Consider the following 57,671-nt stretch of genomic DNA (forward strand, 5'->3'; position numbering starts at 1 on the left):
ATCCGGACTTTCAGTCCGTAATACTAACCCACCTACTTTAGTAGGTGGTTGTTAAGTACGCTTGGTATTGTTTAAGGAACATCTCGACGCTGGAATTAATGATTATTTGTTTGTGCTGCTTATCCGGAGAGGGCGCGTGACCAATGATCTGTGGCCAAAATGCGAAAGATTTCAGCAGGGCGATAAACTGAGTGGATGCAAACAATGGGTCGAGTTCAACCAAACGACCATCAGCCAATGCCGCTTTTATCCATGTTGTCAGGCCGCTTTCTGCTTGAGAATATTTTTCCATCGCTTGATGCGCAAGTTCTGCGTTATGGAAATATTCAGAGAACAGTACGCGAGATAAGTCGATGAAACCTTCAGACTCGAGAAGCTCAAGTTCTTGGTTGGCTATAGAGGTAAGTTGTTCATCTAGCGGTTGTTCGGCTTGATAGGGGAACTGAGTCGCTGCGAGTGTTTTGCTCCAAATGCTGTCTAATATCTCATCCAGTAGCAGTTCTTTACTCGCAAAGTGATTGTAAACCGTGCGTTTAGACACTTCTGCTCGGCTAGATATTTTATCCATGCTGGTGGCTTTATAGCCATGCTCGGTAAACTCTGCGATAGCAGCAGTCACGATAGATTCGCGTTTTCTTTGGCTCAGTGTTTTTTTTACAGTCATTTGGGTGCTACTCAACATTTTAGTTCGCATTGCATACGTCAATTTTACACCACTAGGTTTACTTTTAGAACCGCAATTCATTCGCTTACAAGGCACTGATTTGTTTGCTTGAAGTTTGGTGGCTTGTCATTGGGAATGGTTGATAGTGACTGAATCACTTTGCAATGCGCTATGGGTGTCATAGAATCGAAGGCGTATTAAATTTTATTGATATCTACGGAAGAGAATTAATAGTCAATGAGTAGTATTTTAGAGTGTATTCGTACTGTTGGACGAGGGGAAAGAGGGCGTAAGCCTTTATCGTTCGAACAAGCCTATCGCATCATGGATGAGTATTTAAGCGGTGAGGTCGGAGGCGACCAAATGGCTATGCTACTTATGTTAATTCGGGTGCAGAATGAAACCAATGAAGAGATTGCAGGTTTTGTAAAAGCATTCCAATCTCGCGTTCCTGACCTAGGTGCAGATATTGATTGGCCGTGCTACGCAGGTAAGCGTAACGATACTGCTAGCGGCAAACCTTGGAACTTGCTGGCGGCAAAAATACTGGCAGACGATGGCTACAAGGTTCTGATGCACGGTTATATGGATAAGCCAAGTGGTCGTACTCACGTAGAGACTCACTTGCATCTTGTTAGTGTTCGCAGTGCTGCCGACCCACAAGACGCAAAGCAGATCCTAGAAGCGGATGGCATTGCTTACTTACCTTTAGCGAACTTTGCTCCTGAAGCTCAAACCATGATTGGTTGGAAACATCGCTATGGTCTGCGTACTCCAATTAACACAGTGGTTCGTGCATTAAACCCTGGCGGTGGTCGCCTAGGTTTACGTGGCAGTTTCCACCCGGGATTCCCACAACTTCATGCAGAAGTAGAGCATGTGATTGGCAATAAATCGCACTCGGTAATTTCATTCAAAGGCATGAATGGCGAGTCGGAATATAATCCCAAGGTAAGCCAAACGGTCTGGATGAGTTCTCCTGAGAAGGTGGAGTCTTTCTATTGGGAAGGAACCATGAACACAGAACTGTCGATTCCTCGAGAGTGTGTATTGGGTACTCCGGAAGATGAGATGGAATTGATGGCAAACAGTGTCGTGGATAGCATGACCGCTATTTTATTTGCAGAAACGCATGATAAAGCCGAAGCCTATGCAAAAGCATTGCGCCTTTGGGAAGCGTATTGTGCTCGCTAATCGATAGTCTTGCTATTGAGAGAAGGTCAGCGATTGCTGGCCTTTTTTATGCTTGGTTTCTAGCTAAGGGCTTCTCGTGAATGCCCAAAAATAAGAGCTATTTCACTCGCATCAAGCGATGCATTTTGTTTTCGAACTGAATCTCAATCACTTGTGAGATTTTCATCTTCTCAACGCGTTCAAGCATTGCGGTTTGATACGCTCGCTTCTTCATCCACTCTAATGGTTCTTTGAAGCCGTCTTCGTTGATCACAAACGATTGATCGGTGATTAAGTCTTCGAAAATATGTACGACCCATATACGAGACTGAAAATCTAATAGCTCGCTAAAGGAGGCTTTTATCTTACATAAGCAGTGAGATAGATAGGTTTGAGGTGAACGAAGCGAGGTCATAGTGGGCCGTTTGGATAAGAGTAAAGTGGGTAACTCAAGTCGGTAACCTTGGCTACTCGACGTTACTTGAGTTACCACTCAATAACAGCTCTTAAAATACGGTATTCATGTGTCGTTGACAATACTCCACAACCTTGTCGAAGGTGGCATGAGTGATGAGTCTGCTATTTAACGAATAATCCGAAGTCGATCTCTTGTTTTCTTTGGTATTTTACCAGCTTCACTTTCAAATTGTATTTTGACGCCAGATCAATGGCTAAGCTAGACATTCGCTTTATTTCGTCAGCGCAACAAGAGATCAGTGGTTTTTCTTCATTATCGATTGTTGCAACCAAAGTGTTTTCGGTTCCGTCTGTTCCTGAATAGATGTACGCGTACATGCTCTCGTTGTGTTGCATAAAAAGGCCTAATTGTAACTTTTGAATTATTTATTCGGTGAAGGTTACAGGATTGGTTCATTCAAGCTAGTACCCTTAAGTAAGGCTTTGTAAGGGCTCTTTTTTTCTTTTTTTTGACTCATGAAAACACGCTCGAGCCTTTCCCTGTCTCGTTTTTGGGCTATGTAAGGTTTTACCTATCAATAAAATTGTTGAAATCCATTTAGTAAAATCAAGATTTTAGACAACAATTAAGTTAACGAGATAGAAAAGAACTATCGAAAGTATTTAGGGAGAACGCAATGCATTCAATAAAAGTGAAAGACTACATGACGCAGCAGGTTGTGACATTCACGACTGATATGCCGTTAAGCCTAGCGTTAGATCGAGTGATGAAGAGTCATCATATGGGTGGCCCAGTTATCGATGAAACAGAACAAGTGATTGGGTTTTTATCTGAGCAGGATCTATTAGAGAAACTGGTTAAGGTGAGCTATTTCTGTCAGGACACACACATTGTGGGTGACTGTATGTACCAAGAGGTATTGTCCGTGTCCCCTGAGCTATCCATTATTGAGTTGGCTGACATGATGCAAGTAGGAAAACCAAAAGCTTACCCGGTTATCGATAATAGAAAGCTGGTTGGGATCATCACTCGAACCGATGTTTTAAGAGCAATCGGCAAGAACTTAGATGAATGTTTCAAACATCCTGTATAGTAGTAATCAGAACGATTATTTTTCTCAACACCAACAATTGACAAAAGGCGCACTAGCGCCTTTTTTCTGTATAGAGCTTTCTGGGTAGGTCGGCTTCTGTAGACCGGCTTTTGTCGTTCTCAAGCTTATAGATCTTTAGCGTGTGGTGTTTCAGCTTTTGGAGGTTTCATGTCAAATCAAACTGCAAAGTTTGTAGAAGGTTCAACGATGCGCCACATATTGGTGATGTCGGGAGCTGGCTCTGTCGGTTTGATGGCGTTGTTCGTCGTCGATTTACTCGACATGCTGTTTATCAGTATGCTCGGTCAAGTCGAGTTGGCAGCCGCGGTGGGCTTTGCTGGTACGTTAACCTTCTTCTCAACCTCAGTTTCGATAGGCACCTCCATTGCAATGGGTGCGTTAGTTTCCAAAGCGATTGGATCCAAAAATAGAGATCACGCCAGAAATTTAAGCACCAGTATAATGCTGACTGCATTTGTGATTAGCTCAACGGTTACTGCGATCATGTTTGCACACATCCCTGAGTTATTGGCCGCGATCGGAGCAAAAGGTGTGGCAGCAGAACGCGCTCAAGCCTATCTACAAATCTTGCTACCGAGTGGTCCATTTTTGGCGTTAGCCATGGCTGCGGGCGCAGGTTTGAGAGCGGCAGGGGATGCTAAGCGTTCGATGTGGGCAACCTTGTCTGGCGGTATTGTTAATGCAATCTTAGACCCCCTGTTTATTTTTGGTTTTGGTTGGAACATCGAAGGTGCAGCCATCGCATCTGTTATCGCTCGTTTCTCAGTTCTTTTGTTCTCTCTTTATCCTTTGATACGCAGCCATCAGCTGGTGGCACCGCCCTCGATGGTACAGTGGCGTCTTAATATTCGTCCTATTCTTGCCATTGCCATCCCTGCGATCATTACTAATACCGCCACGCCTATTGGCAATGCGATTGTGACTACGGGTATTGCGCAATATGGCGAAGATTTCGTTGCTGGTTTCGCGGTTATTGGCCGCCTGACTCCGGTGTGTTTCGCGGTGATCTTCGCGCTTTCTGGCGCTGTTGGGCCAATTATCGGGCAGAACTTTGGGGCAGATCGAGTCGACAGAGTGAAAGAGACGCTCAATAACTCATTGTTGGTAACTACGGTTTATACCATTGCTGTCTGTATTCTTTTGTACTTTGTTCAAGACTACATTATTCAAGGTTTCAGCCTGCAAGGTGATGCGGCTATCATCGTTGCAGCTTTCTGTACCTATGTTGCTTTGACCTTCACATTCAATGGCGCACTGTTTGTTGCGAATACGTCGTTTAATAACTTAGGTAAACCGCTTTACTCTACTGCTTTAAATTTAGGAAAGGCAACTCTAGGGACATTGCCTTTCGTTTATTTAGGGTCTCAGTGGTACGGCGCTCTAGGCGTATTGTATGGGCAAGCGTTGGGTAATGTCGTATTTGGTCTGCTTGGTATTTTGGTACTTCGTTATCATGTTGCTGAACTTATGACGGGATCTCAAACCGACCCAGTCGAAGACGATGTATCAATTGTTAGCCTAAACACCCAACCTTTCTGTTCGCATGATGCAGTCCTGATTGATGATGTATCAGCGAATAGAGAAGAGGCTGCTGAGTGTAAGCCGCAATAACAAACACAACTTTAGAACATCAATGGCTTTCGATAAAAAAGCGAACAGATTGAAAACTTCTTCTTGACCTTGGAGCTACCTCCAAGGTTTATACTTATGTGGAACTTAAGGTTTGTTTGCTCATTCTACTGGCAACAACCTTAAGGCTTTTTGAGTATTAAGGAGATACATTATGTGCGCAAAACATGCAGCGTGCCGCTCAACAAAAGTGGACGTTCAACCACAAGCGGCTGGGGCAACCTGTTCTAGTCCTAAAATCACCAGTATTACAGCTGCAGGCTCTTCATCAGCATGCTGCAGTTCTACGACGGCTTCTGCATCAGCAGATGATTGTTGTGTTTCAGACAGTGGAGAAGAAGACCGGCTGCCCTTAACTGAGTCTCTTAACGCCCAATTTTCCAAAAGTTGGCTGGTCTCGGGAATGGACTGCCCAGCTTGTGCTCGAAAAATAGAAAAAGCGGTCAGTAACATCGACGGTGTTATTGAAGCTAAAGTTTTATTCTCTACCGAAAAACTGGTTGTTAAATTCGATAGTGAAAACCTTGCTGAAACGATCGAACAAGTCTCTATCAAAACAGGCTTCCCATTGACGGAAGTGGGCTCCAAGAAACAAAAACAAGAACCAGAGACCTTTTGGCAAGCTCATATTCAACCTAATTGGCAAATTATAGCGATTGCAGTCTCTATGCTGATCGCCGCATTACTGAAAAGTTCACAGCCTCAACTGAGCGAAGGGCTATTCGTCGCTACCTGTTTGTTGGGTCTGTATCCTGTTGCCAAAAAAGCGGTTCTACTTGCCCGTTCTGGGACGCCTTTTGCGATAGAAACACTAATGAGTGTTGCTGCTCTTGGCGCTTTATATCTTGGTGAAACCGCAGAAGCAGCGATGGTTTTATTGTTGTTCTTGATTGGTGAACGCTTAGAAGCTTTTGCCTCATCAAGAGCAAGAAGTGGTGTTCAAGCCTTAATGGCCCTCGTCCCTGAGAATGCGACCAAAATTATTAACGGCGAACGTGTCGAAGTCGAAGTTAGCGATCTTGTTCCTGGCGATGTCATCGAAGTTGCAGCAGGTTCTCGTTTGCCTGCTGATGGCCAGTTGATCACCGATTCCGCAAGTTTTGATGAGAGTGCTTTAACGGGAGAATCTATCCCAGTTGAGCATGTCGAAGGGAACAACATCATGGCAGGCGCCGTGGTGGTTGATAAAGTCGTACGTATTACGATTACTTCAAAGCAGGGTGAGAATGCGATTGACCGTATTTTACACCTGATAGAAGAAGCAGAATCCCGCAAGGCACCACTGGAGCGCTTCCTAGATAAATTCAGCCGCTGGTACACACCATTAATGATGGTTGTTGCGCTGTTGGTGATCATCACGCCGCCACTGTTGTTTGCTCAACCTTGGGAAACGTGGGTTTATCGTGGTCTAGCCTTGTTATTGATTGCTTGTCCTTGTGCATTGGTTATCTCTACGCCCGCAGCAATTACTTCTGGTTTGGCAGCCGCTGCAAAACGCGGTGCGCTGATCAAAGGCGGAGCGGCACTAGAACAGCTTGGTAAAATTCAAACTATTGCTTTTGATAAAACGGGCACATTGACTGAGGGTAAGCCTCAGGTTACCGATATCCAACCACTATCGGGTTGGCAGCAAGACGCAATGTTACGTGTAGTGGGGGCGATTGAAGTTGGTTCTACTCATCCATTGGCGCAGTCCTTAGTTGCCAAGGTCAAAGAGCTGAATATTGAGATCCCAGAATCTCAAAATAAAAAGGCGTTGATCGGCAGTGGTGTTGAAGGCGATGTGGATGGCGTTAAATACCAAGTTCTCGCACCGTCTAAAGTCACGTTTGACCTTGCTTCTGAAGTGGTGGCAAAAGTTGAAGCCCTCGAAGGCGAAGGCAAGACGGTTGTTCTTGCTCTAGAGGTTAAACATCAAGAAGAGCTTCAAGAGCAAGCGACTAAAGTGATTGGTCTGATTGCTTGGCAAGATACCTTGCGTAGTGATGCGAAGGTCGCGATTGAGCGACTGAACGAGCTGGGTATTCAATCTATCATGCTTACTGGTGATAACCCGCGCAGTGCGGCAGCGATCAGCAGCAAGATTGGTATGAAATACAAAGCGAGCCTGCTTCCAAGTGACAAGGTGTCTTATGTTGAAGAGTTATCTCAACAGTCACACGTTGCTATGGTTGGCGATGGAATCAATGACGCGCCAGCGATGAAAACCGCTAACGTGGGTATTGCGATGGGCGGTGGTACGGATGTGGCGTTGGAAACGGCTGACTCAGCACTGACCCATAACCGCTTAACGGAACTCCCTGCGATGATTGAGCTGTCGCAAGCGACCATGAATAACATCCGTCAAAACGTAGCGCTTGCTCTCGGTTTGAAAGGCGTGTTCTTGGTGACAAGCTTACTGGGTATTACCGGTTTGTGGGTTGCGGTGTTAGCCGATAGTGGTGCGACGGCATTGGTCACATTGAACGCACTGCGTTTGCTTCGATTTAAATCTAAAGCGGATTAAGCACTTCTAGCGAATATCCTCTATTTTGATGCCAATAAACGCCTTTAGCCTTAATAAGCTAAAGGCGTTTTTTGTCTCATTAGTATGCAACGTAGGCGTATGGATTGCGTATTTTTGTGATGCCAATCGGTTTTTCGTGAAACTTGAAATCTTGTTGCGATCATTGGTGTGACGTGCGTCACTTCATTTTGTAATGAGCTTGGTTAGAGTGTGTTCGTACCCCACGAATTTACTATGAGCTTAAATAAGGGTAAAAAGCCCAATAAGCCAAAAGGAGCGAACTATGTCTCAAGCTGTTTTCCATTTAGGTGTTACTGAAGCAGATCTTAACGGTGCTACTCTTGCGATCATCCCTGGTGATCCTGCTCGTGTACAAAAAATTGCAGAAGAGATGGAGAATCCAGTATTTCTTGCTAGCCATCGTGAATACACGCTTTACCGCGCAGAACTAGACGGCAAGCCAGTTGTTGTATGTTCAACAGGTATCGGTGGTCCATCAACGTCTATCGCTGTAGAAGAGCTAGCTCAACTGGGTGTTCGCACTTTCCTTCGTGTTGGTACTACTGGTGCTATCCAGCCACACGTAAACGTGGGTGACATGATCGTTTCTACTGGTTCTGTTCGTCTAGATGGTGCAAGTCTACACTTTGCTCCTATGGAGTTCCCAGCAGTGGCTGACTTTGAAGTTGCAACAGCAATGAAAGCGGCAGTTGACGAATCAGGCGCAACAGTTCACATGGGCGTAACGGCATCAAGCGATACGTTCTACCCAGGTCAAGAGCGTTACGATACGTTCTCTGGTCGCGTTGTTAAGCGTTTCCAAGGTTCTATGCAAGAATGGCAAGACATGGGTGTTCTAAACTTCGAAATGGAATCTGCAACACTGCTAACTATGTGTGCAAGTTCTGGTCTGAAAGCGGGTTGTGTTGCTGGTGTTATCATCAACCGTACTCAAAAAGAGACGCCTGATCACGAAACACTAAAAGTAACAGAAGCGCGTTCAATTAAAGTGGTTGTAGAAGCTGCTCGTAAAATGCTTTAAGTTGTAAAAATGCTTTTAGTCTTAAAGTGCATTAAGTCTGTTTCCAAGATTTAAAAATGGCCGCATCGAATGATGCGGCCATTTTTTATGGGGTAAAGAAACTAAAAGCATAGATAGTTGAAAGATGACAATAGAGCGAAACAGACAAATGTCTGGAGAACAAAAAAGGCGAGTGACTTAATCGTCATTCGCCTTTTTAGATGTACTTAAGAGCGTTGAGCTCTCAGGGCCTATTGGTTTTTAGCACTCTAAATCTTCATCACCACCGGCTGCGGTAAACCATGCCGTTAGGTGTGTTTTCAGATCCTTCAATTCATCAGGGCCAATCAGCGCAAGGCCAAGGTCTTCTGCTCGTGTGATGTCATTATGACGAAGAGGACGGAAGCTAACCAGCATGGCACGTGCTTGTAGGCCACCCAGAAGGTCTCTAAGCGATTCCAGCTTGTACAAGGTATCATCGCCATCATCACGCATGCCTTTGGTCTTACACTCGATGATGTGCAGCTTATTGTTCACTACCGATGCCACATCAAGCTCATTACGAACCTCACGCTCACCCAGTTGGCGGTAAACTTGAACATTCAAAGAACGGTCTTGAATGGTTGGCATATCATCTTGGATTTGCTTCACCGTGCTGTGAACTAAGGTCTCAAGCCATTCGCCGTTTGAGAAGCGTCGTGCGTCTTCATTGGCAAAGGTCAGAATACCGTTGTCGTAAGTCGCAATCTTAGCTTCAACCAAATCGCTCAGCAGCATGTTTAGCTCACGATAGCCTTGTTGCTTCTCAGACAGCCCAACATCCAGTCTCTGTTCTTTACGGCAGGTTGTTGCAAGGTAGTTCAGCGTTGCGAGGCCTGGGCCTAACTCTAACGCGTTACTTGCCCAACGTTCGCCCAGTTCATACAGTTTTTGGTCGAGTTGAGGAGACAGTTGAACATCGCTGAATTCACCACGAGCACCAAACACAGTTAGGTAGTCATCGATGGTAATACGGTCTTGTACTTGCGCGTCTTCTTTGCCACTTGGATATAACCAGCACAGTTTGTCACTGTTCGGTTCCACCACAAAGATTGGCCAATGGTAAGTGCGGAACACTTCGTACACAGATAGTAGGCGGTGACGTAAACCACAACTTGCGTTGAGCTTCACTTCTTGGCCTCGTGCTTTGAGGTCTTCGGCAAGGGTTTGGATAGATTCTTTAATCACGGACGTGTTTACGATGGTTGGAATTTCGAAAAACTCACTCGTAATGTCGCGCTTTTGTAAAACGCTGTCCAAGCGTTGGTAAATACTGACTTGATTCTTGTCGCCGATAAACACGATATGAGTGCTGATCGTTCGGTTATCTAGTAGAGGTGTGAGCAAGCGAATGGGGTCTTGATCGATAATGCCAACATGAACAGCCATATAAATTCCTTAATAGCGGCTCGCTCATAAAGGTGAAAGAAAAAAACGGGAAGCAGCAAGCCTTAATAATCATATAATGACAAAGATCATAAAAAACAAGGGCAACCCTTGATAAAAGTTGCCCTTGTTCAATTAGTTACCACTATTGGGTAAGAAGTCCCAATATTCTCACTAAATATCTATCAATTTCTCAAATATCTATAGCTTGAACTGATGAACCAAATCACCTTGCTGATTTGCCAGAATCGTGAGGTTTTGGCTTGCTTCAGCAATCGACGACATAGCTTGGTAACTCTTATCGGCGATGTGGTTGATGTCTTCAATGTTGCGCGCGATATCTCCCGATGTTTCACTTTGTTCGGCCGCTGCCTGAGAAATGTGCGTACTCATATGGCTGATCTCAAGAATCAGCGCTTGAATTTCTTCCATCGCACTATTTGCACTTGATGCCTGTTCAACCGACATATCCATATCGCTCATGCAGCTTTCAATGACGTTGCTTGCTGTTTTCGAGCTTGATTGCAGGTTGCTGATCATGGTCTCAATTTCAGACGTAGATTGAGTGGTCTTTTGTGCCAGTACGCGTACTTCATCGGCAACCACCGCAAAACCACGACCTTGCTCACCCGCACGCGCCGCTTCGATTGCCGCATTGAGTGCAAGTAGGTTGGTTTGTTCAGCAATACCACGGATAACATCGAGGATTGAGCCAATCTGGCTACTCATCTGTTGCAGTTCACCTACCGCGCTGACTGACTCAGTAAGTCGAGCCTCAAGCTTGTTGATGGTGCTGATGTTGGTGTTCATGATTTGACGACCAGATTCAGAAGCCGATTCTACTTGTTGAACCATGGTTAATGAGCTTTGCGCGCTGTTCGCCACTTCTTGAACTGAATGAGACATCTCTGTCATAGCCGTCGCGACTGTCGCTGTTTGCTCACGTTGGCTGTTCAGTTGAACCTGCGTTTCTGAAGACGTTTTTTGGTTTACGCTTGCCGTTTTGGTCAAGTCATCGGAAGCGTCATTCAGTTTCACCAGAATATTACGTAGGTTGTCGGCCAAGGTGTTGATGTGGCGGCTCACACGACTGAATTCGTTATCATAACGAATGTCGATTCGTTGCGTCATATCGCCTTCAGTTAGGCCTTCCAATGTACCTAGGATACGAGTTAATGGCTCTCTTACACTATGTGCAATGTGGTAGCCGATCGCTGCGGCGAATACCGTTACAACAATACCAATCGCAATCGCATTGAACAGACCTTTATCGTAGATGCTGCTTGCGTCTGCTAATGATGAGTTCAACTGTTCTTCTGCAGTCACGTTGAATGAATCCAATACCGCCATCGCTTGGTCTATTTCAACAGCAAGATTGGCGATGTTGATGTACAGCGCTTCTTTCGCTTTAAGGTAGTTGTTGTGTTTGTCTAGTACGCCACCTTTCTGGCCAACGTCTTTCGTGAATTTTTGTACGGATTCATCGAAGACATTTTTAAGCGCAGGCAGTTGTGTTGATAAACCACGGTAAGCGTAGTTTAAGTGAGTCACGGCTTTCTTATTCTGGTTTACCGCTTTTTGCACGAAGGCCACATCAGAACTCGCTAGGGCGTCTGAGGTGATAACTTCAGCGTCTTGCAGTTTGATGAAGTAGCTTTTCGCCATCACTTTTACAGAGATGCTTTTTTGGTCGGCAACGTACTCTTTCATGCCTACCGTCAATTCAGAATGAAGACGTTGGAAATCTCGAGAGGCTTTTTGTACTTGCTCCTGTGCTTCAAACATCGCCACGTAGTTATTCATCGCTTCATCAGCTTCAGCAAAGTAACGCTCTTCCATTGCTCGTAACTGCACGATACGCTCAGTTAGCGAGGCATTGTTTTGACTTGCCGCTTCTAAACTGCCTAGAACTTGAGAAAAAGAGTTTTGTGATGCAGCAAACTCTGTACGCATTGCAGACATGCGCTCAGCATTTTGTGTGGTTAAGAAGTCTTTGAATGACTTATCAGCAGAAAGCAATTGAACACTTGTTTGATTTGAAAGCGCGACAAGTGGTAGTGAGGTTTCGGAAACACTCTCAAAATTGCTGTGTATCTGATTCATGCTGTTCATCATGATGGTTATCGTGACTGCGAACATGATGATGATCAGTGCGAAACCAGCGTACATACGCTTGATCACAGATCCCTTCATGGCTTTCTCCCTAAATAAAAATGCAGACCTAATGTCAGGTCAAAGTAAAACTAACAAAATTATCAGCATTCTATTGAGCTCCGCTTACGCATTTTATGACGCACACGTCAAAAATAGCGCTCCGTTATAACCAACATGCCATTCTTGAGAGCTGAGGCTCGTTTTCTTTGATTTGAACGGTGTTTTTTATTATGCTTTAAAGCAGATTTATTGTGGTTTGATGCGGCATAGCGCATACTCAAAGCATTAAAAAATAAATGTTTTATCGGAGAGAAACATGGCTGAAGAAACCATTTTTAGTAAGATCATCAATAAAGAAATCCCAGCAGATCTACTATACCAAGACGATTTAGTAACCGCATTTCGAGATATTAACCCGCGTGCGCCAAGCCATATCCTAATTATCCCAAATAAGCTGATTCCAACAACCAACGATGTTGAAGTAGAAGATGAAGCGATGATGGGGCGCATGTTTACCGTTGCTCGCAAGTTAGCAAAAGAAGAAGGCATCGCAGAAGATGGTTATCGTCTTATTGTGAACTGTAACTCTCACGGTGGCCAAGAGGTTTACCATATTCACATGCACTTGGTTGGTGGCCGCCCACTTGGTCCTCTACTTATGAGCTAATCAAATAAGTTAACGAATTAACAAAATAGTCAATGAACGAACTAGAAAGTTAATGAGTTAATTAACACAAACAGCAAGTTGGAAAATTTGTTGTTTGTATGCCAACTTTAATTGTTATCTGTTGTCTGAATATCGGCTTTACTTAGCCAGAGCCCGATGAAGCAAGCATTTACTTGCTTGAGATCCTTTTTACAGCACGTTTCGTTTTGATAATGAGACTAGGGTCTGTTGATCTTTCGAGCTGATTTTTGCAGCACTTTGTGGGAAATTTCTACAAGGCAGAGGCTTTGAAGTGTAGCTAGCCTACATGAGAAGCTGATAACGCAGTAGAAATGAACCACAAAGACTGCCCGAAGGGTTCGGCTAGAATCGTTTTATGCTTTGTTAAGAAGTATTAACTTAGAATGACTAGGCTACATACTCCTTGCCGCGCCTAAAACGATTCTATCTCGAACAAAATTTAACCACGAAAGGTCAGCAGACCCTAACAAAGTTGGCATTTTAAACATGCACGGAGACGATAAGTGAAGCAACAGTTTAGATTCGCTTCCATTGCCCTGTTATCGGCGTTGACCGTAGGTTGTGCGAGTATGTCTGCAGGAAGCCTGTTCAGCCATTACAGCGCGCAAAACAAAGCGATCTACCAAGCCGTTAAATCTGGAGATTATTCAGAGGCTCAACAAGAGCTACCAGATTATGCGGCAGGCGACATCCTTGATAACTTTGAAAGAGGCAGGATTAATCTGCTGGATCAAAAATACCCTGAGAGTAAGGCTTCGTTTGAAGTGGCTGATCAGGCGGTTACTGAGCAGCAACGAAAAGCCGTGATCTCAATCTCAGACAGTGCAACCAGTGTCGGTGCGTTGGCGGTGAATGACAATATTACCGAGTATGTGCCAGCCGATTATGAATTGGGCTTTCTTCATCTGTATCTTGGTTTAAATTACCTCAAGAAAAACGATTTAGAAGGTGCGGTGATCGAAATGCGTCGCGCCAACCAAGTTCAAGAACAAGCAAAGAAGCAACGTGAAGCTGAGTTAGACAGAGCCGCCAACGACGCGAAGAAGCAGGGTTTGTCTGCTAATGTGGGTAGTATCCTTGCTAACTACCCTGATGCGGGTAAAAAGCTGCAGTCAGTACAAAATGCGTATCTGATGTTCTTGTCTGGTCTGCTTTATGAAGCTTCAAATGATTTAAACAGCGCTTACGTAGACTATCGTCGTGCTTTGGCTGTAATGCCAGACAACCAAGAAATCATCGATAGAACGATGGCAACCGCTGCTCGTTTAGGGATGCGACAAGATTTAGCGACACTAGAAAAACGCTACAAGCAGTCTTCTAAATTGAATACAGGTGAAGGGCGAGTGATTGTTCTTCAAGAACAGAGCGCAGTGCAAGCAATGGACAGTTGGAGACTAGATTTACCTGTTTATGACAGTCGCGATCAGGGGGCAATATACTCTCTTGCGCTGCCATATTACCCAAACCAAAACGTAGAGCGCTTTTCTCCATTGCGAATCAGTGGGCAACCGCTACAAGAGCACTTGATCACTGATGTAAATGCAATGGCTCAGAACGATTTATCTGAGCGTATGACGAGTATTGTTATTCGCCAAGCGTTACGTGTAGTCGCGAAAGACCGCATTCGTAAAGAAGCAACTAAAGGCGATGATGTCGGTAATATCTTGTTCAACGTATGGAACACACTGACAGAGCAACCAGACACTCGCAGCTGGCAATCATTACCAGCAGAGATTAAGAGCAGCACGTTTGTAGCAAACAGCGGTCAATATACGTTGGAAGCGGGCGCTAAAACGTACGACTTTGATATTCGAGAAGGACAGACCACTTTGGTGTGGATTTCTCGACAAGGAAACAACGCAACAATGTGGCATAAACAGCTAGGGAGGCTGTAATGAAAAAGTGGTTAGTGAGCGTAGCAGCGGTCATCGCTCTGGCTGGTTGTGCTGATAACACAGCAGGTGTGAGGGTTGATAGCCTAACTCAAAACGTATTCTTTGGTGACAACGTGCTAGGCAGTCGACTTGCTGTTGATGATATCCGTACTGATCAAATTGATGGTCACACAAGAGGTATTGTTCGTTTAAACAGTAACTATAAAGGCGATCAACATATCCTTTATCGTTTCTACTGGTACGACGATGCTGGGCTTGAAGTCAACCTAAAGCAAGGCCCTTGGAAACAAGCGATTGTTCGTGGCTTTGAAAGTATTTCGTTGTCGGAAGTGTCGGTAAACCCGAAAGCAACTCAGTTCCGAGTTCAGTTCCGAGAGCAGTAAGCTCCGCGAGAATAGACATAGTTAGAGTGAACTCGAGTTATATCAGTTCGATTCGGGCTACAGAAAGCGGATTTATTGATTCGCTAACATAAGAATTTAAGAGTGAGGGTAACCCCGCTCAGTGATAAGTTGAGGAAACAAAATGAAAAAGAGTGTCATTGCGCTACTAGGTTTAGCGGTTATTTTAGGCGGTTGTTCAAACAAGGTAAGCTACGGTGATGCACAAGCAGTAGAAACCACAACAATCGATTTCGGTTCAACAGATCTTCAAACGATTGCTGGCGAAATGGTCGATAGCATGATGGCTTCTGGTTCTGTTTCTTACATCACACGTGAGCAGCGTCCAATCGTCTTCGTAGAACGCATAAAGAACAAAACCAGTGAGCACATCGATACTGAGTCAATCACTGACACTATCAGTACTAAAATGCTGAACTCTGGTAAGTTCCGTTTCGTTGATATGGACCGTGTAGAGTCTGTTCGTGATCAACTGAACTTCCAAAACAACGATGAGCTAGTAAACCAAAGCTCAGCGATTCAGTTTGGTAAAATGGTCGGTGCTCAGTACATGCTGTACGGCAACCTATCAAGCATCGTTAAGAAAGACGGTAGCGATGAAGACGTATACTACAAAATGACAATGCGTCTAATGGATCTTGAGTCTGGCTTAATTGAATGGGCTGACGAGACTGAAATCCGTAAGCAACAATCTAAGAGCCTACTGGGTCTTTAATTTCGCTTACTTGCCAATCAAACGCAGCCGGTAAAGACAGCGTTTGATTTGGTCACACGCCAATGCAGTACATGATGTGCTGTGAATAAAAGACACTGGCTTTTGGTCAGTGTCTTTTTTGTAGGGAAATGGAAACGTTTATAGGGAATGAGCAATGGCAATTTTTTCTTGGTCTGAGGCTAAGCTTCTTGATACCAGTTTGAGTTCGCTGGATGGTTACTTTTTTGAGCCACCGGTTCGAGCACAGACGCTGACAGGCGGTTTGACCAATCGATGTTGGAAGTTGGTGTTAGCCGATGGCACTGCGTATGTTTGGCGCCCAATCACACCGATTACCAAGGCGTTCTTCATCTCTCGTCATGAAGAGTATCAAGTGCTCTCTGCTATTGAGCGCCTAGATATCGGGCCAAGTCCGATAGTGGTCAATGAGCAAGGCTTATTGGTTGAATGGATTGCGGGTGAGACTCTTTACGAAGGCTTAGAGCTTGATGATTTGTTGAAAACGCTGATCTCGGTGCATTTGGTTAATACGGCACGATTACCGCTCCAACCGTTCAGCTTTACAGCGCGAGTCGATCATTACTGGCTTCAGCTTGATGCGGTTCATAAGACTGAAACCTGCACCAAGATTTATCAAGAGTGGCGCGTGGCTCCAAGTATCCCAAGTGTAGACCTGTCTTTGTGTCATTTTGATCTCGGTGGCTATAACCTTGTGAAGAACCAAGATGGGATCAAGATTATTGACTGGGAATATGCAGCCTTAGCTGACCCAAGGCTTGATCTTACGTTAACCATTGCTGTTGCGGATGTCCCGGTGATTGAAGCCGTTAACAACTACTGTCAGCGAAGAGGCATTCATGATGTTCAGCCTTGGCTTGATGGCGTAGAGGCTTGGTTGCCACGAAGTCGAATGATGGCCATGTTGTGGTATTTACTGGCACATCAGCTCTGGGGCGATGAAAGTTACCTGCGTGAAGCTGAGTTATTGAGTCACACTTTCTGTAGCTAGGATCACGTTTAGGAAGTGAAAAATATAATTTCGTTGGTGTTCCCTTTAAAACCTTATTTTTCATGTTAGATTAATTAAAACGTACCAATATTCAACAGGGAGGTACTAATGATTATTTATCTACACGGCTTCGACTCAACTAGCCCGGGCAATCACGAAAAAATACTGCAGTTGCAATTCATTGATGATGACGTTCGTTTCATCAACTACAGTACTTTGCATCCAAAGCACGATATGCAGCATCTTCTTAAAGAAGTGCATAAAGTGATAGAACAATCTGATGATCCGCATCCTATTATCTGTGGGGTAGGCTTAGGGGGTTTTTGGTCAGAGCGTATTGGTTTCTTATGCGGGATTAAGCAAGTGGTTTTCAACCCTAACCTGCAACCTGAGAACAATATGGTGGGTCGAATTGACCGTCCTGAAGAGTATGAAGATATAGCGACTAAGTGTGTCGCTCAGTATCGTATGAAAAACAAGGGACGCTGTTTGGTTGTGTTGTCTCGTGAAGATGAAATTCACGACAATACGCGAACAGAAGCTGAACTTGGCGATTACTATGAGGTAATCTGGGATGAAAAAGAGAGTCATAAATTTAAAAAGATCTCTCAACACCTTCAAGCAATGAAAGCGTTTAAAAACGCCTAATTCACCCCTCTATTTTATAAAAGCAGCACTCATTTGAGTGCTGCTTTTTTACATCTGAATCCTAGAAACTGGCATTGATAAAACGGTTGTATATGTTTTATCGATGAGTTTGCGCATTTGTAGATAAGCTTGCGCAAACGTTAACTAATTCGCCCCGAATCCTCATTGAGGGTAAGGATTTTTGTTGCGGTCATCTTTTTGCTATATATAATGTTCCCAAGCAAAATATTTTGATAAATATCAAGAAAAATTGAGAGCGAGTGATAAAACTTGCCCATTATTTGTGCTCTACCTCTCAGGTAGTCACCTTTTTTATCCACGTGAGCAAAGCGACAGGCCAATGTTTGTTGTTTGTAATCCCTCTAACTACTCGGTGAGCTGTCGTTATTCTTTTTCGCGGTTATCCAATTTGTAACAGCCTTCGCATTCAAGGCCGAGTAGATACATAGAATTTATCGGTTGGAGTAATCGAGCCGAACCCCATTTATTCATTTTGTAGAGGATTGTCATTGTGACAAAAATTATCGTAGTAGGCGGTGGTGCTGGTGGTTTAGAGCTAGCAACTAAGCTAGGCCGCACTTTAGGTCGTAAAAAACGTGCCCAGATTACTCTGGTTGACCGTAAAGCAAGCCACCTATGGAAACCATTACTTCATGAAGTAGCAACAGGTTCACTGGACGAAGGTGTTGATGCATTAAGCTACCGCGCACATGCAAAAAACCATTACTTCGATTTCCAAATGGGCAGCCTGAACGACATCGATCGTGAGCGTAAAGTGATTGCACTGAGCGAACTGAAAGATGATCACGGTGAATTGCTAATGCCAAGCCGTGAACTGGAATACGACATTCTAGTGATGGCAATTGGTTCAACGTCAAACGACTTCAACACGCCTGGCGTTCGTGACAACTGTATTTTCCTTGATAGCCCAGAACAAGCTCACCGTTTCCGTACGGAAATGAACAACCAGTTCTTAAAACTTCACGCTAAAAACGGTCAAGGCACTGTTGATATCGCGATTGTTGGTGCTGGTGCGACAGGTGTAGAGCTTTCTGCTGAGCTTCACAACGCTGTGAAAGAGCTTCGTACTTACGGTTTTGGTGATCTAGATTCAAGTAAGCTGAACGTTAACCTTGTTGAAGCGGGTGAGCGAATTCTTCCTGCTCTACCACCTCGTATTTCGAGTGCAGCGCACTCTGAGCTAACTAAGCTTGGTGTTAACGTGCGTACTAACACTATGGTGATTCAGGCTGAATCTGAAGGTCTAACAACCAAAGATGGCGATAAGATTCCAGCGCAAATCATGGTTTGGGCGGCGGGTATCAAAGCACCAGATTTCCTGAAAGATATTGGTGGTCTTGAGACTAACCGTATTAACCAATTGGTTGTGAAAAACACGCTACAAACCACGCTTGATGATAATATCTTTGCTATTGGCGACTTAGCACAATGTACACAAGCGGATGGTTCATTTGTTCCACCTCGTGCACAAGCGGCTCACCAAATGGCAAGCTGCGCATTCAGCAACATCATTGCTAAACTGAACGGCCGTGACCTGAAAGATTATGTTTATAAAGATAAAGGCTCGCTTGTTTCACTAAGCCGTTTCTCTACGGTAGGTAGCTTGATGGGTAACCTGACTAAAGGTTCAATGATGGTCGAAGGTCGTATTGCTCGCGTGGTATACATCTCTTTGTATCGCATGCACCAAGTCGCGCTTCACGGCATCATCAAAACGTCGTTAATGATGTTGGTAGGCCGAATCAACCGTGTGTTGCGTCCAAATCTGAAGCTGCACTAATTAATTGGTGATTTTCAGCGAATAAAAAAGAGCTCTTCGGAGCTCTTTTTTGATCGTGTCGATGATGTGCTGTTTTTGCTGGCTTAATAACTTAATAACTTAATAACTTAATAATTATAGAACCTAAGAACCTAAGAACCTAAGAACCTAAGAACCTAAGAACCTAAGAGGTTGGAGGCAATACAGAATAAACCACGCCGTCTTTTGGCTTGCCGTTAAAGATAAATCGGTTCTTGGCAATGGTTTCACGCTCTGCGCCACACTTCTCAATCAGCCTTTGGCTTGGTAGGTTTTCTGTATCGCAAACAATCTCTAAACGCGTTAGTTTCAGTTGAGCAAAGCAGAATTCAAATAAGGTCAGCATCGCTTCTTTGGCAATCCCTTTCCGTTGAAACTCGTCGCCAACCCAATAACCTAAACTTGCCATATTGAAGGTATGGTAAAGCTCATTAATTGCCACCATTCCAACCAGTTGATTGCTGTGGCGTTCAAAAATACCAAACCCAAATGCGTCTGCTTTTACCCAATTTAAGCGGGTAGCCAGAATGAATTTCTCGGCTTCTACAATAGAGAACGCATCGTGGCACCAGTCTACCCATGGAAATAGGCTAGGGGATGTTTGGATCAACCGAGAAAACTCTGGAGCGTCTGTAGCTTCAATAATCTTGAGGCTGAGGTGTTGAGTATTTATCTGAAAGTCAGGGCTCATAAGAAATACCGAATTACATGTAAGTACTGAACAAAGTGAGTCAATACAGAATAAAGATAGATAGCACTTAATAAAACGCCCTCACTAGGAGGGCGGATTGAATTATTTATATAATTATAGCCGAATCGGCAAGTAACTTACTGCGCTACACGTCGAACTTGAATCACCATGCCCAGAAGCGGGTGGTCAAGGTAGTGAGTTTCTGTACTACGCATACGACGCTTTTGATCCATGCGGTAGCTTTTAAGGAACTCTTCTACCTGCACTGTCGGTGATATCTCAGTTAAGTTGCCCACTTGAACATTGCTGTCTGCACCGCTTACTGGTGTGTCTAACTCAATAGGCTGTTCTTTCAGAGTCACTTCACGAACGCTTGGTGCTTTTAAATCGAGCGTGGTTTCAGCGTAAAGGTAATGCTGCACGTAGATCTGTAGCTTGCCGTCTAGTTCGTACAGTGGCTTATCAATGGTCTCTTCTTTGAATCCATCGGCACTGCCTGTGGTGATAGCACCTTTTTCAGAACCATCTGCATTGAAATCTTTAGAGAAGTCTTTACCTGCTTGAATATGGAAAACAGGTGCAGAGCTCTTACCTTGGTCACCTTGACGCCAAGCAGTATGCATCAGAACTTCAAAGCCTGCATGTTTGCGCAGTTTGTCTTTCTGAGGCGTTAGCTTGTACTCTGAGTAAGGCAACATTTGTACGCCTTTCTTAGAGCGGTATTGGGTATCTTGAAATGAACCAACGCGCTCAAGTGAAATTTTCGGCTGAGTGTTCGGCCAAGATTCGTTGACTTTTTCGGCATCAACTGCGCGCTTGAAAATGATCACTTCTATATCAAATTGTCTCTGAGCCAAACTTGGCAGTGAGACGAACAATAGTAGCAGTGGGATCAGTCTTTTCATTTTTACTCCGTCTTCCAGCCGCTGTTACGGCTGGATAATTTATATGTGCAGTGGATTGGGTTTTATGTCGAAGGCAGCAAGTTCTGTCTGAATTCGCCCAATAAATCACTAACAAATTGAATTCGTTTCCGTCTGTCTACCAATGGTATCGTAAACTTGAACTTTGTTGGTCCTTCCATTGAAAACTTTTGCGGTTGGGATTGCAATAGTTTAACAAGGTAGGCCGGGTTTATGTCAGCATCTGGGTAGAATTCTAAGAATCCGCCCTTGTCGTGAGCTTCAATTTTCTTCGCTTTAATTGACGCAGCCGCTAATTTTAGCTCAGAAACTGATAATAAGTTCTTGGTTGCATCAGGAAGACTGCCAAAGCGGTCGATCAGTTCAACTTTAAGCTCTGCCAGTTCATCCGTGTCACTGACGCTCGCAATACGCTTGTAGGTCGATAATCGAGTATTGATGTCTGGGATATAGTCATCTGGCAATAACGCAGGCAAACGCATTTCGATCTCAGTTTGTTCACGCAGTAGGTCATCAAGCGATGGCTCTCGACCTTCTTTCAATGCTTCAACAGCCTGCTCAAGCATTTCCATATACAGTGTAAAGCCAACCGATTGGATCTGACCACTCTGCTCGTCACCCAACAGTTCACCCGCGCCACGAATCTCTAAATCGTGAGTCGCTAGGGTAAAACCAGCGCCCAGGTCTTCCAAAGAGGCAATCGCGTCTAATCGCTTAATGGCATCTTTGCTCATAGCTTTCGGGTGCGGTGTTAGCATGTAGGCGTAAGCTTGGTGGTGCGAACGACCTACACGACCACGTAATTGGTGCAGTTGCGCTAAACCGAGATTGTCAGCTCTATCCATCAAGATAGTATTCGCCGTCGGAACATCGATACCTGTTTCGATGATGGTGGTACATACCAACAGATTAAAACGCTGATGGTAGAAGTCATTCATGATGCGTTCTAGTTCGCGCTCTCGCATTTGACCATGAGCGACCGTTACACGAGCTTCTGGAATTAACTTCTGCAGGGACTCGGCTGTTTTTTCAATGGTGTCGACTTGGTTGTGCAGGAAGTAAACCTGACCACCACGCATTATTTCACGCAGTACCGCTTCTCTTACTACCGCATCATCACTCTCACGGACAAAGGTTTTGATTGCTAAGCGTCGTGCGGGTGGTGTGGCTATGATCGAAAGGTCACGCATACCGCTCATTGCCATATTCAACGTTCGTGGAATCGGTGTCGCGGTTAGCGTGAGGATGTCGACATCCGCGCGCATCGCTTTCACTTTCTCTTTTTGACGCACACCAAAGCGGTGTTCTTCATCGACGACTAACAAGCCAAGGTCTTTAAACTTAAGGTCACTGGAAAGAAGCTTGTGAGTACCCACCAAGATATCGACCTTACCGTCGGCAACATCTTGCATGATCAATTTCTGTTCTTTAGCTGATTTAAATCGTGACAGCACTTCGACACGTATCGGTTGGTTCGCGAAACGGTCGCGGAAGTTTTCAAAGTGTTGCTGAGCAAGTAACGTCGTTGGTACTAACACAGCCACTTGTTTGCTGTTATCGGTACATACGAATGCCGCGCGCATCGCGACTTCGGTTTTACCAAAACCAACGTCACCACACACTAAGCGATCCATGGCTTTTGCTTGGCACATATCAGACATAACGGCATTGATGGCCATTGCTTGATCATCCGTTTCTTCAAACGGAAAGCCAGACTTGAAAGTCGCATATTGGCCACGATCTAATACAAATTTATAGCCAGGTTTTAGTTCACGCTTAGCGTAAACATCAAGTAGCTCTGCTGCAACGTCGCGGACTTTCTCTGCGGCGCGTTTGCGAGCTTTCTGCCATGCTTCGCCACCGAGTTTGTGCAGTGGAGCAGAATCTTCAGCACCACCTGAATAACGGCCAATCAAGTTCAGAGACGCAACGGGCACGTACAACTTGGCATCGTTTTGATACTCAAGTGTCACGTATTCGGTTTTCATGCCACCGGCTTCAAGTGTTTGTAAGCCGATATAGCGACCAATACCGTGGTCAATGTGAACAACCGGTTGACCCGGTTTAAGCTCCGCTAAGTGACGGATTACGGTATCGCTGTTAACACTTTTCTTGTCTTTCTTGCGACGTTGTACAACGCGATCGCCTAACAAATCACTTTCACAGATAAGAGCGATGTTTTGCTCTTCCTGGATAAAGCCGTGTTCAGCTGAACCTAATATGAGGCTGAACTTGTCTTTGGCTTTAATGGCCGCATCCAAGTTTTCAACCTCACTTGGTCGTACTTTAATGCCACTGAGTAATTCACTCAGGGCTTCACGGCGACCTTCAGACTCAACCGAAAAAACTACTTTGCCATCGAAGGATTCCGTGAATTTTCTGAGATTGGCTAGAGGCTCTTTATTTTGATGCTGAACACTCAAGTCTGGCAGTGCGGCAACCGGTAGGTTGGTACGGCCAGCTTTTTCTTCAATCGTATCTAAGCTCAAGTTAACTTGTGGTTTTTGCTTAAAGTGAGCGAACAACTCATCTTTCTTCAACCAAAGTTGTTCAGGTGTTAGCAATGGTCGAAGTGGATCAACGCCTCTCTGTTCGTATCGGTGAGCAACGTCGGTAAGGAAAGCATCAACAGCTGTTTCTACGTCACCAAGAACCAAGAGTTGCGCTTCATCGGCAACGTAATCGAATAAGGTTTCAGTATGGTCGAAGAACAGCGGCTGCCAGTATTCAATACCGGCAGGCCAAGTACCTTTTGAAACCTGCATATAAACCGATTCTGGTTCACGGCGCGCATCAAATTGTTGGCGCCAGCGAATGCGAAAATCTTCAATAGCACTTTCAGAGGTTGGAAACTCGTGTGCTGGTAGCAAACGGATCTCAGAGATGTCTTCGATAGAGCGCTGATTTTCAGGATCGAAAGTGCGGATCGTGTCGATTTCGTCATCGAAAAAGTCAATACGATATGGGTCTTTGCTACCCATTGGGAACAAGTCGAGAATTGAACCTCGGCTCGCATACTCACCAGGGCCAAACACTTGGTCTACGTAACGATAGCCAGACTTTTCAAGTTGAAGACGCAGCTTCTCAAGCGAGTACAGATCACCCGTTTTCACCATTAAGGTGTGCTGCAACAAGAAATCACGTGGTGACTGACGTTGTAGTAGCGTGCTGATCGGTACTATTGTGATGCCATCTTTTAACGTTGGCAGTGCATAAAGCCGCGCTATACGATCAGAAATGATCTCTTGATGTGGTGAGAAGCTGTCGTATGGCAGTGTCTCCCAATCAGGGAATAGTGCCACTTCATGTGGCGTAAATTGTTCAATTTCTGATTGAAGCTTGAGTGCGATCTGAGGATCGGGCACTGCAAGCACTGTATGGCTGTTATGCTGCTCGGCAAGTTTAGCGATAGCAAGCGCGAGAGATGAACCAACTAGGTTACCGATGTGTTTTTTATCACCGGCACCTTTGAGTTTAGGTAGTGTAAAAATGGATTGTTTTGTCATGTCTATTTACTTGTTATCTCGTTCTAGAGAGCGTTGACGTAAGAGCTTTTGTTGTTGATGAAGCGCAGCTTTGATCAGCAAGTCTTGGTCAGTATCACGAAGATGAGCGTATTTGAATTTGATTTCGAAGCCTGAATCTTTTGGTTCGCTAGCGAAGACTTCTGCGTAGCAATAAATAGCGGCGGCTGGGTGCTCGATAAAGAGTTTAGCTTTAACTAAGCGACCCGCTTCGATATCTGTTTTGGAAAAACAAGAGAACTGACTCGCGCCAAATGAATACGTGTGGGTACGAAATTGTTCATCATCTTGTTGGGATAACATAAAGCTCAACAAGAGGTTTAGTTTAGAGTTCTGTGCATCCAATAAACTGATGACATTCTTCAAGTCGCTGTTTTTCAGTTCGTTGCGAGCACTGTCGGCTAACAGGTCCAATTGGCTAAACTCACTTGCCACAACAAAAGGGGCAGGGATCTCCGATTCGAACTGAATTTGAGAAGGTAAAGCGGAGTTACTGTCCATTGGCTCAATATTAGCGGTAAGGCTGTGGTGAACGGTGAAAAACTCTTGTTCTGTCATGCGTTAGTTCCTTGAAGTGATCTATTGATTATCGCTATGTGGCCGCAGTAATCAAGGTCAGTTAATTGAAAGTCCCAAATAGTTGTTTGAAAGTTGGCTATTTGACAAGGTTCTGTTTTTCAAGCCTAACTAATTGAGTTAATTCACTCTATATTTTCAATTAACCCCTACACAGTAACGGCAATACCCGTTACATTAACCCGCATCTCCTTTAGATGGTTCAAAGTATGTTTCATCCTATTTCATTGTTTGTTGGCCTGCGTTATTTGAAAGGCCGTTCAGGTGATCGCTTTAGCCGTTTTGTTTCTTATATGTCGACAGCCGGAATCACCATTGGTGTGCTGTCTCTGGTTACTGTTTTATCGGTAATGAATGGATTCGAAGCGCAGTTAAAAGACCGAATTCTTGGTGTCCTTCCTCAAGCTGTTGTTTACGAGCAGGGAGGCACAACGTCACTTTCTGCTCAAGCGCCTAGCTTTGCAGAGCAAATGTCGCTCAATGGCCACGTAGAACCCATTGTTCGTAGTGAAGCGGTGATCCAAAGTCCTGCTCAGTTATCTGCGGGCTTGTTAATTGGTATTGAACCAAATTCAGATGACCCTCTTCAGAATCATTTAATTGCTGGCAGACTGTCTTCACTCCAAGCTGGCGAGTATCAGCTTTTCCTTGGTCATACCTTGGCAAGAAACTTGAAAGTATCTATGGGTGACAAAGTTCGCTTAATGGTGACCAGTGCTAGCCAATACACTCCGTTAGGACGTATTCCTAGCCAACGAAATTTTACCGTAGCTGGCATTTTTAACACGGGCTCGGATATCGATGCTCAATTGATGGTTACCGATATCAAAGACGCAGGGCGATTGATGCGTTATAAGTCTGATACGATTTCAGGCTGGCGACTGTTTTTTGATGACCCATTTGAAGTCGCAAATTTATCGAATACCCCGCTACCAGAAGGTTGGGTGTGGAGTGATTGGCGTGACCAACGTGGCGAGCTTTTCCAAGCTGTACGTATGGAAAAAAACATGATGGGCTTGATGCTTGGGCTGATTATTGGTGTTGCTGCGTTTAATATCATTTCTGCACTGATTATGGTGGTGATGGAGAAGCAATCCGAAGTCGCCATCTTAAAAACGCAAGGTATGCGTGATGGCCAAGTCATGGGGATCTTCATGGTTCAAGGTGCAAGTAGTGGTGTGATCGGTGCGTTATCTGGTGGCATTCTTGGCGTGATCTTAGCTTCGAACCTCAATACTATTTTAGAGGCGATGGGTGTCGCTCTGTTCTCCTTTGGTGGACAACTGCCAATATTGATTAACCCAACCCAAATTGCGGTTGTTGTGGTTTTGGCTATTGCACTTAGCCTTGTCGCGACTGTATTTCCTTCTTATCGTGCATCTTCTGTGAAACCTGCTGAGGCCCTTCGTTATGAGTAATTTCCTTCAATGTAATGATATCCGTAAAACGTACCGCGAGGGTTCGTTGGATACCGAAGTCCTCAAAGGTGTCAGCTTCGAAATTGAAAAAGGCGAGTTGGTTGCAATTATTGGTACCTCCGGTTCCGGTAAAAGTACGTTATTGCATATTTTAGGTGCATTGGATGATGCTTCTGACGGCAGCGTGAGTTTTCTTGGGCAGGACTTAGCGTCTTTGAGTTCGAATAAGCAGGCAAAGCTTCGTAATCAACATCTTGGTTTTGTATATCAATTTCATCATCTTCTTTCGGACTTCTCAGCGCTTGAAAACGTAGCGATGCCATTACTTATTGGTGGTGAAAAGCCAGCGAAAGCGAAAGAAGAAGCACAACGTTTGTTGGATAAAGTCCGATTGAGTCATCGTGTTGATCACCGACCTTCAGAGCTCTCTGGTGGTGAGAGACAACGTGTGGCGATTGCGCGAGCTTTAGTTAATAAGCCGGCTTTGGTGCTGGCGGATGAACCAACAGGTAACCTTGACCACAACACAGCACTGTCTATTTACGATTTAATGCGTGAATTGAATCGCGAATACGATACCGCTTTCTTGGTTGTAACTCATGATGGTGAACTTGCGGGAAAAATGGATCGCCAATTGCACATGCAAGACGGTTTGCTGGTTAACGTAGAAAAAGAGGAGAGCTAAGTGTTTTCTTCTTTATCTCTATTGATAGGCGGCCGATTTAGTCGGGCGAAGCAACGAGACAAAATGGTCTCGTTTATCTCTCTGTCTTCTACGATCGGTATTGCTGTCGGTGTCGCGGTGATCATCATTGGTTTGTCTGCGATGAATGGCTTTGAGCGTGAACTGCAGTCGCGAGTGCTTTCTGTTATCCCGCATGGGGAATTTGAGGGCGTCAATGAACCTGTAACACGTTGGGAGCATGTGATCGAACAAGCGACCCAACATGATGATGTTGTCGCAGCGGCACCTTATGTGAAAATTACCGCGCTTGCCGAAAAAGGCAAAGAGTTGAAAGCAATTGAAGTTCGCGGTGTTGACCCACAACTTGAGCAACAAGTATCGAGCCTATCGAGTTTTATCGATAAGCAAGCTTGGAGCGATTTTAAAGCAGGGCAACAACAGATTATCTTGGGCTCTGGTGTGGCTAATGTACTTGGCGCGAAAGTGGGTGATTACTTAACTCTGATGATTCCAACGGTGAATGGGTCGGTAAAAGTTCAAGCACCTAAACGTGTTCGAGTCAAAGTCGTTGGCTTGTTGACGCTTAACGGCCAAATAGACCACAGCTTGGCTCTAATCCCGATTGGCGATGCGCAAGTTTACGCTAACTTAGGCGAGGCAGTGACAGGGGTTTCTTTAAAAGTGACCGATGTTCTGAACGCAAACTCGATTGTGCGTGAAGTGGGTAACCAGCTTGATGTGTATGTGTACCTGCGCAGCTGGCAACAGAAGTTTGGTTTCCTGTATCGAGATATCCAGTTGGTTCGCACCATCATGTACCTAGTGATGGTATTGGTTATTGGTGTGGCTTGTTTCAATATTGTCTCGACGCTAATGATGGCAGTAAAAGACAGAGCATCAGAGATCGCAATATTAAGAACCATGGGCGCATCGGACGGCCTTGTGAAACGCATTTTCGTTTGGCAGGGCGTATTCTCAGGAGTCTTAGGTAGCTTGGTGGGCAGTGCAATAGGCGTGTTAGTCGCGCTTAATCTCACGACACTTATCAAAGGGCTTGAAAAGTTGGTCGATCATCAGTTCTTGTCCGGTGATATCTACTTTGTCGACTTCTTGCCATCACAACTTGATATGACGGATGTTGTTGTGGTTTCCGGTACCGCGATTGTATTGAGCTTACTGGCGACATGGTACCCAGCATCACGAGCAGCGAAGTTAAACCCAGCCTCAGTGCTTAGTTCTAAATAGCATTAACCTCAATAATAAATCAGTCCCGTTTCGATAAATACAAAAAAGGATCCCAATGGGATCCTTTTTTATTGAATTCAATTCGTGTTCTTTACGACTTTCGTTACATACCAATATTGTAGAGAGCCGATGTTGTTCTGATTTCTCATAGTGTGAGTTTCAATTCACCCACATCCAACGATAGTTTCAGTACCTTGCTTGTCGTTTTTTCCAGCTTCTTACGACTGAATAGCGCCATAACCCACGAATACCAAAGTAGCCAATCATCGCAGAGATAACGCCGCAAATCATGCAACCTAATAGGAACGGAGGTCCGATGGTGCTCATTTGCGCCAAGATGAAATCCCAAGACAATTCAAAGTGGAAAGCTTGAGGCGGCACATGCATAACAAACGCACCTACTTTATAAGCAAAGTAGAACAGTACCGGCATAGTCACGGGATTACTGATCCAAACCAATGCGACAGACAGCGGTAGGTTAACACCACATGCAACAGCAAGGCCTGCAGACATAATCATTTGACTTGGTAAAGGGACAAACGCCATGAATAACCCAACAGCGAACGCGCCCGCCGCAGAGCGACGGTTAAGGCACCATAAGTTGGGGTTGTACAAAACATTGCCAAAAATTTTCAATGCTTTCTGACGCTTGATGAGCTCATGGTCAGGCATAAATCGTTTGATAAACTTTCTTGGCATAGGAGGAAGCTACTCTCTTGTTTAACTCTTGGTTCTTAATTTCATTTGCTGCGACAGTTGTGTCTGCCAGCTTTTGGCCTGTGATGCCACATTGGGTTTGGGCACCATTAATGCTGTTGTTACTTTTCACATTAATAAAGTATAGCGTTTTCCGGTGTGCAAGAGGTCCAGTCACTGCATTGATACTAGTTATCTGCCTTGGGAATGCAATCAAAATACAAACAAGTCAGTTATTTCAATCTGGCCAGAATATTACCATAAATGCTTCGATTGTTAGCCTTTTTAGTGAAAATAGCCACGGTTTTGAAAGCGTAATAGTAGTTAGATCAATTGGCGGTGAAAAATTAATCTTTCCACAATTGATAAAATTGCGCTTGTTTACGCCTTTCAAGCTAACACTTGGAGATAAGGTTCATCTCTCTGTGTCAATGAAACCGGTTTTTGGAAAACTTAACGAGGCCGGATTTGATTTAGAAAAATACCTGTTCAGTGAAAGAATCGTTGCTAATGCTACCTATCGAGCCGGAACAAGCTTTAGCATTCATTCTAGTACAAACTTGCGTGCTCGATGGTTTGAAAGGACTTTGACAACGATCAGTCAGCTGGATAACTCTGATCTGATTGTGGCGTTGAGCTTTGGTTATAGGGAATTCATTCAATCACAGCGCTGGGATCTGCTTAAGAGCAGTGGGCTTGTTCACTTAATGGCGATCTCAGGGTTACACATTGGCATTGCTTTTGGCATCGGTTACCAATTGGGGAGAGTCGTTAGGTTAGGGGGATCGCATTTAATTTGGCTTCCGACTGTATTTGGTCTTGGGCTCGCGTATTTTTATAGTTGGTTTGCAGGGTTTACTTTACCAACGCTTAGGGCGCTAACTATGTGCATCATTGCGAGCTATTTCCTTTGGCGAGGTCAAAATATAAGTTTGATTCGATATGTGACCTTGAGTCTTTGTGTCGTTTTGTTAATTTGGCCATTTTCGGTACTTTCAAGTAGCTTCTGGCTCTCATTTGGAGCGTTAGCAGCCGTTCTTTATATTGCTTCCAATACTCATCTTTCTTCTTACAAAAGCCCTCTACTCACAAAACTCCTCAAGCTATTCAAAATCCAGTTAATGCTGACGTTGTTACTGGCTCCTTTTTCAATGCTGTTCTTTCAAGGGTTCAGTTTGGTCTCGGTGTTATACAACTTTTTCCTGTTGCCTTGGGTTTCGATAGTAACGATTCCTTTGTTGTTCTTAGCGATGTTTATCAGCTTAATATTTGAATCAATTTGGGCTGAGAACAATATCGTTGGTTATTTGTGGGCTCTGGTGGATTTATCGCTCACTCCCGTTGTTTTCGCTCTTCCTTTCTCTGAACGTTTTTGGCTTACGGTTGATGATGAACTCGCTGCTTTGTTCGTGTTTTTCATTTTTCTATTCGGTCTGTTACGTCATTACTTCCATCGTAAAATGATGTTTTTCGCCAGTGCCGTATTTGTTTTGTGGTGGGAATTTGGAAAGCTCAAACCAGAAGTGTTGAGAGTCGATGTTTTAGATGTTGGACATGGCTTGTCGGTTGTTCTTCAAAAAAATAACCGGATTGTTGTTTATGATCTAGGTAATGCTTGGCCGGGCGGTTCTGTGGTTGAGTCGCTATTGATACCTACGATAGAAAGAAGAGGAATTAAGGAGCTTGATGGAGTGATTATCAGTCATTTTGATGCTGACCATGCTGGTGGATATCAGGCATTATTTTCTCACTACAACCCTAAATGGATACGCGCTAGCCAAAAACTTAAACCTCCAGTCTCGCTCAGTAGTCAGTCTACGTTTGCTTATCAAGCTTGTGTGATTGGAGAGTCTTGGCGTTGGCAAGGTGTTGAGTTTGAGGTGTTGTGGCCGCCCAAAAGTGTTGAAAGAGCATATAACCCTCATTCATGTGTTGTGCGCATCTATGAGCCAAGCACTGAGTTTTCTATGCTTCTTACCGGAGATATTGAATTGGTCAGTGAGTGGTTACTTGCACGCGAAGCTACGCGGCTCAAAAGTGATGTGATGTTGGTTCCCCATCATGGTAGCTCAACCTCTTCCATTGCTCGATTTATCGGGGCTGTTTCTTCACAGTTGGCCATCGCTTCATTGTCTAAAGGAAACCAGTGGGGGATGCCTAGCCAATCTGTCGTCGACCGCTATCGAGAGGCTGATAATAGATGGCTAGATACGGGCGAAAGTGGACAAATAACCATCACAACCAGTAAGGAAGGTTGGAAATATCATACGATTAGGGAACATCAGGGGAGGCAGTGGTATAGGCAGATGCTCCGTAAGGGAGTAGAATAGATAGATTATTGTGAGAAAATTAAGCGATTCTATGTCAACAGAAACAGATGAAACCACTTGGGTCACATTTAAAAGACTTTGGACTTATATTCGACTGTATAAGGCTGGCCTTGGTGTTGCGGTTATTGCGCTTATTATAAATGCCGTCTCTGATACTTATATGATTTCATTACTAAAGCCATTACTTGATGAAGGCTTTGGTAACGCTGAATCAGACTTTTTACGCACGCTCCCTATTATTATCTTTGCCATGATGTTCATTCGTGGTGTGAGTGGCTTCGTATCAACCTATTGCTTGAGTTGGGTCTCTGGCAACGTGGTGATGGAGATTCGACGTAAAATTTTCAGTCATTTCATGCATATGCCTGTGTCTTTCTTTGATAAAGAGCAAACGGGCGCACTGCTATCTCGAATTACTTACGATTCAGAGCAAGTCTCTGCTGCAACCAGTAAGGCTTTGGTCAGTATTGTCCGTGAAGGTGCCAGTATCATTGGCCTGTTGACGCTGATGTTCTGGAATAGCTGGCAGTTGTCTTTGGTGTTGTTTGCGGTTGCACCCGTTGTAGCTTGGGCTATTACCGTCGTTTCTAAGCGATTTAGAAAGATCTCTAAAAACATGCAAACTAGCATGGGTCACGTGGCTTCTTCAGCAGAACAAATGCTTAAAGGTCATAAGGTGGTGCTAACTTACGGTGGTCAAGACTTAGAAAAAGGTCGTTTCGATACCGTTAGTAATCAGATGCGTCAGCAAAGTATGAAGTTGGTAACAGCTCAAGCGGCTGCAAATCCGATAATTCAAATGATAGCGTCTATTGCAGTTGTGACAGTGTTGGTCCTAGCTAGTTTTGACTCTATTCGTGCTGAGCTTACTCCCGGTACATTTACAGTTATCTTCTCTGCGATGTTCGGTTTAATGCGCCCATTAAAAGCATTAACTAGTGTGACATCCCAGTTCCAACGCGGTATGGCGGCGAGCACCACTCTATTTGGTTTGATGGATCTCGAGACAGAACAAAACAAGGGTACATTGAAACCTGCAACTGTAAACGGTGAAGTTGCTGTAAAAGATGTGACTTTTACCTATGAGGGAGCAGAGAAACCAGCACTCGATAAGGTGAGTTTCAATATACCGAAGGGTAAAACGGTGGCGCTTGTTGGGCGTTCTGGTTCTGGTAAGAGTACCATTGCCAACCTGTTTACTCGTTTTTATGATGTGGATTCAGGAACCATTGAACTCGATGGACACGATATCCGAGATTATGAGCTGAAAAATCTTCGTGAACATTTTGCTCTTGTTTCTCAAAATGTCCATCTGTTCAACGATACGGTCGCCAATAACATTGCGTATGCAGCCGGTGAGGTTTACTCACGCGAACAAATTGAACACGCAGCAAAACTTGCTCACGCCACTGAATTTATCAAAGATATGGAAAATGGCATCGATACGATTGTTGGTGAGAACGGTGGTAATTTATCTGGCGGTCAAAGACAGCGCATTGCGATTGCACGAGCGTTGTTAAGAGAAGCTCCAGTTCTGATCCTAGATGAAGCAACATCGGCTTTGGATACAGAATCAGAAAGAGCCATTCAATCTGCTTTAGATGAGCTACAAAAAGATAAAACGGTACTGGTTATTGCACACCGACTATCAACGATTGAGCAAGCTGACGAAATTTTAGTTGTAGACGATGGTCATATTGTTGAACGAGGTCCGCATGCTGAGTTAATCGCACATGACGGTGCTTATGCTCAATTACACCGAATCCAGTTTGGCGAATAAGATTAGGCTTCGTTTTGATCGAAAAAATTTGGTTTAACAATCACCCGTTAAAATACCTTCTCTGGCCACTGTTGTGGCCGTTGAGTCTGTTGTTCAAAATGATCAGTGGTCAACGTCGCGAAGCGTATCTCTCTGGGAAGAAAGAAACCTATCGCCCACCTTTGCCTGTGATCGTTGTTGGTAATATTACCGCGGGTGGCAATGGTAAAACTCCAGTGGTTATTTGGTTAGTTGAGATGCTCCAAGCCAATGGTTTCAAACCTGGTGTGGTTTCTCGAGGTTATGGCGCGAAAGCCCCTAGTTATCCGTTAGTGTTGGACGAGAACACACCTGCCGAACATTCAGGTGATGAACCACGGTTGATTCGAAAGCGAACGGGTGCGCCTGTAGCGGTTGACCCTATCCGTGCAAATGCAGTGAATGCTTTGCTGAACGAAGGTGTTAATGTCATTATCACTGATGACGGCCTTCAGCATTATGCCCTTGAACGCGATATTGAATTTGCGGTTATCGATGGTGCGAGACGCTTTGGTAGTGAATGCCTCATTCCTTTAGGGCCATTAAGAGAGCCTATATCACGCTTAGATACCGTGGATTTTTTGGTTAACAATGGCGGTAAACCTCAAGGCCGTGAATTCTCGATGTCTTTGCTACCAAGCCAAGCTGTTAACCTTAAGACGGGTCAGAAAATGCCAGTAGAAAAATTACAGAAACTGGTGGCTTTTGCTGGTATTGGTCATCCACCGCGCTTTTTTAAAACATTAGAAGATCTTGATGGTGATGTGGTTTTCACACAGGGTTTCGCCGACCATCAAGATTTTGATAAAGATGAACTTCATGCCTTAGCAAAGAAGGGTATGAACATGATTATGACAGAAAAAGACGCTGTTAAATGCGAAGGCTATGCGCAAGAAAACTGGTGGTATCTTCCAGTTTCTGCACAGTTTGATGAAGATTCGCAACAGCAAATTTTAAAAAGAATAAAAGAGGTTATGGAATACTATGGATCACCGTCTGCTTGAGATCGTTGCTTGCCCTGTATGTAAAGGTAAACTAACTTTTGACAAGGATAAGCAAGAGCTTGTTTGTAAAATTGACCGCCTAGCTTACCCAATCAAAGAGGGGATTCCTGTTCTTCTGGAGCCTGAAGCTCGTACCGTTTCAATGGATGAGGGTAAGTAATGTCGTTTACGGTTGTCATTCCGGCGAGATACCAATCGAGTCGTTTGCCAGGAAAACCATTGGCTGATATTGGTGGAAAGCCGATGATCCAATGGGTTTACGAACAATCAATGAAGGCGGGTGCTGATAAAGTTATTATCGCTACCGATGATGCTCGAGTTGAAAAAGCGGCTAAAGCATTTGGTGCGACCGTGTGTATGACATCTCCGAATCACGAATCAGGTACAGAGCGTTTAGCTGAAGTGATTGAAGTGATGAACATTCCCGATGACCATATTATCGTGAATGTTCAGGGTGATGAGCCTCTTATCCCACCTGCAATTATTAATCAGGTTGCAAATAACCTGGCGAATAGCACAGCACCAATGGCAACGCTAGGTGTAGAAATTAATCACGCTGATGAAGTGTTTAATCCTAACGCTGTGAAAGTAGTAACGGATAAAGACGGTTACGCACTGTATTTTAGCCGAGCAACGATTCCCTGGGATCGAGATGCTTACGCGAACAATGGTACGGCCGCGGAGTCGCCTTTACTGCGTCATATTGGCATCTACGCTTACCGTGCGGGTTTTATCAATACTTACATCAATTGGGAACCAAGTACCCTTGAGCGTATTGAGTGCCTAGAGCAACTGCGAGTGCTGTGGTACGGAGAGAAAATCCATGTAGATGTTGCTGCTGAAGCACCTGCTGCTGGTGTTGATACGTTAGAAGACCTAGAAGCTGTTCGCGCCATTATTGGTTAAGCTTCTTTGAGCTACTACTTTTTTGCTCTACTAAAATGCAAAATCCCGGAGCCTCGCTTATTGCGGGGCTTTTTTACGTCTACAGAACGTATATGTGTGTTTTATTGAACTAAGCTAGGGGATATTGAGTCGGTTGCATTCGCTTATGCATCATCAACTCTGAATTATCTGAGAATTACCTCGCTCGACTTTCAATTTTTCTTTATAATATGCCGCCTATAAAGTAGTGGCGATCTGCTAGTACAGAATACAACTTACGACAAAACGTGGAGTAAAAGATGCCTTCTCAAAGCCCAGTGATTACGGTTGATGGACCAAGTGGTGCAGGTAAAGGTACCCTGTGTATGTTACTAGCAGACAAGCTAGGTTTTCATCTTCTAGACTCAGGTGCGATCTATCGCGTACTGGCTTTAGCGGCAATTCACCACGGTGTAGATACTGAATCGGAAGATGCTCTGGTACCGCTTGCTACTCACCTCGATGTACAGTTTATTGCTGAAGGTGACTTGGTTAAGGTTATCTTGGAAGGCGAAGATGTTTCTGGTGAACTTCGTAAAGAAGAAACTGGCATGGCTGCTTCAAAAGTAGCGGCTTTACCTCGCGTTCGTGAAGCACTGCTACGTCGTCAACGTGCTTTTAGCGCAGCTCCCGGTTTAGTTGCAGACGGTCGTGACATGGGAACCGTTGTATTTGTTGAAGCGGAAGCGAAAATATTTTTAGATGCAAGTGCTGAAGAGCGTGCGAACCGCCGCCTTAAACAGTTGCAACAGAAGGGGTTAGATGTTAAATTTGACGACCTTTTGAGCGAGATCCAAGAGCGAGACGACCGAGATCGTAATCGCCCAGTTGCGCCTTTACGCCCAGCTGAGGATGCGCTTGTGCTTGATTCTACTTCGATGAACATCGAACAAGTAGTAGAAAAAGCACTACACTATATTGAATCGAAACTGGCTGGGTAATTTCGCCGAGCTAGTACGAACGTTGGTCGCAAGGATGATGACCGGCGAATTTATCAACCCCATGCGGTAGGATACCCATGGACGTTTAATTATTGAAGATTAAATAATGACTGAATCTTTTGCTCAACTCTTTGAAGAGTTTCTATCTGAAACTGAATTCCAACAAGGCAGCATCGTTAAAGGTACTGTAGTAGCTATCGAGAACGGTTTCGTTCTTGTAGATGCTGGTCTTAAGTCTGAATCTGCTATCCCTGCTGAACAATTCAAGAACGCTGCTGGCGAACTTGAAGTTGAAGTTGGTGCTGAAGTAGACGTAGCTCTAGACGCTGTTGAAGATGGTTTCGGTGAGACTCAACTTTCTCGTGAGAAAGCTAAGCGTCACGAAGCTTGGATCGTACTTGAGAAAGCTTGTGAAGAAGCTGAAACTGTTGTTGGTATCATCAACGGTAAAGTTAAAGGCGGTTTCACTGTTGAACTTAACGGTATCCGTGCTTTCCTTCCTGGTTCTCTAGTAGACGTACGTCCTATCCGTGACACTGCTCACCTAGAAAATAAAGAGCTAGAGTTCAAAGTAATCAAGCTAGACCAGAAGCGTAACAACGTTGTTGTTTCTCGTCGTGCTGTTATCGAATCTGAAAACAGTGTTGAGCGTGACGAACTTCTTGAAACTCTACAAGAAGGTACTGAAGTTAAAGGTATCGTTAAGAACCTTACTGACTACGGTGCATTCGTTGATCTTGGCGGTGTTGACGGTCTTCTACATATCACAGATATGGCTTGGAAGCGTGTTAAGCACCCATCAGAGATCGTTAACGTTGGTGACGAAATCCTAGTTAAAGTTCTTAAGTTCGATCGTGAGCGCACTCGTGTTTCACTAGGTCTTAAGCAACTAGGCGAAGATCCATGGGTAGCAATCGCTAAGCGTTACCCAGAAGGTCACAAGCTTTCTGGTCGTGTTACGAACCTAACTGACTACGGCTGCTTCGTTGAAATCGAAGAAGGCGTTGAAGGTCTAGTACACGTTTCTGAAATGGATTGGACTAACAAGAACATCCACCCTTCTAAAGTTGTTAATGTTGGCGACGAAGTTGAGGTTATGGTTCTTGATATCGACGAAGAACGTCGTCGTATCTCTCTAGGTCTGAAACAGTGTAAAGCTAACCCATGGCAGTCATTTGCAGAAATGCAAGCTAAGGGCGACAAAGTTACTGGTAAGATCAAGTCTATCACTGACTTTGGTATCTTCATCGGTCTAGAAGGCGGTATCGACGGTCTTGTACACCTATCTGACATTTCTTGGAACGCTGCCGGCGAAGAAGCTGTACGTGAATACAAGAAAGGCGACGAAATCTCTGCTGTTGTTCTAGCAGTAGATGCAGAGCGTGAGCGTATTTCTCTTGGCGTTAAGCAAATGGAAAACGACCCGTTCAACGCATACGTTGCTGACAACAAGAAAGGTGTTCTTGTAAACGGTACTGTAACTGCAGTTGACGCTAAAGGCGCTACTATCGAGCTAATCGAAGGCGTTGAAGGCTACCTACGTGCTTCTGAAGTTTCTCGTGACCGTATCGAAGATGCATCTCTAATCCTAAGCGTTGGCGACAGCGTTGAAGCGAAGTTCACTGGTGTAGACCGTAAGAACCGCGTAATCAACCTATCTATCAAAGCTAAAGATGAAGCTGATGAGCAAGAAGCAATGGCTTCACTGAACAAGTCTGATGAAGGCGCGTTCGGTAACGCAATGGCAGACGCATTCAAAGCTGCTAAAGGCGAATAATAGCTTCTCATTAAGAGAATTATAGCTATCTAGCCAAGAAAGGAGCCGTAAGGCTCCTTTTTTTTTGCTTATTTTTCCGATAGGTCTATAATTTCTAAAAAGAAAACCAACGAGGGTAACTATGACTAAGTCTGAATTGATTGAAAGACTATGCGCTGAGCAAACGCATCTTTCTGCAAAAGAAATTGAAGACGCTGTAAAAGACATTTTAGAGCACATGGCTTCAACACTAGAAAGTGGTGATCGAATCGAAATTCGCGGCTTTGGCAGTTTTTCTCTGCATTACCGTGAACCTCGTGTTGGACGTAATCCTAAAACTGGTGACAAGGTTGAGTTGGAAGGTAAATACGTTCCTCACTTTAAACCAGGTAAAGAGCTACGTGAGCGAGTAAACTCAGGACTGTAGCCTACTTATCGGAATTAAGAAAAGCGGCATACTATAATGTATGCCGCTTTTTTATGACCATAATATGGTGGTCTGATTAGTAATTTTCCTGCATAATCGTACAGCTAACTAACCAATGAGTGATGAACTATGAAAATTATAAAAATAGTCGCCGTTATCGCACTTTTCCTAATTGCACTGGCTTTAGGCTCTCAAAACCAAACGACGGTGAACTTTAACTATCTGCTAGCGCAAGGTGACTTCCACCTATCAAACTTACTAGGTGTGGTCTTCGTTTCAGGTTTTGGTCTTGCTTGGTTAGTCTTCGGCAATATGCATATGCGATCTCAACTGAAAATTCATCGTTTGAAGAAACAACTCAATAAGCAATCAAAGCAGGTAGCTGCTGATACCAAAGCTTAAAGGTCTTATTTGATGTTAGAGTTACTGTTCTTACTTTTACCTATTGCTGCCGCTTACGGTTGGTATATGGGTAATCGTAATGCTCAGCAAGAAAAACAGAAACAATCACACCAGATCTCCCGTCAATATGTGACGGGTTTGAACCTATTACTGTCGGATCAATCTGATAAAGCCGTTGACCACTTTATTGAACTACTTCAGGTAGATAATGAGACCATTGATACTCATTTGGCCTTGGGTAATCTGTTCCGTTCAAGAGGTGAAGTTGACCGCGCTATTCGTATCCACCAAAATCTTATCTCACGTTCGGGGCTTACTCTCGATCAGAAAAACCTCGCCTTACAACAGTTAGCTAAAGACTATATGGTCTCTGGCTTTCTTGATCGCGCCGAAAAAATCTTTGAACAGCTTGTAGAAGAACCTGATCATAAAGAGGGTGCTTTGCAACAGCTGGTCGCTATTTATCAGCAAACTCGAGAGTGGAACAAGGCGATCCATTACGGCAATATTCTCGTTAAGCTTGGTAAGAAAAAAAGAAAGATGCGTGCAACTGTTGCACACTTTTGGTGTGAGCTTGCAATGCAAGAGCAAGCCGAGGGTAATCGTTCTAAGGCTCTTCAGCATTTTAAAAAAGCGCTCTCTGAAGACCCTAAATGTGTTCGTGCCAGTATTGCTTTGGGTAAGTTCCATTTAGCGAATGAAGATTACCAGAAGACGATTACCTGTCTTGAATCGGTGCTCGAACAAGATATTGATTTTATCAGTGAGGTGCTTCCAACCCTTGCTGAGTGCTACCACAAGCTTGGCCAAGAGGCAGAACTTGTTGAATTCCTAAAAGCCTGTATTCAAAAGAAAGCCGGTGTTTCAGCTGAATTGATGCTTGCTCAATTGGTTGCTCATCACGAAGATGTTGGCTCAGCTCAAGAGCTGCTGACTAAGCAACTGGTTAAAAACCCGACCATGAAGGGCTTCTATCGATTAATCGATTACCATCTTGCTGAAGCAGAAGAAGGTCGTGCGAAAGACAGTCTAACGACTCTTCAATCTATGGTTGGTGAACAACTTAAAGTTAAACCTCATTACCGCTGTCGTCAGTGTGGTTTCTCGACACACTCGATGTATTGGCACTGCCCTTCATGTAAAGGGTGGGGGACGATCAAGCCTATTCGTGGGCTAGATGGTGAATAGATTTGTGGTCATTGTTAGACCAAATTAATAATTGCAGCTTTCGGGCTGCATTTTTATGACTGTTATTTGTCGCTATTACTTGTAGTGATTATTTAAAGAAAGTTAACTGCGTTAGGAGATGAAATGAACGACCAAAAAATCATTGTAGCATTGGATTATGACAACCAAGCGGATGCATTAGCCTTTGTTGATCGTATCGATCCAGCGTCTTGCCGCTTAAAAGTCGGTAAAGAGATGTTTACCCTGTTTGGCCCTGAATTTGTCCGTGAATTACATAAACGTGGTTTCTCAGTATTCTTAGACCTTAAGTTCCACGACATTCCAAACACATGTTCAAAAGCGGTACGTGCTGCTGCTGAGATGGGCGTGTGGATGGTGAACGTACACGCGAGCGGTGGCGAGCGTATGATGACGGCTTCACGCGAAATTCTAGAACCTTACGGTAAAGATCGTCCATTACTTATCGGTGTTACCGTGTTAACCAGCATGGAACAATCTGATTTGGCTGGTATTGGTTTGAACATTCACCCACAAGAGCAGGTAATGCGCTTGGCGTCTTTGACTAAAAACTCAGGTCTAGATGGCGTTGTATGTTCTGCTCAAGAAGCTTCATTGTTGAAAGGTGAGTTGGGTAAAGAGTTCAAGCTTGTTACCCCCGGTATTCGCCCTGTAGGCGCTGATGTTGGTGACCAGAAGCGTATTATGACGCCTGTTCAAGCAATTCAAGCTGGCTCAGACTACTTAGTTATTGGTCGTCCAATTACTCAAGCAGCAGATCCTGCTGCAGTACTTGCTGAAATCAACGGCACACTAGTTTAAGCTTATTTTTAGATAGCGATACGGATCAATAAGGCCAGCAATTTGCTGGCCTTATTATTTACTGACGAGATATCAATGGGTTCGGACTTTCTGTGCTGAGCTTAAACCGGAGCGCCGCTATGAAATTTGAAGTCGCTGTCTTCTGAAGTGATTAGGTCAGCTTCAACCTGCGCAAAGTGAGCAATACGCTCAGAGATATCTTTCCCTGCGATTTGCTCAGCGAGTTCAAGATAGTCCTGATAGTGACGCGCCTCTGAGCGAAGTAGAGACACATAAAACTTCTCCATGTCTTCTTCTAAGAAGGGAGCTAGTTTAGCAAAGCGTTCACAAGAGCGTGCTTCAATAAAGGCGCCGATAATCAGCTTATCAACCAGAGCGTCTGGCTCGTAAGTTTTCACTTGCTTGATTAAACCTTTGGCATAACGACCCGCTTCAATCGGTTGATACGTCACGCCTTTTTTTACCATCAATTCCATGACTTGATAAAAGTGATGCAGTTCTTCTTTAATTAGCAGCACCATTTTATCAATCAAGTCGGCACCGTAATTACAGCCTTCTTTTGCTGTGATTTGCTTCGATACGTTACTTTTACCACGTAGAGACTCCAAGTCTCCGATACGACGATAAGCAAATTGCTCGTATGGCAAAATCCATTCATTCAGCTGCTTCGCGCTTTCTTTATCTACCGCATACTTGCGGATAAGGAACAAAGCACTTTGAGCGGCCTTGAGTTCACAAAGCATGTGATCGCGTAAAATGATATGAAGGTTTTCAGGCTTCTTGGCTTCATCTATCCATGAATCTGGCGTTTCAGCTTTAAGAAAAGAGTGTATTGGGGCTAATAATTCTTGATACATGGTCGGGGCAAGTTTGTTGATAATTCGCGATTTTATCACAGCTCATGAGATCTCCCTATACGGAGAAAGGAAATTCACTAGGCACAAAAAAGGCCGCCTATTTAATGTAAATGAGGCGGCCTTTTTGTGTTTGAGTTAGACGGTTACCATTTCTTCTTCTGACCGAATAGGGCATCCATATCGTCGTCACGCTCTTTAGATTCCATTTGCTGTAAGTCTTGAGCATTTTTGTCTTGGCGTTTCTGATCAAGCTCGTTCAACATATTCTGAAGTTTTTCTTTTGCTTGATTAGAGTACGCGTCGTTCTTCGTCGCTAAAGCATCGATACCTTTGCGTAATAGCTGAATCGCCGTACCTGGTTGCCCACGAGAAATTGAATCGTTAGCACGTTTGATCACGTTTTCAATATTGATACGAATCTGGATCGTTTCTAGGCGAGCATTTTCAACCACGTAAGCTTGAGTATCAAAGCGGCCTTTATTGTGTTCGTTACGAACCGTATCGCGAAGGCGTTTAACCAACTTAAGCATCATGATTGCTTGCTTATCACTGCTAGGAACACGGAAAGTGGTACTTTCGCCACCTTGGTAGTTCTCTTTTAGTTGTGTGATCTGCTGTTTTACACTTTCGATTCGTTGCAGGAGTTGCTTATTCTTAGGGTCGAGCTGATACATATTTTCAAGTGCATCAAGGATTCGGTTATTTAAGCATATAAGAAGGTCTTGGCTAAAAGGCATGTGGTGCGCATTGCCAATCAACTCTTCGGTTCCGTCAATAATGGTTAGATAACGAGAAGCTTCCTGTTTCTTCGCTGTTTCTACCTTAACTTTGTATTGAAGCATGATGTTGTAGCCTAAAACCAACACCAAAAGAACGGCGACTAAGGCGATTATTAAACCAATATTCATATATTTGTGTCTGCTTGTTGTTTTCTATAGCTAACTAGAGAGGATACACGATTCCATTGTGTATCGGCACTCGTAAATTGCGATTTCTGATTATCTCTTGTTGAGCGCAATCGGCAATCAAAATTTACCTACTAATGTATGAGAATGAGGAGTTGGTTGCAAAGCGATACTGATGTTTTTGTTTGTTAACCTATAAAAACTCAATTTTTCTATCAATTTAGTGCATGAAGCGTTATAACTATTAATTATATTACACGAGACTATGACGCTCTCTTTGCAAATAAGTTAGCACATAAATGAGTAAAGGATTACGAGGTTAGATATGAAGTTACAGCAACTGAAGTACATTGTTGAGGTTCTAAACCATAACCTAAATGTGTCTGCGACCGCAGAGAGTCTATACACATCACAGCCTGGTATTAGTAAGCAAGTTAGATTGCTAGAAGATGAGTTGGGCATTCAGATTTTCGAGCGTAGTGGTAAACACTTAACGCAGGTGACTCAGGCTGGCGAAGATATTATTCGTATCTCTCAAGAGATTCTCGCTCGTGTTGAAAGCATTAAAGCTGTTGCTGGTGAACACACTCATCCTGAAATGGGTACATTAAACATTTCAACGACGCACACCCAAGCTCGTTATGCTTTGCCTGATGTGATTAAGGGCTTCACAGCTCGTTATCCTAAAGTGTCGCTTCACATGCACCAAGGAACACCAAGCCAAATGTCAGAAGCGGTAGCGAAAGGCACGGCTAACTTTGCCATTGCGACCGAAGCACTTCACTTATATCAAGACGCGATTATGCTGCCTTGTTATCACTGGAATCGCTCGATTGTTGTCACCAAAGATCACCCTCTAGCCCAAAAGAAATTAGTGTCAATTGAAGACCTTGCGGCATACTCTCTAGTGACTTATGTCTTCGGCTTTACTGGGCGCTCAGAACTCGACACTGCGTTCAATAAGGTTGGCCTGACTCCACGTGTTGTATTCACGGCTACCGATGCTGATGTCATTAAAACTTATGTTCGCATGGGGATTGGCGTAGGCGTGATTGCAAGTATGGCGATTGATCACGAGCAAGACACCGATTTGGTTGCCATTGATGCAAGCCACTTGTTTGGTGCGAGTACCACAAGTATTGGCTTTAGAAAGGGTACGTTCTTACGTTCTTACATGTTCGATTTCATGGAGCGTTTTGCACCGCATCTCACTCGCCCTGTGGTTGAGCAAGCTATTTCTCTTAAATCGAATGACGAAATTGAAGAGATGTTTAAAGATATCGAACTGCCTGTTCGTTAATCTCATCATGTAACTCTAGATTCTTATCCGGCCTGTATTCACAGGCCGTTTTTCTTCCTGGCTTTTGCTGCCGTTTTTGTTCTCTTACTATCGAACCTTTCTATTTTGGTCTCTTACCCCTACAATCCTCGCACCATAGGGGGAAGCATGCATTCACGATTTACAATTCTCGACTCATTCCTGTTAGAACACCAAGTTTATTGGCGTTCTGAACCTTTTCACCTATGCCAAACTCAGCAACAGCCATGGGTTGATGTGAATCGCCCTCTTGTTGATTGGTTGAATAGCTTGAGTATCGAGAACATCCAGATTCTGAAAGAGCAGCCTCAAGTATTGATTAAGGAACTAATCCGTTTTCTTCCTGAATTAGAGACCGCGAATCAAAATATCCAGTTTGATAATTCGGTCTTAGTTGGGCTTGATCTTCCGCGCGGTACTGCCGATGGTATTCCTGGCAGAAAGCTGCAACAAATCGTCGCGATGGGTGAGGCTTCATTAGAGCACCATCATGGTAAAGAGTGGCTTGAATGGTGCTCTGGCAAAGGCTTTCTCGGTCGAATCTTATCTCAGCAATCAGATCAAAAGGTCACTAGCTTTGAGTGGCAACAGTCATTGTGTGAAAGCGGACAAAAGATTGCAGATGCTCAACATCTAGATATGAGCTTTGTTCAAGGTGACGCGTTTTCAAAAGAGGCAGATCGGGTGTTTAACTCAAATCAACATGCTGTTGCTCTTCACGCTTGTGGTGATCTTCATGTTGAACTAGTGAAAAAATCTGTTTCACATGGGCTTCCTGCAGTGACCATTTCTCCTTGCTGCTACCATCTTATTCGTGATGAAAACTATCAAGCCATGTCTTCCGTCGCGAAAAACTCGGCATTAACCCTAAGTAAAAGTGATTTAAGAATCCCGCTTCAAGAAACCGTCACCGGTGGTGAAAGGGTCAAGAGACACCGTCAGTTAGAAATGAGTTACCGATTAGGCTTTAGCCAACTACTTAAGGGTGAACTTGGTGTCGACGAGTACGTTCCTGTACCGAGCATCAAGAAATCAGAGCTATCCGAAGGCTTTGAATCATTTTGTTACTGGGCATCTGAAGTGAAAAAATTACCTCTTGACTCCGATATCGACTTTGAATCCTATCTTGTTCAAGGCGAAGCGCTTTTCTGGGAAATGGAAAAGCTGAGTTTGGTTCAGCAAGTCTTTAGGCGACCATTAGAGATATGGTTGGCCTTAGACCGTACCATCTATCTACAAGAGCAAGGCTATGAAGCTTCGATTGAAGAGTTTTGTGAGCGCAGTATAACGCCAAGAAACCTATTGATTCATGGCATTAAAGTCGAGCGCTAGCGGTAAACAGCACTGGTACGTGTTTTTATGATCCAAACTCATGAATGCAAAATAAACTTATAAATACAAAAAAGCCAGCGCGACATTATGTCGTACTGGCTTTTTGTTTAATGAGTATGAGTTAACTGAACGCTTTAACGAGAAGGTTATTGCGTTCAGTTAGTCATTACATCATTCGTTAAACATTGCGATTGCTTCTGCAGGCGCTACGTATTCTAGGTCAAAGCTTTCTGCAACTTCTTTACAAGTCACTTTACCGTGGATTACGTTTAGACCTTCTAGGAAACCTTCATCAGATAGAAGTGCTTCGCGGTAGCCTTTGTTCGCTAGCTTAACAATGTAAGGAAGTGTTGCATTGTTTAGTGCGTAAGTAGAAGTACGAGCAACGGCACCTGGCATGTTAGCAACACAGTAGTGAACTACGTCATCTACGATGTAAGTTGGATCTGCGTGAGTCGTTGCATGTGAAGTTTCAAAACAACCACCTTGGTCGATTGCAACATCAACAACCGCTGAACCTGGCTTCATCTTAGCGATGTGATCTTTTGTAACAAGTTTAGGAGCGGCTGCGCCTGGGATTAGTACTGCACCAATCACTAGGTCTGCTTCTAGAACATGCTTCTCAATAGCGTCTTCAGTAGAATAAACCACTTTTGCGCGACCTTGGAATTCTTCATCAAGACGACGAAGCGTATCTACGTTGCGATCAAGGATGGTTACGTCTGCGCGAAGGCCAACAGCCATACGCGCTGCGTTAGCACCAACAACGCCGCCGCCAACTACAACAACTTTCGCTGGCTCAACACCAGGAACGCCGCCAAGAAGAAGACCACAACCACCGTTAGATTTTTCTAGTGTTTGTGCACCTGCTTGAATAGACATGCGACCAGCGACTTCAGACATTGGTGCTAATAGTGGCAAGCGACCCATATTATCTGTTACAGTCTCATAGGCTACGCAGACAGCTTTGCTCTTGATTAGCTCTTCCGTTTGTGGAAAATCTGGTGCAAGGTGTAAATAGGTAAATAATATTTGCCCTTCACGAAGCATAGCTCGCTCGACAGCTTGAGGTTCTTTAACCTTTACAATCATCTCTGCTTTCGCGAAAACGTCAGCAGCAGTAGGAAGAATGGATGCGCCTACAGCGATGTAATCATCGTCTGAAAAACCGATACCAGTACCGGCATTGGTTTCAACAAAAACTTGGTGACTATGTGAGATTAGTTCTCTCACGCTAGCAGGGGTCATACCAACGCGGTATTCGTGGTTCTTGATTTCCTTAGGTACGCCAATGATCATCCTGACTCCTTATTATATTATGGTTGTTTTATCTATGTGTAGGGTAATTCTGTCGAATTAATATCTAGTATAGATAGGTTTAGGTAGAATTTGATACCGAATATTAAAAAGTTGTAGTATATTTTTTTGCAAGGAAGTAATAAGGTGGAATAAAAAATGGCAGACAATTATAAGAAGCCGTCCAAGGAACTAGATCGTATTGACCGCAACATTCTTAATGAGTTGCAAAAAGACGGTCGTATCTCAAACGTTGAACTCTCAAAGCGAGTAGGACTTTCTCCTACTCCATGTCTTGAGCGTGTTCGTCGTTTAGAACGTCAAGGTTACATTACTGGGTACACAGCATTGCTGAACCCACAGTACCTTGATGCTTCACTTTTAGTGTTTGTTGAAATTACGTTGAACCGTGGTGCGCCAGATGTGTTCGAACAATTCAACACCGCTGTGCAGAAACTGGATGACATCCAAGAGTGTCATTTAGTGTCGGGTGATTTTGACTATCTTCTAAAAACACGTGTATCGGACATGGGTGCTTACCGTAAGTTGCTCGGTGATACGTTACTGCGTCTACCAGGCGTAAACGACACTCGTACTTACGTTGTAATGGAAGAAGTGAAACAAACTAATCAACTTGTGATTAAAACTCGTTAATCACAATTGGTGAAATGAAAGAAAGCGGACATTTGTTCCGCTTTCTTGCTTTCTGGAATTGGGTTTTTCTGTTTGATATGGTTAAATCAACAGTAGTTTCATGAAAACGAGTGGCTCGTGCCATTCGCTATGTTTTTATCCCGTTTAATTATTAAGTTGGTTTATGTTCAAGCAGAGCAGTAATAAAGTAGAAACAATCATTAAAACGAGTGAAGAGCCTCAGTCTCCTCGTTTGAATGGTTCTCAACGTCTCAAAGAGTGCAGCCTGATTTTGGGTGTTCTCTTCTCTATTCTACTTGCCGTTGCGTTATTAACTTTTAGTCCTGCAGACCCATCATGGTCGCAAACGGCGTGGGGTGGTGACATTCAGAATGCGGGTGGCTACCTAGGTGCATGGTTGGCGGATACGCTTTTCTTCGTATTTGGTTCACTGGCTTACCCGCTTCCTATATTAGTGACAGTTGCTGCGTGGGTGTTGTTCCGAAAACGCAATGAAGACGAGCAGATCGATTTCATGTTGTGGGGGTCTCGCTTACTTGGCCTTACTGTCCTTATTCTTACTAGCTGTGGTCTAGCGGATATCAACTTTGATGATATTTGGTACTTTTCATCAGGCGGCGTGGTTGGCGACGTATTAACAAGTCTTGCGCTCCCAACGCTTAACGTTCTTGGCAGTACACTGGTTCTTCTTTTCTTATGGGGTGCTGGTTTTACTCTATTAACGGGTATTTCTTGGCTGAGTATCGTTGAATGGTTGGGTGAATGTGCGATTAAGCTGTTTACCTCAGCTGTTAATAGAGCGCGTGGTGAAGACCAAGAGTTGCTTGAGCCACAATTAAGAGAGTCGGCAGACCGAGATCTAATCGAAGAACGTCATCAGCAGCATCAAGAGCCTACTTACCGCGATGTCCCTGCTATTGAAGACAACAAAGAATCAACAGAGCATGATCCACTAGATCCTGCACTGAGCTTCTCTGCGACCAATGACTCTTCTGATACTGCGAATGTATTAGACAATACTGCATCGCCGAAGCGTCATTACAATATTCACATGCCAGTCGATGCGCCGGCTAAGCAAGAAGCTCCTGTCCAAGAACAACCTCAGATTCAGCCTCAACAAGTTGAGCAACAGCCGGTTCCTGCTGCATCAGTTTACCAAGCGCCAGAAGAGCCTTTAGAAGAAGGTATTGAGCGTTCTAAACAGTTGAACGCGACTATTGAGCAGCTAGAAAATGCGGCTATGTATGAAGATGATCTTGCTGAGCAGGAACAGGTTGACGCGCATGAATCTCAGATCGCGTATCAGCAATACATGCAGGATGAGCAACCATCAGTTAATCCTACTGAAACGGTTGTTGAAAGTGTAGAACCAGTTATGGAGAGCTCATCAGAAGTAAATAACGAGTTCGATACTGAAGATGTGCAACCAGAATCTCTATACGCTTCGCCAATGGGTGAAATAGAAGAAACACCACAAGAATTCTCAACGCCTTTCGAGACAACGGAAGAGCAAAGTTTTGAACCTAATTCAGAGCTAGACGCTGAACCTATTGATAATGATGAAGAGCCACTTGCTCCGTCATCTTATGAACAAGAGCTGACGCAAACGACTGAACAAGCTCAAGAGCCAGTTGTTGAGCTTCCATGGGAGGAGGTCACGGGAGATGAGTCTGCGCACCAAGACCAAGATGTAGCAGCATTCCAAAATCTGGTATCTGAAGCGCAAGCGAATATGGCGGCGACACAAAACCCGTTTTTGGTACAGCAAGATGTGAATTTGCCCAAACCTGCCGAGCCATTGCCAACACTTGAGCTGTTGTTCCACCCTGAAAAACGTGAAACCTTTATTGACCGCGATGCACTAGAGGCGATTGCTCGTCTTGTTGAATCGAAGCTAGCGGACTACAAGATAAAGGCAGATGTGGTTGATATCTTCCCTGGCCCTGTCATCACTCGATTCGAACTCGATCTGGCTCCTGGCGTGAAAGTGAGCCGTATTTCTGGTCTTTCTATGGACTTAGCGCGTTCACTTTCTGCATTGGCAGTGCGTGTCGTAGAGGTAATACCGGGTAAACCTTATGTTGGTTTGGAATTGCCGAACATGAGCCGTCAAACCGTATTCTTCTCCGATGTGGTAGGTAGCCCTCAGTTCCAAGAAGCGACGTCACCAACGACCGTTGTTCTAGGACAAGATATTGCAGGTGAAGCGGTTATTGCTGATTTATCGAAGATGCCACACGTATTGGTTGCAGGTACCACCGGTTCTGGTAAGTCGGTGGGTGTGAACGTGATGATCTTGAGTATGCTTTACAAGGCATCGCCTGAAGACGTTCGTTTCATCATGATTGACCCGAAAATGTTGGAATTGTCTATCTATGAAGGTATTCCACATCTATTGTCTGAAGTCGTTACCGACATGAAAGATGCGTCTAACGCCCTTCGTTGGTGTGTTGGCGAAATGGAACGTCGTTATAAACTGATGTCGGCACTTGGTGTTCGTAACATTAAAGGCTACAACGACAAATTGAAGATGGCTGCGGAAGCGGGTCACCCAATTCATGATCCTCTGTGGAAACCGGGCGACAGCATGGACCCTGAAGCGCCATTGTTGGAAAAACTGCCTTACATTGTGGTTGTTGTCGATGAATTTGCCGATTTAATCATGGTAGTCGGCAAGAAAGTTGAAGAACTGATTGCACGCTTGGCACAAAAAGCGCGTGCGGCGGGGGTTCACTTGATCTTAGCGACTCAGCGCCCGTCAGTGGATGTTATTACGGGTCTTATTAAAGCCAATATCCCGACACGTGTAGCCTTTACTGTATCAACCAAAACGGACTCTCGAACCATTCTTGACCAAGGTGGTGCAGAGTCACTGCTTGGTATGGGTGATATGTTGTACTTACCACCGGGTTCAAGCCACACAACTCGTGTACACGGCGCATTTGCATCTGATGATGATGTACATGCGGTCGTGAATAACTGGAAAGCACGCGGTAAGCCAAACTATATTGAAGAGATTACTAACGGCGACCAAACCCCAGAAACACTGTTACCAGGTGAGAAGATGGAAGGCGATGAAGAAGTCGATCCTCTGTTTGATCAAGTTGTCGAACATGTTGTTCATTCACGCCGAGGTTCGGTTTCTGGTGTGCAACGTCGATTTAAGATCGGCTACAACCGTGCCGCCCGAATTGTTGAGCAATTAGAAGCTCAAGGTATTGTCAGTGCTCCAGGACATAACGGTAACCGAGAAGTCTTGGCGCCAGCGCCACCAAAAGATTAGTTCCAATAGGAACTCATAACTATTCAGTCGGTCAAAACCAAAACATGACCGACTTATGTTCTAACAGGATTATTGATGAAAAAAGTATTCGCACTTTTATTTATGAGCTTCTCAGTATTTGCTTCTCCGAAAGAAGAGTTGAGTAGCCGCTTGTCGCTGAATGCAGGTTTTAGCGCTGACTTTAAACAAGTCGTCACCAGCCCTGACGGTGATGTAGTGATGGAAGGTGAAGGTACGGTAGAGATTGCACGCCCTAGCTTATTTCGTTGGGAAACGACTTTCCCTGATGAAAACCTATTGGTCTCTGATGGTCAAAGCTTGTGGTACTACAGCCCGTTCATCGAACAAGTGAGCATTTACTGGCAAGAACAAGCCACATCGCAAACGCCATTTGTATTGCTGACTCGTAACCAAGCAAGTGATTGGGATAACTACAATGTTGCGCAAACGGGTAACCAATTTACGCTAACGCCAACGGCTGTGGACTCTAATCAGGGCGATTTCCAGATTAACATCACCGAGAAAGGCATTGTTCAGGGCTTTAATGTGATTGAACAAGACGGTCAGAAAGGCGAGTTTATCTTTAGCAATGTGGACTTAGGTAAACCTGCTGCAGACCGCTTTACTTTTGTGGCGCCGGAAGGTGTCGAGGTCGACGACCAAAGAAACTGATCCAAACTGGCAGATCGTTTGGTAGTCAGTCGATAGGCATTGATGCCATCAACGAATCAAGAGATTGCAATTGAGTAATTACAGCTTAGATTTTGCAGGGGACGAAGATTTTCGTCCCCTTGCTGCTCGTATGAGACCTGAAACTGTTGAACAGTACATCGGTCAGCAGCATATATTAGGTCCAGGTAAACCCCTTCGCAGAGCGTTGGAGGCGGGCCATATCCACTCCATGATTTTATGGGGGCCTCCGGGCACCGGTAAAACTACGTTAGCCGAAGTAGCAGCAAATTACGCCAATGCAGAAGTAGAACGCGTATCAGCGGTGACATCGGGTGTAAAAGACATTCGTATCGCCATTGAAAAAGCACGTGAGAACAAGCAAGCAGGGCGTAGAACGATTCTATTTGTGGACGAAGTCCATCGCTTTAATAAAAGTCAGCAAGATGCGTTCTTACCTCATATCGAAGATGGCACGGTTACGTTTATCGGCGCGACCACAGAAAATCCTTCTTTTGAATTGAACAACGCTTTGTTGTCGCGTGCGCGTGTTTACAAATTGACTTCGCTCAATACAGAGGATATTTCTCTCGTCATTCGTCAAGCGATTGAAGACAAGCAGCGCGGGTTGGGTGATGTGTCGGCTGATTTTGCTGATAACGTATTAGATCGTCTTGCTGAACTGGTCAACGGTGATGCGCGTATGTCGCTCAACTATCTTGAGCTGCTGTATGACATGGCGGAAGACAACGATAAGGGCGAGAAAGCGATAACGTTGCAGTTGTTAGCTGAAGTGGCAGGCGAGAAGGTTGCTCGTTTCGATAACAAGGGTGATATTTGGTATGACCTAATCTCTGCCGTTCACAAGTCGATTCGTGGCTCTAATCCCGATGCTGCGTTGTATTGGTCGGCGCGAATGATTGCAGCGGGTTGTGACCCTTTGTATATCGTAAGACGTTTGCTGGCGATTGCTTCTGAAGATATTGGTAATGCTGATCCAAGAGCCATGCAGGTCGCAATGTCGGCTTGGGATTGCTTCACACGTATTGGCCCAGCAGAAGGGGAGCGTGCGATTGCTCAGGCGGTTGTCTATTTAGCGTGTGCACCAAAGAGTAATGCCGTTTACACCGCTTGGAAGCAAGCCTTAACGGATGCTCACAACCTTCCTGAATATGAAGTCCCTCATCATTTACGTAATGCACCCACAACTTTGATGAAGGACATGGGCTACGGGCAAGAATACCGTTATGCTCATGATGAACCAGGTGCCTACGCCGCTGGAGAAAAGTATTTGCCGCCTGAAATGGGCGAAACACAATACTATTTCCCAACAAAACGAGGCTTAGAGACCAAAATTGGCGAGAAGCTAGATTATCTGGCGGATTTGGACGCAAAAAGCCCACAAAAACGCTATGAAAAGTAGTCTTTTTTGGATATCGTTACCTAGTCATAAAAATTCAATTAAATCGTTATAAATTGGTCGAAATAGCACCAATTTTAGGGGTTTAGCAGTGATTCAGTAGCAATCTACTGAATATTCAAATAACTAAAGCATAGGATTAGCAATGCTGGATTCTAAATTACTTCGAGCTGAGCTGGATGAAACAGCGGCAAAATTAGCACGTCGAGGCTTCACCCTTGATGTAGAGACAATTCGTGAACTTGAAGAAAAACGTAAGTCCCTTCAGATGAAAACTGAAGAGCTACAAGCGTTACGTAACTCTCGATCGAAGTCCATTGGTCAAGCGAAAGCAAAAGGCGACCATGAAGAAGCTGAGCGTATCCTTGCAGAAGTAGGCAACTTAGGCGCAGAACTAGACCAAGCTAAAGTAACATTGGCTGAGCTTCAATCTGAGCTAGAAACGATCACAATGTCGATTCCTAACCTTCCTGATGCAGAAGTGCCAGATGGTAAAGATGAAGACGACAACGTAGAAGTTTCTCGTTGGGGTCAACCTAAGACTTACGACTTCGAAGTGAAAGATCACGTTGATCTTGGCGAAATGTCTGGCGGTCTTGATTTTGCAAGCGCAGTTAAAATCTCGGGTTCTCGTTTCATCGTGATGAAAGGCAAATTCGCACGTCTACACCGTGCTATTGCTCAGTTCATGCTGGACCTTCACACTGATGAGCACGGCTACACAGAAATGTACGTACCGTACCTAGTGAACCACGATAGCCTATACGGTACTGGTCAACTTCCTAAGTTCGGCGAAGACTTGTTCCACACAAGCCCGCTAACTGAACAAGTAAGTGATGTACCGCTTAAGACACTATCGCTTATCCCTACTGCGGAAGTACCGGTAACGAACATGGTTCGTGACACGATTACTGATGAAGCTGAACTGCCACTTAAGATGACAGCTCACACTCCATGTTTCCGTTCTGAAGCGGGTTCTTACGGACGTGACACTCGTGGTCTTATCCGTATGCACCAATTCGACAAAGTTGAATTAGTACAAATTACTAAGCCAGAAGACTCAATGGCAGCGCTTGAAGAGCTAACAGGTCACGCTGAGAAAGTACTTCAACTTCTAGAGCTTCCTTACCGTAAAGTGATTCTATGTACGGGTGACATGGGCTTCGGTTCTGCGAAAACTTACGACTTAGAAGTCTGGGTTCCAGCACAAGAGACATACCGTGAAATCTCTTCTTGTTCAAACATGTGGGATTTCCAAGCGCGTCGTATGCAAGCTCGTTTCCGTCGTAAAGGCGAGAAGAAGCCTGAACTTGTACACACACTTAACGGTTCTGGTCTTGCTGTTGGCCGTACTATGGTTGCTATTCTTGAGAACAACCAAGAAGCAGATGGCCGTATTGCTATCCCAACAGTACTTCAACCATACATGGGCGGCGTAACGCACATCGGTTAATTAGACTGATTCAGCATTAGATTGCTAATAAAACCCAGCCAGCAGGCTGGGTTTTTTATTGCTTATAGAATGGGGCAATGGTGAAAAATAATTAACTTTGTTACCTGTACGTAATAGTGTTTTCTTAATTCTTACGATTATTACAAGCCGATAATGTGGTTATAATATGCTCCTACCGCGGTAGGTATAGATTTTCTCGTTCAATTACTGAGGAGGGCTTATGGCCGTAGGGTGGGCTGGTGACGATAGTGTGAGCCAGCAAATTCAAAATACCATTGATGATGAGATCTCTCGAGTTAGAGGTAACATTCAAGGCGGAGAAAGCTTACGTTATTGCGATGAATGCGGTGGTGAGATACCAGAGCAAAGACGACTTGCGATAAAAGGCGTACGTCTCTGTGTTGAATGCCAATCAATGTTAGAGCATGCAGCACATCGACATTCATTGTTTAATCGTCGAGCAAGTAAAGATAGCCAATTACGTTAAATTGTTAACTATCACCGAAAATAGAGTAAGGCCTTACTTTCACGTAAGGCCTTTTAATTTGTGAGATTCACCAACAAGGAAGATAAGAGTAAACTCCGTTAGTTTTACTTAAAGCAGTTATTATCCTGTAATGCACTTTCAATGGCTGAAACAAGTTTTTCGATATGTTCAGGTTTGCTACTGAAAGGAGGCATCATATAAATCAATTTACCAAACGGACGTATCCAAACGCCTTGTTCAACAAAGTGAGCTTGGATGGTTTCCATATCGACAGGAGTGTGGGTTTCAACAACGCCAATCGCTCCCAACCAGCGAACATCTTTGACAAGATCATGCTCTCGCAAAGGCGGTAGCAACTCAGAGAAAAGTTGTTCAATTTGTTGAGTCTGATTTTGCCAATCGCCTTGCTCTATGATGGACAAGCTTGCCGCACCTACCGCGCAAGCTAATGGGTTACCCATAAAGGTTGGCCCGTGCATAAAACAACCCGCTTCACCGCCACATACTGTGTCAGCAACTTCTTTACTCGCAAGCGTTGCTGAAAGGGTCATATAGCCACCAGTTAGCGCCTTACCTACGCATAAGATATCCGGTTGAACATCGGCATGTTCGCAAGCAAAAAGTTTCCCTGTACGGCCAAATCCGGTCGCAATCTCATCCAAGATCAGCAAGACGTTGAATTCATCACACAGTAAGCGAACCTGTCTCAGGAATTCAGGATGGTAGATACGCATACCGCCAGCACCTTGAACGATTGGCTCTAAGATCACCGCAGCGACTTCTTGATGGTGGGTTGCCAGCTTTTCTCGAAAGCTGTTGATGTCGTTTGCGTCCCATTGATCCCAAAATCCCGTTTTTGGTGAATCAGCAAAAATGTGCTCAGGTAAAAAGCCTTTGTAGAGGCTGTGCATCGAGTTATCTGGATCAGTCACCGACATCGCCGCAAAGGTATCACCGTGGTAGCCATCTCTGAGCGTGAGGAACTTCGAACGAGGCTGCCCTTTGGCATGCCAGTATTGGAGAGCCATCTTGAGGCTAACCTCTACGGCTACTGAACCTGAATCGGCTAGAAATACGTGTTCTAGATTACTTGGCGCGAGATTCAGCAGTTTCTTACATAAATCGATAGCGGGCTGGTGGGTAATACCACCAAACATAACGTGCGAAACTTTGTCTATTTGGCTGTGAGCGGCCGCATTTAATACCGGGTGGTTATAGCCATGAATGGTTGACCACCATGATGACATGCCATCAATAATTCGTTTTCCGCCTTCTAATTCTAGGTAAACACCGTCTGCATTCGTGACTGGGTAGCAGGTCAGAGGTGTTAACGTTGATGTGTAGGGATGCCAGATATGCTGGCGATCAAAGGCGAGATCCATAGTAACTTCCATTCTTGTTGTGATTAAAAAATAACCAGGTGTAAACTTTTGGCATTATCAATGTGTTGACAGTCTAAAGCTTGTCGGTAGACTAGCCAAGCATAAATGCAATCTCTATTGATAGAGATGAAACATCAAATAATAAAAAAGGATCGACACGTGGAAGTTCGTCATGACTGGACAGTTGCTGAAGTAACAGCGCTGCTTGAAAAACCGTTTATGGATTTAATGTTTGAAGCTCAAGTCGTTCATAGACAGTACCAAGAGCACAACCACGTGCAGGTGAGTACGCTTTTATCAATTAAGACCGGTGCTTGTCCTGAAGATTGCAAGTACTGTCCTCAAAGTGCTCACTACAGAACGGATGTAGACAAAGAACGCTTAATGGAAGTAGAGCGTGTTTTGGATGCAGCGCAAAAAGCCAAGAACGCGGGTTCGACTCGTTTCTGTATGGGCGCGGCGTGGAAAAACCCGAAAGAGCGCGATATGCCTCACCTGACTGATATGATTAAAGGTGTGAAAGGCATGGGCCTAGAAACCTGTATGACGCTAGGTATGCTAACGCCCGATCAAGCAGGTGAGTTAGCGAATGCAGGTCTGGATTACTACAACCACAACCTTGATACTTCTCCGGAGTTCTACGGCAGCATCATTACTACTCGTACTTACCAAGATCGTTTAGACACTCTATCTCACGTACGTGATGCCGGAATGAAGATTTGCTCAGGCGGTATTATTGGTATGGGTGAAAGCACCAATGATCGTGCGGGTCTACTTGTCGAGCTAGCGAACCTCCCAGTACACCCTGAAAGTGTGCCAATCAACATGCTCGTAAAAGTGAAAGGCACACCGATGGAAAACGTCGATGATGTTGAGTCTTTCGATTTCATTAAGCTGATTGCGATTGCTCGTATCATGATGCCAGTGTCTGCGGTTCGTTTATCTGCAGGCCGTGAGAATATGAACGAACAGATGCAAGCGATGTGCTTCATGGCTGGCGCGAACTCTATCTTCTACGGTTGTAAGTTACTGACTACACCAAACCCAGACGAAGACACTGATATGCAGCTGTTTAAGAAGTTAGGTATCAACAGCCAACAAGTGGCTCAGAAGCCTGATGAAATTCAAGAAAACGAACTGTTAGATCAAGTGGTGGAGCGCGTTGCTGCTCGTCCAACGAAAGATGACATGTTCTACGATGCCACTGTTTAAATCTCGCATTAAAATTGCCCTTGCTCATCGTCGCGAGCAAGGGTTAACTCGTCAACTTAAGGTGTTAGAAAACAGTAATGGCCCTTTGCTTACTAGCGAAGGTTCTAGCTTCATTAATTTTTCGAGTAATGACTATTTAGGCTTGGCAAACGATCCTGAATTGGTCGATGCGTGGCAAACCGGACTTGCTCAGTATGGCGCAGGCAGTGCGGCATCGCCATTGGTCACGGGCTTTAGTCCGGCTCATCGAAATTTAGAGGCTCAGCTGTGTGAATGGCTTGGCTTTGAACGCGCCATTCTCTTTAACTCTGGTTTCAGCGCTAACCAAGCTTTGTTGTTTTCTCTGCTCGAAAAAGACGACTCTCTGTTGCAAGACAAACTTAACCACGCTTCTTTAATGGAAGCGGGGATGCTTTCACCTGCAACCATGAAACGCTTTAAGCACAACGACACGCAACATTTAGAATCGCTATTGAGTCAAACTCCACAATCCTTGGTCGTGACTGAGGGTGTGTTCAGCATGGATGGTGATCAAGCGCCTCTCAGTCAGATATCTAGCCTGACTAATCAATACGACAGTTGGTTGGCGGTTGATGATGCCCACGGTATTGGCGTATTAGGTGATAAAGGGGCTGGGAGCTGCAACGCCGCACAAATCTCACCTGATATCTTGGTGGTGACCTTTGGTAAAGCATTTGGCCTTTCTGGTGCCGCGATTCTTTGTTCGTCAGAAGTGGGTGATTACTTAACTCAGTTTGCTCGTCATCATGTGTATTC

The 57,671-nt window shown here is 44.4% G+C and carries 50 protein-coding genes (1 of these 50 running past the window's edge); 36 read left to right on the forward strand and 14 right to left on the reverse strand.

Annotation, left to right across the window (positions count from 1 at the left end; translation table 11 throughout):
- Nucleotides 1-37: 37 nt before the first annotated feature.
- Complete coding sequence (locus ED652_RS11475; protein ID WP_122054864.1) at nucleotides 38-664, reverse strand: TetR/AcrR family transcriptional regulator; 627 nt, start codon at nucleotides 662-664, stop codon at nucleotides 38-40.
- Nucleotides 665-901: 237 nt separating this feature from the next.
- On the opposite strand from ED652_RS11475, the gene ED652_RS11480 reads away from it, so the two are divergent.
- A complete protein-coding gene (locus ED652_RS11480) occupies nucleotides 902-1,858 on the forward strand; it encodes a glycosyl transferase family protein (protein WP_122054815.1) in 957 nt (318 codons plus the stop codon).
- Nucleotides 1,859-1,955: 97 nt separating this feature from the next.
- On the opposite strand, the gene ED652_RS11485 is transcribed toward ED652_RS11480, so the two are convergent.
- Entirely contained in the window at nucleotides 1,956-2,252 is a 297-nt protein-coding gene (locus ED652_RS11485; RefSeq protein WP_122054817.1) for a hypothetical protein, read from the reverse strand.
- Nucleotides 2,253-2,416: 164 nt separating this feature from the next.
- Nucleotides 2,417-2,650, reverse strand: coding sequence for a hypothetical protein (locus tag ED652_RS11490; RefSeq protein ID WP_017109962.1), 234 nt, complete (start codon nucleotides 2,648-2,650; stop codon nucleotides 2,417-2,419).
- 281 nt (nucleotides 2,651-2,931) lie between these two features.
- On the opposite strand from ED652_RS11490, the gene ED652_RS11495 reads away from it, so the two are divergent.
- From ED652_RS11495 to udp, 4 genes are all read left to right on the forward strand, one after another.
- Nucleotides 2,932-3,348 carry a CBS domain-containing protein gene (locus ED652_RS11495; RefSeq protein ID WP_122054818.1) on the forward strand — a complete coding sequence of 139 codons (417 nt, stop codon included), beginning with the start codon at nucleotides 2,932-2,934 and terminating at the stop codon, nucleotides 3,346-3,348.
- Nucleotides 3,349-3,516: 168 nt separating this feature from the next.
- On the forward strand, nucleotides 3,517-4,980 hold the full coding sequence (locus ED652_RS11500) for an MATE family efflux transporter (protein ID WP_017109960.1): 1,464 nt from the start codon (nucleotides 3,517-3,519) through the stop codon (nucleotides 4,978-4,980).
- A 172-nt stretch (nucleotides 4,981-5,152) separates the two neighbouring features.
- Nucleotides 5,153-7,504 carry a zinc/cadmium/mercury/lead-transporting ATPase gene (locus ED652_RS11505; RefSeq protein WP_122054820.1) on the forward strand — a complete coding sequence of 784 codons (2,352 nt, stop codon included), beginning with the start codon at nucleotides 5,153-5,155 and terminating at the stop codon, nucleotides 7,502-7,504.
- Between the two features lie 283 nt (nucleotides 7,505-7,787).
- Complete coding sequence (gene udp / locus ED652_RS11510; RefSeq protein ID WP_004736272.1) at nucleotides 7,788-8,546, forward strand: uridine phosphorylase; 759 nt, start codon at nucleotides 7,788-7,790, stop codon at nucleotides 8,544-8,546.
- A 240-nt stretch (nucleotides 8,547-8,786) separates the two neighbouring features.
- On the opposite strand, the gene ED652_RS11515 is transcribed toward udp, so the two are convergent.
- Together ED652_RS11515 and ED652_RS11520 are read right to left on the reverse strand one after the other, a co-directional pair.
- Nucleotides 8,787-9,953: a DUF1887 family protein gene (locus tag ED652_RS11515; protein ID WP_102310777.1), complete on the reverse strand. Its 1,167-nt coding sequence runs from the start codon at nucleotides 9,951-9,953 to the stop codon at nucleotides 8,787-8,789.
- Between the two features lie 198 nt (nucleotides 9,954-10,151).
- On the reverse strand, nucleotides 10,152-12,143 hold the full coding sequence (locus ED652_RS11520) for a methyl-accepting chemotaxis protein (RefSeq protein ID WP_102362521.1): 1,992 nt from the start codon (nucleotides 12,141-12,143) through the stop codon (nucleotides 10,152-10,154).
- 277 nt (nucleotides 12,144-12,420) lie between these two features.
- Here ED652_RS11520 and hinT point away from each other — a divergent pair, with 277 nt between their 5' ends.
- From hinT to ED652_RS11560, 7 genes are all read left to right on the forward strand, one after another.
- On the forward strand, nucleotides 12,421-12,771 hold the full coding sequence (hinT, locus tag ED652_RS11525) for a purine nucleoside phosphoramidase (protein WP_004736268.1): 351 nt from the start codon (nucleotides 12,421-12,423) through the stop codon (nucleotides 12,769-12,771).
- 524 nt (nucleotides 12,772-13,295) lie between these two features.
- Nucleotides 13,296-14,687 (forward strand): COG3014 family protein, encoded by a 1,392-nt coding sequence (locus tag ED652_RS11535; protein ID WP_122054821.1) that lies wholly within the window; start codon nucleotides 13,296-13,298, stop codon nucleotides 14,685-14,687.
- A complete protein-coding gene (locus ED652_RS11540) occupies nucleotides 14,687-15,070 on the forward strand; it encodes a YcfL family protein (protein WP_017107630.1) in 384 nt (127 codons plus the stop codon). The genes ED652_RS11535 and ED652_RS11540 overlap by 1 nt, the downstream gene beginning before the upstream one ends.
- A gap of 142 nt (nucleotides 15,071-15,212) precedes the next feature.
- Nucleotides 15,213-15,803, forward strand: a complete 591-nt coding sequence (lpoB, locus tag ED652_RS11545) for a penicillin-binding protein activator LpoB (RefSeq protein WP_017107631.1) — start codon at nucleotides 15,213-15,215, stop codon at nucleotides 15,801-15,803.
- Between the two features lie 154 nt (nucleotides 15,804-15,957).
- On the forward strand, nucleotides 15,958-16,812 hold the full coding sequence (locus tag ED652_RS11550) for a phosphotransferase (RefSeq protein ID WP_122054823.1): 855 nt from the start codon (nucleotides 15,958-15,960) through the stop codon (nucleotides 16,810-16,812).
- Nucleotides 16,813-16,920: 108 nt separating this feature from the next.
- Complete coding sequence (gene ycfP, locus ED652_RS11555) at nucleotides 16,921-17,460, forward strand: alpha/beta hydrolase YcfP (RefSeq protein WP_017107632.1); 540 nt, start codon at nucleotides 16,921-16,923, stop codon at nucleotides 17,458-17,460.
- Between the two features lie 511 nt (nucleotides 17,461-17,971).
- Nucleotides 17,972-19,261, forward strand: a complete 1,290-nt coding sequence (locus ED652_RS11560; RefSeq protein ID WP_122054824.1) for an NAD(P)/FAD-dependent oxidoreductase — start codon at nucleotides 17,972-17,974, stop codon at nucleotides 19,259-19,261.
- Nucleotides 19,262-19,424: 163 nt separating this feature from the next.
- Here the strand turns inward: ED652_RS11560 and ED652_RS11565 are convergent, their stop codons facing one another.
- From ED652_RS11565 to ED652_RS11580, 4 genes are all read right to left on the reverse strand, one after another.
- The gene (locus tag ED652_RS11565) at nucleotides 19,425-19,970 is read right to left on the reverse strand and encodes a GNAT family N-acetyltransferase (RefSeq protein ID WP_017107634.1); all 546 of its coding nucleotides are present in this window, start codon (nucleotides 19,968-19,970) and stop codon (nucleotides 19,425-19,427) included.
- A gap of 137 nt (nucleotides 19,971-20,107) precedes the next feature.
- On the reverse strand, nucleotides 20,108-20,875 hold the full coding sequence (locus ED652_RS11570; RefSeq protein WP_061022670.1) for a peptidoglycan binding protein CsiV: 768 nt from the start codon (nucleotides 20,873-20,875) through the stop codon (nucleotides 20,108-20,110).
- Nucleotides 20,876-20,937: 62 nt separating this feature from the next.
- Nucleotides 20,938-24,399 carry a transcription-repair coupling factor gene (gene mfd / locus ED652_RS11575; protein ID WP_122054826.1) on the reverse strand — a complete coding sequence of 1,154 codons (3,462 nt, stop codon included), beginning with the start codon at nucleotides 24,397-24,399 and terminating at the stop codon, nucleotides 20,938-20,940.
- Between the two features lie 6 nt (nucleotides 24,400-24,405).
- Nucleotides 24,406-24,975, reverse strand: a complete 570-nt coding sequence (locus tag ED652_RS11580; protein WP_122054827.1) for a PilZ domain-containing protein — start codon at nucleotides 24,973-24,975, stop codon at nucleotides 24,406-24,408.
- Between the two features lie 227 nt (nucleotides 24,976-25,202).
- Between ED652_RS11580 and lolC the strand changes: the two genes are divergently transcribed.
- From lolC to lolE, 3 genes are read left to right on the forward strand one after another with little or no spacing between them, the layout of a single operon-like run.
- Entirely contained in the window at nucleotides 25,203-26,411 is a 1,209-nt protein-coding gene (gene lolC / locus ED652_RS11585) for a lipoprotein-releasing ABC transporter permease subunit LolC (RefSeq protein ID WP_162929938.1), read from the forward strand.
- A complete protein-coding gene (lolD, locus tag ED652_RS11590) occupies nucleotides 26,404-27,096 on the forward strand; it encodes a lipoprotein-releasing ABC transporter ATP-binding protein LolD (RefSeq protein WP_122054831.1) in 693 nt (230 codons plus the stop codon). The genes lolC and lolD overlap by 8 nt, the downstream gene beginning before the upstream one ends.
- Nucleotides 27,097-28,341 (forward strand): lipoprotein-releasing ABC transporter permease subunit LolE, encoded by a 1,245-nt coding sequence (lolE, locus tag ED652_RS11595; protein ID WP_102559113.1) that lies wholly within the window; start codon nucleotides 27,097-27,099, stop codon nucleotides 28,339-28,341.
- Between the two features lie 186 nt (nucleotides 28,342-28,527).
- On the opposite strand, the gene ED652_RS11600 is transcribed toward lolE, so the two are convergent.
- Entirely contained in the window at nucleotides 28,528-29,040 is a 513-nt protein-coding gene (locus ED652_RS11600) for a DUF2062 domain-containing protein (RefSeq protein ID WP_017107639.1), read from the reverse strand.
- A gap of 17 nt (nucleotides 29,041-29,057) precedes the next feature.
- On the opposite strand from ED652_RS11600, the gene ED652_RS11605 reads away from it, so the two are divergent.
- The 11 genes from ED652_RS11605 to pyrF all read left to right on the forward strand — a co-directional run bounded on the left by ED652_RS11605 (nucleotide 29,058) and on the right by pyrF (nucleotide 40,626).
- Nucleotides 29,058-31,367 (forward strand): DNA internalization-related competence protein ComEC/Rec2, encoded by a 2,310-nt coding sequence (locus ED652_RS11605; RefSeq protein ID WP_122054833.1) that lies wholly within the window; start codon nucleotides 29,058-29,060, stop codon nucleotides 31,365-31,367.
- 31 nt (nucleotides 31,368-31,398) lie between these two features.
- The gene (gene msbA / locus ED652_RS11610) at nucleotides 31,399-33,147 is read left to right on the forward strand and encodes a lipid A ABC transporter ATP-binding protein/permease MsbA (protein WP_102315154.1); all 1,749 of its coding nucleotides are present in this window, start codon (nucleotides 31,399-31,401) and stop codon (nucleotides 33,145-33,147) included.
- Nucleotides 33,148-33,161: 14 nt separating this feature from the next.
- Complete coding sequence (gene lpxK, locus ED652_RS11615) at nucleotides 33,162-34,169, forward strand: tetraacyldisaccharide 4'-kinase (protein WP_122054835.1); 1,008 nt, start codon at nucleotides 33,162-33,164, stop codon at nucleotides 34,167-34,169.
- Nucleotides 34,150-34,329 carry a Trm112 family protein gene (locus tag ED652_RS11620; protein WP_004736429.1) on the forward strand — a complete coding sequence of 60 codons (180 nt, stop codon included), beginning with the start codon at nucleotides 34,150-34,152 and terminating at the stop codon, nucleotides 34,327-34,329. Before lpxK ends, ED652_RS11620 begins: the two co-directional genes overlap by 20 nt.
- Nucleotides 34,329-35,075, forward strand: coding sequence for a 3-deoxy-manno-octulosonate cytidylyltransferase (kdsB, locus tag ED652_RS11625; protein ID WP_122054836.1), 747 nt, complete (start codon nucleotides 34,329-34,331; stop codon nucleotides 35,073-35,075). The genes ED652_RS11620 and kdsB overlap by 1 nt, the downstream gene beginning before the upstream one ends.
- Nucleotides 35,076-35,353: 278 nt before the next feature.
- Nucleotides 35,354-36,034, forward strand: a complete 681-nt coding sequence (gene cmk, locus ED652_RS11630) for a (d)CMP kinase (RefSeq protein WP_017109944.1) — start codon at nucleotides 35,354-35,356, stop codon at nucleotides 36,032-36,034.
- Between the two features lie 106 nt (nucleotides 36,035-36,140).
- On the forward strand, nucleotides 36,141-37,811 hold the full coding sequence (gene rpsA, locus ED652_RS11635) for a 30S ribosomal protein S1 (protein ID WP_017057038.1): 1,671 nt from the start codon (nucleotides 36,141-36,143) through the stop codon (nucleotides 37,809-37,811).
- Nucleotides 37,812-37,932: 121 nt separating this feature from the next.
- Nucleotides 37,933-38,217: an integration host factor subunit beta gene (gene ihfB, locus ED652_RS11640; RefSeq protein WP_010439923.1), complete on the forward strand. Its 285-nt coding sequence runs from the start codon at nucleotides 37,933-37,935 to the stop codon at nucleotides 38,215-38,217.
- A gap of 129 nt (nucleotides 38,218-38,346) precedes the next feature.
- Nucleotides 38,347-38,619 carry a LapA family protein gene (locus ED652_RS11645; RefSeq protein WP_122054838.1) on the forward strand — a complete coding sequence of 91 codons (273 nt, stop codon included), beginning with the start codon at nucleotides 38,347-38,349 and terminating at the stop codon, nucleotides 38,617-38,619.
- 12 nt (nucleotides 38,620-38,631) lie between these two features.
- Nucleotides 38,632-39,807: a lipopolysaccharide assembly protein LapB gene (gene lapB, locus ED652_RS11650; RefSeq protein ID WP_029225966.1), complete on the forward strand. Its 1,176-nt coding sequence runs from the start codon at nucleotides 38,632-38,634 to the stop codon at nucleotides 39,805-39,807.
- 123 nt (nucleotides 39,808-39,930) lie between these two features.
- A complete protein-coding gene (gene pyrF, locus ED652_RS11655) occupies nucleotides 39,931-40,626 on the forward strand; it encodes an orotidine-5'-phosphate decarboxylase (RefSeq protein WP_122054840.1) in 696 nt (231 codons plus the stop codon).
- 101 nt (nucleotides 40,627-40,727) lie between these two features.
- On the opposite strand, the gene miaE is transcribed toward pyrF, so the two are convergent.
- Entirely contained in the window at nucleotides 40,728-41,522 is a 795-nt protein-coding gene (gene miaE, locus ED652_RS11660) for a tRNA-(ms[2]io[6]A)-hydroxylase (RefSeq protein ID WP_269194707.1), read from the reverse strand.
- 104 nt (nucleotides 41,523-41,626) lie between these two features.
- Nucleotides 41,627-42,391: a hypothetical protein gene (locus tag ED652_RS11665; protein WP_017107649.1), complete on the reverse strand. Its 765-nt coding sequence runs from the start codon at nucleotides 42,389-42,391 to the stop codon at nucleotides 41,627-41,629.
- Nucleotides 42,392-42,713: 322 nt separating this feature from the next.
- Between ED652_RS11665 and cysB the strand changes: the two genes are divergently transcribed.
- Nucleotides 42,714-43,688, forward strand: a complete 975-nt coding sequence (gene cysB / locus ED652_RS11670; RefSeq protein WP_017109939.1) for an HTH-type transcriptional regulator CysB — start codon at nucleotides 42,714-42,716, stop codon at nucleotides 43,686-43,688.
- 147 nt (nucleotides 43,689-43,835) lie between these two features.
- A complete protein-coding gene (locus ED652_RS11675) occupies nucleotides 43,836-45,038 on the forward strand; it encodes a methyltransferase (RefSeq protein WP_122054842.1) in 1,203 nt (400 codons plus the stop codon).
- A gap of 171 nt (nucleotides 45,039-45,209) precedes the next feature.
- Here the strand turns inward: ED652_RS11675 and ald are convergent, their stop codons facing one another.
- Nucleotides 45,210-46,337 (reverse strand): alanine dehydrogenase, encoded by a 1,128-nt coding sequence (gene ald / locus ED652_RS11680; RefSeq protein ID WP_122054844.1) that lies wholly within the window; start codon nucleotides 46,335-46,337, stop codon nucleotides 45,210-45,212.
- Between the two features lie 156 nt (nucleotides 46,338-46,493).
- Between ald and lrp the strand changes: the two genes are divergently transcribed.
- From lrp to ED652_RS11710, 6 genes are all read left to right on the forward strand, one after another.
- The gene (gene lrp, locus ED652_RS11685) at nucleotides 46,494-46,988 is read left to right on the forward strand and encodes a leucine-responsive transcriptional regulator Lrp (RefSeq protein WP_004734558.1); all 495 of its coding nucleotides are present in this window, start codon (nucleotides 46,494-46,496) and stop codon (nucleotides 46,986-46,988) included.
- A gap of 163 nt (nucleotides 46,989-47,151) precedes the next feature.
- On the forward strand, nucleotides 47,152-50,271 hold the full coding sequence (locus ED652_RS11690) for a DNA translocase FtsK 4TM domain-containing protein (protein WP_122054845.1): 3,120 nt from the start codon (nucleotides 47,152-47,154) through the stop codon (nucleotides 50,269-50,271).
- Between the two features lie 75 nt (nucleotides 50,272-50,346).
- Nucleotides 50,347-50,943, forward strand: a complete 597-nt coding sequence (gene lolA / locus ED652_RS11695) for an outer membrane lipoprotein chaperone LolA (RefSeq protein WP_122054847.1) — start codon at nucleotides 50,347-50,349, stop codon at nucleotides 50,941-50,943.
- A 64-nt stretch (nucleotides 50,944-51,007) separates the two neighbouring features.
- A complete protein-coding gene (locus ED652_RS11700; protein WP_017098146.1) occupies nucleotides 51,008-52,363 on the forward strand; it encodes a replication-associated recombination protein A in 1,356 nt (451 codons plus the stop codon).
- A 142-nt stretch (nucleotides 52,364-52,505) separates the two neighbouring features.
- Nucleotides 52,506-53,813, forward strand: coding sequence for a serine--tRNA ligase (serS, locus tag ED652_RS11705; RefSeq protein WP_004734554.1), 1,308 nt, complete (start codon nucleotides 52,506-52,508; stop codon nucleotides 53,811-53,813).
- 220 nt (nucleotides 53,814-54,033) lie between these two features.
- Nucleotides 54,034-54,300, forward strand: a complete 267-nt coding sequence (locus tag ED652_RS11710; RefSeq protein ID WP_122054848.1) for a DksA/TraR family C4-type zinc finger protein — start codon at nucleotides 54,034-54,036, stop codon at nucleotides 54,298-54,300.
- Between the two features lie 104 nt (nucleotides 54,301-54,404).
- Here ED652_RS11710 and bioA read toward each other — a convergent pair whose 3' ends face one another.
- A complete protein-coding gene (gene bioA, locus ED652_RS11715) occupies nucleotides 54,405-55,682 on the reverse strand; it encodes an adenosylmethionine--8-amino-7-oxononanoate transaminase (protein ID WP_122054850.1) in 1,278 nt (425 codons plus the stop codon).
- Nucleotides 55,683-55,841: 159 nt separating this feature from the next.
- Between bioA and bioB the strand changes: the two genes are divergently transcribed.
- The gene (gene bioB / locus ED652_RS11720; RefSeq protein ID WP_122054851.1) at nucleotides 55,842-56,894 is read left to right on the forward strand and encodes a biotin synthase BioB; all 1,053 of its coding nucleotides are present in this window, start codon (nucleotides 55,842-55,844) and stop codon (nucleotides 56,892-56,894) included.
- On the forward strand, nucleotides 56,881-57,671 hold the 5' portion of the coding sequence (bioF, locus tag ED652_RS11725; protein WP_122054853.1) for an 8-amino-7-oxononanoate synthase. Its footprint extends 373 nt past the window's final position; the window shows 791 of its 1,164 coding nt (coding positions 1-791); its start codon is at nucleotides 56,881-56,883; the stop codon falls past the right edge of the window. Before bioB ends, bioF begins: the two co-directional genes overlap by 14 nt.

This window comes from Vibrio sp. Evd11, from assembly GCF_900382755.1.
In the GTDB taxonomy this organism is placed as follows: Bacteria; Pseudomonadota; Gammaproteobacteria; order Enterobacterales; family Vibrionaceae; genus Vibrio; species Vibrio lentus.

Bases quoted from the DNA above. Each gene is read 5' to 3' on its own strand.
- ED652_RS11475 (WP_122054864.1), bottom strand. From the start codon at position 664: ATGACTGTAAAAAAAACACTGAGCCAAAGAAAACGCGAATCTATCGTG.
- ED652_RS11480 (WP_122054815.1), top strand. From the start codon at position 902: ATGAGTAGTATTTTAGAGTGTATTCGTACTGTTGGACGAGGGGAAAGA.
- ED652_RS11485 (WP_122054817.1), bottom strand. From the start codon at position 2,252: ATGACCTCGCTTCGTTCACCTCAAACCTATCTATCTCACTGCTTATGT.
- ED652_RS11490 (WP_017109962.1), bottom strand. From the start codon at position 2,650: ATGCAACACAACGAGAGCATGTACGCGTACATCTATTCAGGAACAGAC.
- ED652_RS11495 (WP_122054818.1), top strand. From the start codon at position 2,932: ATGCATTCAATAAAAGTGAAAGACTACATGACGCAGCAGGTTGTGACA.
- ED652_RS11500 (WP_017109960.1), top strand. From the start codon at position 3,517: ATGTCAAATCAAACTGCAAAGTTTGTAGAAGGTTCAACGATGCGCCAC.
- ED652_RS11505 (WP_122054820.1), top strand. From the start codon at position 5,153: ATGTGCGCAAAACATGCAGCGTGCCGCTCAACAAAAGTGGACGTTCAA.
- udp (WP_004736272.1), top strand. From the start codon at position 7,788: ATGTCTCAAGCTGTTTTCCATTTAGGTGTTACTGAAGCAGATCTTAAC.
- ED652_RS11515 (WP_102310777.1), bottom strand. From the start codon at position 9,953: ATGGCTGTTCATGTTGGCATTATCGATCAAGACCCCATTCGCTTGCTC.
- ED652_RS11520 (WP_102362521.1), bottom strand. From the start codon at position 12,143: ATGAAGGGATCTGTGATCAAGCGTATGTACGCTGGTTTCGCACTGATC.
- hinT (WP_004736268.1), top strand. From the start codon at position 12,421: ATGGCTGAAGAAACCATTTTTAGTAAGATCATCAATAAAGAAATCCCA.
- ED652_RS11540 (WP_017107630.1), top strand. From the start codon at position 14,687: ATGAAAAAGTGGTTAGTGAGCGTAGCAGCGGTCATCGCTCTGGCTGGT.
- lpoB (WP_017107631.1), top strand. From the start codon at position 15,213: ATGAAAAAGAGTGTCATTGCGCTACTAGGTTTAGCGGTTATTTTAGGC.
- ED652_RS11550 (WP_122054823.1), top strand. From the start codon at position 15,958: ATGGCAATTTTTTCTTGGTCTGAGGCTAAGCTTCTTGATACCAGTTTG.
- ycfP (WP_017107632.1), top strand. From the start codon at position 16,921: ATGATTATTTATCTACACGGCTTCGACTCAACTAGCCCGGGCAATCAC.
- ED652_RS11565 (WP_017107634.1), bottom strand. From the start codon at position 19,970: ATGAGCCCTGACTTTCAGATAAATACTCAACACCTCAGCCTCAAGATT.
- ED652_RS11570 (WP_061022670.1), bottom strand. From the start codon at position 20,875: ATGAAAAGACTGATCCCACTGCTACTATTGTTCGTCTCACTGCCAAGT.
- mfd (WP_122054826.1), bottom strand. From the start codon at position 24,399: ATGACAAAACAATCCATTTTTACACTACCTAAACTCAAAGGTGCCGGT.
- ED652_RS11580 (WP_122054827.1), bottom strand. From the start codon at position 24,975: ATGACAGAACAAGAGTTTTTCACCGTTCACCACAGCCTTACCGCTAAT.
- lolC (WP_162929938.1), top strand. From the start codon at position 25,203: ATGTTTCATCCTATTTCATTGTTTGTTGGCCTGCGTTATTTGAAAGGC.
- lolD (WP_122054831.1), top strand. From the start codon at position 26,404: ATGAGTAATTTCCTTCAATGTAATGATATCCGTAAAACGTACCGCGAG.
- ED652_RS11600 (WP_017107639.1), bottom strand. From the start codon at position 29,040: ATGCCAAGAAAGTTTATCAAACGATTTATGCCTGACCATGAGCTCATC.
- msbA (WP_102315154.1), top strand. From the start codon at position 31,399: ATGTCAACAGAAACAGATGAAACCACTTGGGTCACATTTAAAAGACTT.
- ED652_RS11620 (WP_004736429.1), top strand. From the start codon at position 34,150: ATGGATCACCGTCTGCTTGAGATCGTTGCTTGCCCTGTATGTAAAGGT.
- kdsB (WP_122054836.1), top strand. From the start codon at position 34,329: ATGTCGTTTACGGTTGTCATTCCGGCGAGATACCAATCGAGTCGTTTG.
- cmk (WP_017109944.1), top strand. From the start codon at position 35,354: ATGCCTTCTCAAAGCCCAGTGATTACGGTTGATGGACCAAGTGGTGCA.
- rpsA (WP_017057038.1), top strand. From the start codon at position 36,141: ATGACTGAATCTTTTGCTCAACTCTTTGAAGAGTTTCTATCTGAAACT.
- ihfB (WP_010439923.1), top strand. From the start codon at position 37,933: ATGACTAAGTCTGAATTGATTGAAAGACTATGCGCTGAGCAAACGCAT.
- ED652_RS11645 (WP_122054838.1), top strand. From the start codon at position 38,347: ATGAAAATTATAAAAATAGTCGCCGTTATCGCACTTTTCCTAATTGCA.
- lapB (WP_029225966.1), top strand. From the start codon at position 38,632: ATGTTAGAGTTACTGTTCTTACTTTTACCTATTGCTGCCGCTTACGGT.
- pyrF (WP_122054840.1), top strand. From the start codon at position 39,931: ATGAACGACCAAAAAATCATTGTAGCATTGGATTATGACAACCAAGCG.
- ED652_RS11665 (WP_017107649.1), bottom strand. From the start codon at position 42,391: ATGAATATTGGTTTAATAATCGCCTTAGTCGCCGTTCTTTTGGTGTTG.
- cysB (WP_017109939.1), top strand. From the start codon at position 42,714: ATGAAGTTACAGCAACTGAAGTACATTGTTGAGGTTCTAAACCATAAC.
- ED652_RS11675 (WP_122054842.1), top strand. From the start codon at position 43,836: ATGCATTCACGATTTACAATTCTCGACTCATTCCTGTTAGAACACCAA.
- ald (WP_122054844.1), bottom strand. From the start codon at position 46,337: ATGATCATTGGCGTACCTAAGGAAATCAAGAACCACGAATACCGCGTT.
- lrp (WP_004734558.1), top strand. From the start codon at position 46,494: ATGGCAGACAATTATAAGAAGCCGTCCAAGGAACTAGATCGTATTGAC.
- ED652_RS11690 (WP_122054845.1), top strand. From the start codon at position 47,152: ATGTTCAAGCAGAGCAGTAATAAAGTAGAAACAATCATTAAAACGAGT.
- lolA (WP_122054847.1), top strand. From the start codon at position 50,347: ATGAAAAAAGTATTCGCACTTTTATTTATGAGCTTCTCAGTATTTGCT.
- serS (WP_004734554.1), top strand. From the start codon at position 52,506: ATGCTGGATTCTAAATTACTTCGAGCTGAGCTGGATGAAACAGCGGCA.
- ED652_RS11710 (WP_122054848.1), top strand. From the start codon at position 54,034: ATGGCCGTAGGGTGGGCTGGTGACGATAGTGTGAGCCAGCAAATTCAA.
- bioA (WP_122054850.1), bottom strand. From the start codon at position 55,682: ATGGATCTCGCCTTTGATCGCCAGCATATCTGGCATCCCTACACATCA.